Annotated in this window: 49 protein-coding genes; 26 read left to right on the forward strand and 23 right to left on the reverse strand. The window is 66.6% G+C overall.

The features are described 5' to 3' along the window. From mqnE to bamA, 7 genes are all read right to left on the reverse strand, one after another. Positions 1-985, reverse strand: a 985-nt coding sequence (gene mqnE / locus VLA96_07630) for an aminofutalosine synthase MqnE (protein ID HSE49058.1), incomplete at its 3' end; no start/stop codon positions are given. A gap of 566 nt (positions 986-1,551) precedes the next feature. After that, positions 1,552-1,758 carry a cold-shock protein gene (locus VLA96_07635; protein HSE49059.1) on the reverse strand — a complete coding sequence of 69 codons (207 nt, stop codon included), beginning with the start codon at positions 1,756-1,758 and terminating at the stop codon, positions 1,552-1,554. Positions 1,759-1,915: 157 nt separating this feature from the next. Further along, on the reverse strand, positions 1,916-2,773 hold the full coding sequence (locus VLA96_07640) for a UbiA-like polyprenyltransferase (protein ID HSE49060.1): 858 nt from the start codon (positions 2,771-2,773) through the stop codon (positions 1,916-1,918). Positions 2,774-2,889: 116 nt separating this feature from the next. Continuing rightward, entirely contained in the window at positions 2,890-3,672 is a 783-nt protein-coding gene (locus VLA96_07645; GenBank protein ID HSE49061.1) for a BON domain-containing protein, read from the reverse strand. Positions 3,673-3,817: 145 nt separating this feature from the next. Continuing rightward, positions 3,818-7,897 carry a translocation/assembly module TamB domain-containing protein gene (locus tag VLA96_07650; protein HSE49062.1) on the reverse strand — a complete coding sequence of 1,360 codons (4,080 nt, stop codon included), beginning with the start codon at positions 7,895-7,897 and terminating at the stop codon, positions 3,818-3,820. Next, positions 7,894-8,574 (reverse strand): hypothetical protein, encoded by a 681-nt coding sequence (locus VLA96_07655; protein HSE49063.1) that lies wholly within the window; start codon positions 8,572-8,574, stop codon positions 7,894-7,896. The genes VLA96_07650 and VLA96_07655 overlap by 4 nt, the downstream gene beginning before the upstream one ends. A gap of 2 nt (positions 8,575-8,576) precedes the next feature. Further along, a complete protein-coding gene (gene bamA / locus VLA96_07660; protein HSE49064.1) occupies positions 8,577-11,600 on the reverse strand; it encodes an outer membrane protein assembly factor BamA in 3,024 nt (1,007 codons plus the stop codon). A gap of 170 nt (positions 11,601-11,770) precedes the next feature. Between bamA and VLA96_07665 the strand changes: the two genes are divergently transcribed. The 9 genes from VLA96_07665 (at position 11,771) to VLA96_07705 (ending at position 20,091) form a co-directional block, all read left to right on the forward strand. Next, positions 11,771-12,787, forward strand: a complete 1,017-nt coding sequence (locus tag VLA96_07665; GenBank protein HSE49065.1) for a ThiF family adenylyltransferase — start codon at positions 11,771-11,773, stop codon at positions 12,785-12,787. A gap of 113 nt (positions 12,788-12,900) precedes the next feature. Then, positions 12,901-13,746 (forward strand): hypothetical protein, encoded by an 846-nt coding sequence (locus VLA96_07670; GenBank protein HSE49066.1) that lies wholly within the window; start codon positions 12,901-12,903, stop codon positions 13,744-13,746. Between the two features lie 171 nt (positions 13,747-13,917). Beyond that, a complete protein-coding gene (locus VLA96_07675) occupies positions 13,918-15,201 on the forward strand; it encodes an MFS transporter (protein HSE49067.1) in 1,284 nt (427 codons plus the stop codon). 322 nt (positions 15,202-15,523) lie between these two features. Beyond that, positions 15,524-16,132 carry a sigma-70 family RNA polymerase sigma factor gene (locus VLA96_07680; GenBank protein ID HSE49068.1) on the forward strand — a complete coding sequence of 203 codons (609 nt, stop codon included), beginning with the start codon at positions 15,524-15,526 and terminating at the stop codon, positions 16,130-16,132. A gap of 81 nt (positions 16,133-16,213) precedes the next feature. Next, complete coding sequence (locus VLA96_07685; GenBank protein ID HSE49069.1) at positions 16,214-16,843, forward strand: hypothetical protein; 630 nt, start codon at positions 16,214-16,216, stop codon at positions 16,841-16,843. A 65-nt stretch (positions 16,844-16,908) separates the two neighbouring features. Continuing rightward, positions 16,909-17,745, forward strand: coding sequence for a DUF4097 family beta strand repeat-containing protein (locus VLA96_07690; protein HSE49070.1), 837 nt, complete (start codon positions 16,909-16,911; stop codon positions 17,743-17,745). A gap of 41 nt (positions 17,746-17,786) precedes the next feature. After that, the gene (locus VLA96_07695) at positions 17,787-18,326 is read left to right on the forward strand and encodes a shikimate kinase (protein ID HSE49071.1); all 540 of its coding nucleotides are present in this window, start codon (positions 17,787-17,789) and stop codon (positions 18,324-18,326) included. Beyond that, complete coding sequence (locus tag VLA96_07700) at positions 18,323-19,051, forward strand: hypothetical protein (GenBank protein HSE49072.1); 729 nt, start codon at positions 18,323-18,325, stop codon at positions 19,049-19,051. Before VLA96_07695 ends, VLA96_07700 begins: the two co-directional genes overlap by 4 nt. 23 nt (positions 19,052-19,074) lie before the next feature. Continuing rightward, a complete protein-coding gene (locus VLA96_07705) occupies positions 19,075-20,091 on the forward strand; it encodes an AI-2E family transporter (GenBank protein HSE49073.1) in 1,017 nt (338 codons plus the stop codon). Between the two features lies 1 nt (position 20,092). Here VLA96_07705 and galT read toward each other — a convergent pair whose 3' ends face one another. Further along, positions 20,093-21,112, reverse strand: a complete 1,020-nt coding sequence (gene galT, locus VLA96_07710) for a galactose-1-phosphate uridylyltransferase (protein ID HSE49074.1) — start codon at positions 21,110-21,112, stop codon at positions 20,093-20,095. Positions 21,113-21,250: 138 nt separating this feature from the next. Between galT and asd the strand changes: the two genes are divergently transcribed. The 4 genes from asd to dapA are packed head-to-tail and all read left to right on the forward strand — an operon-like array spanning position 21,251 to position 25,305. Next, a complete protein-coding gene (gene asd / locus VLA96_07715) occupies positions 21,251-22,306 on the forward strand; it encodes an aspartate-semialdehyde dehydrogenase (GenBank protein ID HSE49075.1) in 1,056 nt (351 codons plus the stop codon). After that, positions 22,303-23,679, forward strand: a complete 1,377-nt coding sequence (gene lysC, locus VLA96_07720) for a lysine-sensitive aspartokinase 3 (GenBank protein ID HSE49076.1) — start codon at positions 22,303-22,305, stop codon at positions 23,677-23,679. The genes asd and lysC overlap by 4 nt, the downstream gene beginning before the upstream one ends. 21 nt (positions 23,680-23,700) lie before the next feature. Then, positions 23,701-24,393 carry a dihydrodipicolinate reductase C-terminal domain-containing protein gene (locus VLA96_07725; GenBank protein HSE49077.1) on the forward strand — a complete coding sequence of 231 codons (693 nt, stop codon included), beginning with the start codon at positions 23,701-23,703 and terminating at the stop codon, positions 24,391-24,393. 9 nt (positions 24,394-24,402) lie between these two features. Continuing rightward, positions 24,403-25,305 carry a 4-hydroxy-tetrahydrodipicolinate synthase gene (gene dapA, locus VLA96_07730; GenBank protein HSE49078.1) on the forward strand — a complete coding sequence of 301 codons (903 nt, stop codon included), beginning with the start codon at positions 24,403-24,405 and terminating at the stop codon, positions 25,303-25,305. Here dapA and VLA96_07735 read toward each other — a convergent pair. Beyond that, positions 25,302-26,351, reverse strand: coding sequence for a glycosyltransferase (locus VLA96_07735; GenBank protein ID HSE49079.1), 1,050 nt, complete (start codon positions 26,349-26,351; stop codon positions 25,302-25,304). The two genes, dapA and VLA96_07735, sit on opposite strands and share 4 nt — an antisense overlap. Positions 26,352-26,357: 6 nt before the next feature. Further along, positions 26,358-27,137 (reverse strand): PIG-L family deacetylase, encoded by a 780-nt coding sequence (locus VLA96_07740; protein HSE49080.1) that lies wholly within the window; start codon positions 27,135-27,137, stop codon positions 26,358-26,360. On the opposite strand from VLA96_07740, the gene VLA96_07745 reads away from it, so the two are divergent. The 5 genes from VLA96_07745 to VLA96_07765 all read left to right on the forward strand — a co-directional run bounded on the left by VLA96_07745 (position 27,136) and on the right by VLA96_07765 (position 33,030). Next, a complete protein-coding gene (locus tag VLA96_07745; protein ID HSE49081.1) occupies positions 27,136-28,053 on the forward strand; it encodes a 2,3,4,5-tetrahydropyridine-2,6-dicarboxylate N-succinyltransferase in 918 nt (305 codons plus the stop codon). The two genes, VLA96_07740 and VLA96_07745, sit on opposite strands and share 2 nt — an antisense overlap. After that, entirely contained in the window at positions 28,050-29,456 is a 1,407-nt protein-coding gene (locus VLA96_07750) for a cation:dicarboxylase symporter family transporter (GenBank protein ID HSE49082.1), read from the forward strand. Before VLA96_07745 ends, VLA96_07750 begins: the two co-directional genes overlap by 4 nt. Before the next feature lie 74 nt (positions 29,457-29,530). Then, positions 29,531-31,201 (forward strand): ribonuclease J, encoded by a 1,671-nt coding sequence (locus VLA96_07755; GenBank protein HSE49083.1) that lies wholly within the window; start codon positions 29,531-29,533, stop codon positions 31,199-31,201. Between the two features lie 2 nt (positions 31,202-31,203). Beyond that, the gene (locus VLA96_07760) at positions 31,204-32,232 is read left to right on the forward strand and encodes a hypothetical protein (protein ID HSE49084.1); all 1,029 of its coding nucleotides are present in this window, start codon (positions 31,204-31,206) and stop codon (positions 32,230-32,232) included. A 27-nt stretch (positions 32,233-32,259) separates the two neighbouring features. Further along, positions 32,260-33,030, forward strand: coding sequence for a thiazole synthase (locus VLA96_07765; protein HSE49085.1), 771 nt, complete (start codon positions 32,260-32,262; stop codon positions 33,028-33,030). 87 nt (positions 33,031-33,117) lie between these two features. Here VLA96_07765 and VLA96_07770 read toward each other — a convergent pair whose 3' ends face one another. From VLA96_07770 to VLA96_07780, 3 genes are all read right to left on the reverse strand, one after another. After that, positions 33,118-33,513: a hypothetical protein gene (locus VLA96_07770; GenBank protein ID HSE49086.1), complete on the reverse strand. Its 396-nt coding sequence runs from the start codon at positions 33,511-33,513 to the stop codon at positions 33,118-33,120. A gap of 138 nt (positions 33,514-33,651) precedes the next feature. Further along, on the reverse strand, positions 33,652-34,014 hold the full coding sequence (locus VLA96_07775) for a septum formation initiator family protein (GenBank protein HSE49087.1): 363 nt from the start codon (positions 34,012-34,014) through the stop codon (positions 33,652-33,654). 74 nt (positions 34,015-34,088) lie between these two features. After that, complete coding sequence (locus tag VLA96_07780; GenBank protein ID HSE49088.1) at positions 34,089-35,498, reverse strand: phosphoglucomutase/phosphomannomutase family protein; 1,410 nt, start codon at positions 35,496-35,498, stop codon at positions 34,089-34,091. 98 nt (positions 35,499-35,596) lie between these two features. On the opposite strand from VLA96_07780, the gene cutA reads away from it, so the two are divergent. Then, positions 35,597-35,914 carry a divalent-cation tolerance protein CutA gene (cutA, locus tag VLA96_07785; protein ID HSE49089.1) on the forward strand — a complete coding sequence of 106 codons (318 nt, stop codon included), beginning with the start codon at positions 35,597-35,599 and terminating at the stop codon, positions 35,912-35,914. On the opposite strand, the gene VLA96_07790 is transcribed toward cutA, so the two are convergent. The 4 genes from VLA96_07790 to VLA96_07805 all read right to left on the reverse strand — a co-directional run bounded on the left by VLA96_07790 (position 35,915) and on the right by VLA96_07805 (position 40,197). Next, positions 35,915-37,093, reverse strand: coding sequence for a PLP-dependent aspartate aminotransferase family protein (locus tag VLA96_07790; protein HSE49090.1), 1,179 nt, complete (start codon positions 37,091-37,093; stop codon positions 35,915-35,917). Continuing rightward, the gene (gene cysK, locus VLA96_07795) at positions 37,093-38,040 is read right to left on the reverse strand and encodes a cysteine synthase A (protein HSE49091.1); all 948 of its coding nucleotides are present in this window, start codon (positions 38,038-38,040) and stop codon (positions 37,093-37,095) included. Before cysK ends, VLA96_07790 begins: the two co-directional genes overlap by 1 nt. Before the next feature lie 110 nt (positions 38,041-38,150). Further along, on the reverse strand, positions 38,151-39,257 hold the full coding sequence (locus tag VLA96_07800; protein ID HSE49092.1) for a VWA domain-containing protein: 1,107 nt from the start codon (positions 39,255-39,257) through the stop codon (positions 38,151-38,153). Continuing rightward, entirely contained in the window at positions 39,241-40,197 is a 957-nt protein-coding gene (locus VLA96_07805) for a VWA domain-containing protein (protein HSE49093.1), read from the reverse strand. Before VLA96_07805 ends, VLA96_07800 begins: the two co-directional genes overlap by 17 nt. A gap of 295 nt (positions 40,198-40,492) precedes the next feature. Here VLA96_07805 and VLA96_07810 point away from each other — a divergent pair, with 295 nt between their 5' ends. Genes VLA96_07810 through rph form a run of 5 tightly spaced genes read left to right on the forward strand, consistent with a single transcriptional unit; the run spans position 40,493 to position 45,343 of the window. Continuing rightward, positions 40,493-41,779, forward strand: a complete 1,287-nt coding sequence (locus tag VLA96_07810) for a DUF1015 domain-containing protein (protein ID HSE49094.1) — start codon at positions 40,493-40,495, stop codon at positions 41,777-41,779. After that, positions 41,766-43,202, forward strand: coding sequence for an N-acetylmuramoyl-L-alanine amidase (locus VLA96_07815; protein HSE49095.1), 1,437 nt, complete (start codon positions 41,766-41,768; stop codon positions 43,200-43,202). Before VLA96_07810 ends, VLA96_07815 begins: the two co-directional genes overlap by 14 nt. Beyond that, positions 43,202-43,783 carry a GerMN domain-containing protein gene (locus tag VLA96_07820; GenBank protein HSE49096.1) on the forward strand — a complete coding sequence of 194 codons (582 nt, stop codon included), beginning with the start codon at positions 43,202-43,204 and terminating at the stop codon, positions 43,781-43,783. The genes VLA96_07815 and VLA96_07820 overlap by 1 nt, the downstream gene beginning before the upstream one ends. Next, positions 43,780-44,577, forward strand: a complete 798-nt coding sequence (gene murI / locus VLA96_07825; protein HSE49097.1) for a glutamate racemase — start codon at positions 43,780-43,782, stop codon at positions 44,575-44,577. The genes VLA96_07820 and murI overlap by 4 nt, the downstream gene beginning before the upstream one ends. Positions 44,578-44,605: 28 nt before the next feature. Then, positions 44,606-45,343 carry a ribonuclease PH gene (gene rph, locus VLA96_07830; GenBank protein ID HSE49098.1) on the forward strand — a complete coding sequence of 246 codons (738 nt, stop codon included), beginning with the start codon at positions 44,606-44,608 and terminating at the stop codon, positions 45,341-45,343. 114 nt (positions 45,344-45,457) lie between these two features. On the opposite strand, the gene VLA96_07835 is transcribed toward rph, so the two are convergent. After that, a complete protein-coding gene (locus tag VLA96_07835; protein HSE49099.1) occupies positions 45,458-46,852 on the reverse strand; it encodes an amidohydrolase family protein in 1,395 nt (464 codons plus the stop codon). A gap of 174 nt (positions 46,853-47,026) precedes the next feature. On the opposite strand from VLA96_07835, the gene VLA96_07840 reads away from it, so the two are divergent. Together VLA96_07840 and VLA96_07845 are read left to right on the forward strand one after the other, a co-directional pair. Then, positions 47,027-48,037, forward strand: a complete 1,011-nt coding sequence (locus VLA96_07840; GenBank protein HSE49100.1) for a tagatose 1,6-diphosphate aldolase — start codon at positions 47,027-47,029, stop codon at positions 48,035-48,037. Between the two features lie 72 nt (positions 48,038-48,109). Further along, positions 48,110-48,985, forward strand: a complete 876-nt coding sequence (locus tag VLA96_07845) for an MBL fold metallo-hydrolase (GenBank protein HSE49101.1) — start codon at positions 48,110-48,112, stop codon at positions 48,983-48,985. Here VLA96_07845 and VLA96_07850 read toward each other — a convergent pair. The 5 genes from VLA96_07850 to VLA96_07870 form a co-directional block, all read right to left on the reverse strand. Further along, on the reverse strand, positions 48,982-49,728 hold the full coding sequence (locus VLA96_07850) for a hypothetical protein (GenBank protein HSE49102.1): 747 nt from the start codon (positions 49,726-49,728) through the stop codon (positions 48,982-48,984). The genes VLA96_07845 and VLA96_07850 overlap by 4 nt on opposite strands. Positions 49,729-49,730: 2 nt before the next feature. Further along, positions 49,731-51,359 (reverse strand): glutamine-hydrolyzing GMP synthase, encoded by a 1,629-nt coding sequence (guaA, locus tag VLA96_07855; protein HSE49103.1) that lies wholly within the window; start codon positions 51,357-51,359, stop codon positions 49,731-49,733. A gap of 42 nt (positions 51,360-51,401) precedes the next feature. After that, positions 51,402-52,355, reverse strand: coding sequence for a hypothetical protein (locus VLA96_07860; protein HSE49104.1), 954 nt, complete (start codon positions 52,353-52,355; stop codon positions 51,402-51,404). Positions 52,356-52,494: 139 nt separating this feature from the next. Beyond that, positions 52,495-55,035 carry a leucine--tRNA ligase gene (gene leuS, locus VLA96_07865; GenBank protein ID HSE49105.1) on the reverse strand — a complete coding sequence of 847 codons (2,541 nt, stop codon included), beginning with the start codon at positions 55,033-55,035 and terminating at the stop codon, positions 52,495-52,497. A gap of 49 nt (positions 55,036-55,084) precedes the next feature. After that, complete coding sequence (locus tag VLA96_07870) at positions 55,085-56,074, reverse strand: deoxyribonuclease IV (GenBank protein ID HSE49106.1); 990 nt, start codon at positions 56,072-56,074, stop codon at positions 55,085-55,087. Positions 56,075-56,141: the final 67 nt, after the last annotated feature.

The following is a 56,141-nucleotide window of genomic DNA, read 5'->3' on the forward strand; positions in this document are numbered from 1 at the left end:
CATCGTGATAGATCTTCTCCTCGATGACCGTTCCATCGAGATCATCAGCGCCAAAACGCAGCGCGATCTGCGCGATCTTCGGCGTCAGCATCTGCCAGTAGGCCTTGATGTGCGCGAAGTTGTCGAGCACCAGCCGGCCGATAGCGATCTGCTTGATGTCGCTCATGCCGGTCGTCTTCGGCAGGTGCTGCAGCGGCGTGTTGTCCGGGTGGAAGGCCAGCGGGATGAAGGTCTGGAATCCGCCCGTCTCGTCCTGGAGCGCGCGCAGCTTCAGCAGGTGGTCGACGCGGTCCTCGTCGTTCTCCACGTGCCCGTAGAGCATGGTGGCGTTCGACTTGAGGCCGATCTCGTGGGCGGTGCGCGCGGTCGCGAGCCACTCGTCGCCGTCGATCTTGTGGTCGCAGATGACGCGGCGCACGCGGTCGATGAAGATCTCCGCCCCGCCGCCGGGCAGCGAGTCCACGCCCGCTTCCTTCAGCTTGAGCAGTGTGTCCTTGATCGAAAGCTTCGCGCGGCGCGCGAGATACGCGATCTCGACCATCGTGAACGCCTTCAAGTGCACCTGCGGAAAGCGCTGCTTCAGCCCGCGGATGAGGTCGAGGAAGTACTCGAACGGCAGGTCAGGGTGCAGCCCGCCGACGATGTGGAACTCGGTCACGGCTTCCGAGTAGCCCGAGGCCGCGGTCTCCCAGGCTTCCTCGAGCGCCATGGTGTAGCTGCCCTCGGAGCCCTGCTTGCGGCCGAAGGCGCAGAGGCGGCACGCCGCCACGCACACGTTCGTCGGATTGATGTGGCGGTTGACGTTGAAATACGTCGTGTTGCCGTGCATCCGCTCGCGCACCTGGTTGGCGAGCCAGCCGATGGCGAGAATGTCGCCGGAGCGGTAGAGCGCGAGCGCGTCGTCGGCCGAAAGCCGCTGCTGTGCCAGGACCTTCTCCGCGATCGGCTTCAGCCGCGCGTCGTCCGTCTGGAATGCGTGGGACATCTGAGCTTCATGATAACCGATGCGCGGGCCGCCCCGGCCGCATGGAATCTGGTTTTGAACGCTCGGGCCGCCTTTGAACGCTAAGCCCTTATTGCACCTCGATAGCGTCGTTGGAGAGATGGATCTCCATCTTTAATTGGACGTAGGCAGTGGAGCCAGATCCGCCTTGAGCCTGGACGACCGAGAATCTTTTCAGACGCTTCGCCTTGAAGCCCTGAGCCTCGGCTTCGATCATGTAATCGCCCGGCGGAGTTCGAACCTCGCATAACCTCCTGAGTCCGTTTGCTCCGCCGCGAACGGTGTCCCTCTCTTTTCCGTCGACTGGATCGCCACATCGGCATTGCTGATGGGCAGCCACATCGGGTCCACCAACTGCACGACCACACTTGGGTGCTCCACTGTCTTTCGCGGCATTTCCTGGCAGGGCGCGGAGCTCAGCTGCAGCAGTAGTACCAAGAGTGGCCACATGGCGGGACTCCTTCCTTGGAACCTGAACGGTCAAGGTAGCTGGTCTTGCAAGCAAGAGAACGCCGGAGCCGAAGCCCCGGCGGTGAAGATGCGGCCGGCTACAGCTTGGTGACGTTGGCGGCCTGGGCGCCTTTCGGTCCGTCGGTCACGTCGAACTCGACCGCCTCGCCCTCGTTGAGCGAGCGGTAGCCCTCACCCTGGATGGCGGAGAAGTGGACGAAGACATCGCCTCCCTGCTCCCGTTGGATGAATCCGTATCCCTTGGTCGCGTTGAACCACTTCACGGTGCCACGTTCTCTTGCCATCGCGTGTATCGCTCCTTTTCGAGGCCGCGCCCGTCGCAAAAACGAAATCCCCGAAAGCCACAGGCCTTCAGGGAGCGGTCAGCGGTATTGCTCGTGCTTCACGTGCGCGAACTCGGCGGGATTATAGGACGGCAGGCGCGGGAATGCTAGTTTTCTGCTAGCGGCGCAGCAGGACGTCGGCGGCGACGAACACGAAGAACACCACTGAGATCACGCCGTTCATGGTGAAGAACGCGGCGTTCAGCTTGCTGAGGTCGCGGGCAGAGACGAGCGAGTGTTCATAGGCAAGCAGCACGCCGACCAGCGCGATGCCGGCGGCGCCGATGGCGCCGAGGTGAAAGAGCAAGGCGAGCCAGACCAGCAGGCCGAGCATGGCGAGGTGCAGCCCACGGGCGATCCAGAGCGCGTTCGCGATCCCGAGGAAGCGCGGTATCGAGTGCAGGCCCTCGCGGCGATCGAATTCGTAGTCCTGGCAGGAATAGAGGATGTCGAAGCCGCCCACCCAGAAGGTGACCGCGGCGGTGAGTACGAGGATCCGTGGGTCGAGGGCGCCGCGGATGGCGATCCAGGCCGCGGCGGGAGCGAGGCCGAGCGCGAAGCCGAGCACCAGGTGCGACCAGCGCGTGAAGCGCTTGGTGTAGGAGTACAGCAGCACGATGGCGAGGGCGACAGGCGAGAGATAGAGGGCCAGGCGGTTCAGTCGCGCGGCGGCGAGGATCAGCGCGCCCGAAGCGACGATGACGAACAGCGCCACGAAGCGCTTGCTCAAGCGCCCGGCGGGCAGCGCGCGCGTCGCAGTGCGCGGATTGGCGGCGTCGATGTCGGCGTCCGCCAGGCGGTTGAAGGCCATCGCCGCGGAGCGGGCGGCAACCATCGCGACGATGATCCACGCCAGTTGCGCAGGGCGCGGCCAGCCGCCGGCGGCGAGCACGGCGGCGGTGAGGGCAAACGGGAGCGCAAAGATCGAGTGCTCCCACTTGATCATTTCCAGTGTGATTCGCAGGTCGCGTAGCACTGGCGAGATTCTAGCGCGCCCGCGGAGTCGAGGGCGCAACAACCGCCGCCCGGTTGTGCCCGGCGGCGAGAAAAAGAAGGCACGGCATCGCTGCCGTGCCTGGGGAGAAGCCCTGCTTATCGCGGCTTCTGGTTCGCTACCGCAAGGTTGTTGGTGACGGCGAAGACGCCGGAGACGCCGTTGGCGCGGATGCCGGCGATGTTCTTGTCGCCGTCGTTCAGCACCTGGCCGGCGAGCGTGACCTTGCCGTTCTCGACGATGATGCGGATGGGCTGCTGCGGATCCATCGCATACTTCGAGAGCACCGGGTCGCCGTAGATGGCGCGCGCCACGCGGACGCGCAACTGGTCGTCCAGGATGGAGGCGGGCGAGACTTCGACGTTGTCGATGACGTCCTTCACGCCGGGCGTGTTCTCGACGATGGCCAGCGCCGACGCCTTGTCGGTGTCGGTGCGGGCGGTGCCGCCGAGGGTCACGATGCCGTTCTTCACGTCGAGCGTGAAGTTGTTGAAGGTGTTCCCGGCCGTGACGTTGCGCCCGACGCCCATGATCAGCCCCTGGTCGACGCGGTCATAGCGCAGCTTGTCGGCGAGCGTGTTGTAAAGCTCGTCATCGGAGACGCTGCTCGAGACTTCGAGCTTGTTGACGGTGTCGGAGACGCCCTTCACGTGCTGCGCCTTCTTCTCGGCGCGCACCTTGTCGGAGTACTTCTCCACCGACCCGGTGAGGGTGGCGACGCCGTCGGAGACGGCGACCTTCACATTCTGGAATTCCTTCTTCTTGCCGAGCTCCTGCTGGGCGGCCTGCTGCGTCTGCGCGTCGTTGCCGCCCTGCGGCAGCGCCGCGGCCGAGACCGCCAGCAGCGCCGTCACCAGCGCCGGAGCCAGGAAACGCTTCACTGTGCCCCACATGTCCCTTCTCCTCTCGATTTAACCGTTTGGTTAATTTGGATGATGTCGCTACCCGTTTGGTTGCGAAAAAGTAGGCCTGGGGCCGGTATCCGGAGCCTGACCGGGGAGATGCCGCGGGCGCCGGCCGCGCGGGCTAGCGCTTGCGGCTGCGCAGCTTTATGTCGAAACCGACGACGCCGTTCTGGTCGCGCACCGCCACGATGGACACGTTGCGATTGATGTTGAACTCCACCTGGATGATCTGCTGGGCGGACTGGGTGAGGTTGGTGATGTAGGTGAGCGTGACCTTGTCGGAGACCTGCTGCTCGATCGTGACGCGGGCATTGGGGTTCGACTCGGGGCCGCCGGCCTGCGGGTCGATCTTGATCTTGGAGATGCCGAACAGCTTCTGCGCGCGCTGACTGATGGTGGCGTTGAGCGCCTGGCCGAGGATGGCGTTGGACGCCGTCTCGGTGAAGGACTGCTGCGAGGTGGGCTGGAGCACCTGCTCTTCCTGGGTGCGGCCGAGCGCGAGCAGCGCGATGATGTCGCCGGTCGGCAGCGGCGGATCGGAGTGGTAGGTGGTGCTCAGCTTGTCGAGCGTGCCGTGGAAGCCGAGGGTGATGTCGTACTCGCGCACGCGCGCGCTGGCTTCGATGTTCAGCACGGGCTCGATGCGAACGGGATTGGTGAGGGTGATGTCGCCGCGCTCCAGGTGGTACTTGGTGGAATTGAAGAAGACGTCGCCCTGGATGACGTTGACCTTGCCGAGGATCACGGGGTGCGCCGCCGTCCCGCGCAGGTGAAGGTCCACGTTGCCGGAGACCTTGGCCAGAGAGGTCTCGACTTGGAGCTCGGGGGTGGAGACGATGTGGACGTCGAAGCGCAGGTTGTTGAGGGGCGAATCGGGCTTCGGCATGGCGGGCGGCTGCTTGGAGCGCGCCAGATAGAGGGCGAAGTCGAAGCGCGGGTTCAGGCCGAAGCGCGTGACGGTGACGTCGCCGGAGAGCAGCGAGTTGGCGGTGGTGCCGACGAAGCGGAGGTCGGCGTTGGCGAGGGCGCTGACGCCAGGCGGATAGCGCAGGCGGATGTCGCCGCTGTGCGCGGAGAGGTTGAAGTAGATGCCGTTGGCGTAGCTGATGAAGCCGCCGAGCTCGAGCAAGCCGCCGCCGCTCTTGGCGGTCAACTTCTCGACCTGGAGGCGGTTCTCGTTGAAGACGAGGGCGCCGTTGATGTTGGAAAGGCCATTGGGCAGGTCGATGAAGGAGATGCCAGCCTCGCGGATCTCGACGCGGCCCTGCATCTGGGGTTTCTGCGTGGTGCCGCGGATGTTGAGGGCGAGCGTGGTCTCGCCGTAGCCGAGCAGGTCGCGGTTGAAGGTCTGGACAAGCTTGAGGTTGACGCGGCCGTCGGCGCGGACGTCGAGTTCGTGCGCGCCGCCGATGCCGACGCTGCCCGAGGCCTGCAGGTCGGTCTGATCGCCGACGAGATGCAGGCTCTCCACACGCAGGACCTCGTTGGCCATGGCGAAGCGGATGGGCCCCTGGTTGTTGATGCGCAGCTTCTCGATCTCGGCGGAGATCTGGTCAATGCTGCCCTGGACGGTGAGCCGCCGCCAGGACCGCAGCGGGCCGCTCACGTCGACGGCGCCGACCATCTGCGAATGGCCGGTCACGCGGCCCTGCAGGTAGGCGCGGAGGATGGGATCGATGTCGACGTGGGCGAAGCGCAGGCGCATCTGCGCGGGAAAGTCGCCGCGAAGGCGGACGTCGCCATCGAGCGCGAGCTCGGCGTTCTCGAGATGGGAGCGCGCGGTGAGCTTCATGTCGGGGCCGTGGGTGACCGCCGAGGCTTCCAGGTCGCCGGTCTCTTCCCCGTTGAGGACTAGGTTCCGGACCGAGAGCTTGCCGTTGATGACCGGCTCTTCCACCGTGCCCGAACCCTGCGCGGAGAAGCTGGCCACGCCCTCCACGGTGAAGCGCGGGGTCTGGAGCTGACGGAAGCCGGCGAGCTGAAAGTCGGCGCCGCGCAGGTCGAAGCGGAAGGTGTTGGCGCCGGTGTCGTAGGCGGCGTTGCCGGTGATGCGGGCGCCGTTATGGGCGAAGACGAGGTTGTTGAGCTGGGCCTCGCGGCCGGCGAGCCGCAGGTCGGCGGTGAGCGACTTGTAGGGCTCGCCGTAGATAGACCCGCCGGCGAGCTGGATCCCGCCGCCGCCGCGCATGTCGTTGCGCGTTCCGGTGACGGTGAGCGACGCGTTCAGCGTCCCGGTGACCGGGTAGTCGTAGCCGAGAAGCGTCTGAAGATCTTTCACGTCGGCGTCGCGGATGCCGAGCCGCGCCTGGAAGGCCGTGCTGTCGTTGAAGGCGCCCTTGACGAGTTGCGCGCTCGCCTCGACGTCGAGCCGCGCCTTGCCGCGCGTGAGCGTGCCCTGGCGGATGGCGGCGAGCGATGGCGTGTATTCCACGTCGCCGACGAGCGAATCCCAGTGGACGCGCGTGCGCTGCGGCGGGGGCGCCGGGGCGCCCGCAGCGGGTTGCGCTTCCGGCGGCGGCTCGTTCTGTGACAGCACGAGGATGGTGTCGAAGTCGGTGACCTCGAGGTGGCCGGCGGCGGAGGGCTGCGCGAGCTTGCCGAAGACGCGTCCGGTGAAGGAGGCGCGGCCGTTGACCTGGACCGGCAGCGGCCCGGTGCGATGGAGCGCGGCGAGCGCGGGCTCGAACTCGCGCAGGTCGTTGGTGTTGAGCGCCACGTTGAGCCGCGCGGTCTCGGAGCCGAACGTGCCGGCGGCATTGAGGCGCGTCGCGCGGGTCGCGAGGCTCAGTTCGGCGACCTGGATGACCTGCGAGCGCCCTTGGTAGGCGGCGCGCACGCGGGCGTTGACCGGCAGTTGCTGCGGCGCGGGATTGGGCGGCGGAGCGACGTCGAGCGCGATGTTCGCTTCGAAGTTGCGCGGCGAGCCGAGCCACTGCAGGTCGAGCGTACCGTCGGCCGCGCCGACCGGCTGGACCTTCGAGAGCGGCAGCCTGGGGGTGGAGAGCGCGGCGGCGACCTGCGCGACGCTGATGCCGGAGAGCTTCAGGTTCGCGAGTCCGCGCTGCGGCTGGCCGGCGGTCGGCTTGGTTCTGGCGCCGGTCTTTTCGGCGGCCTCGGACCAGTGGAAGACGTCGGCCTGGCCGGAGAGGCGTCCGCCGTAGACCGTGCCGGTCAGGCTGCTGATGGAGATGCGGTCGCGCGTGGCGGAGTAGTTGGCGCTGGCGTTGAGGCCCGGGACTTCCATGCCGGGCTGCGCCCAGGTCACGTTCTGCAAGGTGACGCGGCCGGAGGTCGAGATGTCGGCGACGGTGTAGGTTCCCTGCCCGCCGGCAGCGAGCTTGCCGGAGCGCAGCTGCGGCGTGCGCGAGATGGCGCCGAGTTCGGCGAGGTCGAGCGAGACCTGGTAGGCGGCCTTGATGCGCGGGTCGTTGAAGTTCTCCATGCTGCCGCTGGCGTCGATGCGCGATTTCGCGGAGGCCCAGTGCAGCGCCTTGAGCTCGGCGGTCGAGCGCGCCAGGCTGAACTCGACCTGGAGGTTGGAGCGCACCGGCAGGAAGTTCGTGTAGCGCGCGTCCATCTGGCCGATCTCGAACTTTCCGTTGTAGCGCTGCGCGAACAGGTCATAGCCCATCTCCGCTTTCACATCATTGCCGGAGAAGTTGAAAGGGATGCGGTGGTCGTTGAATAGCAGCATGCCGTCGACGATCTCGGCGTGGTCGACCTGGAGCTCGAACAGGCGCTCGACCGGCGACTTCTTGCTCTCGGTCTTGACCTTGGGGACGGGCTGGTTGGTGCTGCCGTCCGGGAAAACGATGATGTGGATGACGGGGTGCTCGATACGCACGTCGCGCAAGCCGACTTCGCGGCCGAAGAACGAGAGGATCTTGGCGCGGGCGTAAAGGCGGTCGGCGTGCGCGTAGGGGATCTCGTCGGGGCCTTCGAGGCCGTGCAGGGTGACGTCGATGGCCTCGGCCTCGAGGCGCGAGACGTTCCAGCGGAAGTGCTTCATCTCGACGCGGGCGCCGGTGACGCGTTCCAGTTCGGTGACGAGCTTGCGCCGGACAGTGTTCTGGAAGCTCGAACTGGTGAGGTAGAGCCCGGCGGCGATGACGATGGCGAACAGCGAGAAACCGATGGTCGCGCGGCGGATGAGGCGGCGGCGACGGCGGCGGCGCAAGCGCAGCTCGGCTTCCGTGCTCATCGTGCCCTGGCCTCCGACTTCGGCGCCTTCTCCTCGAGCCGCTGGATGCGCGACTGGGTGCGCAGGTTCTTCAAGTAAGCGGTGAGGAGTTCATCGATACGCTGCTGCACCAGAAGCTCTTCGATCTGGTCCGAGATCTGCGGCAACGGGGGCGGGTTCAATCCTTTCGACCGCAACTCGGGAACAAGCGTGTCGCGGTAATAGGCTTCGACGTTGCGCGCGTCGATATGGATGCTGGGGCGGAAGCGGAGGTCGACGAAGCGCAGGATGTCGAGGTAGCCGGCGATGTGGGAGCGGACGTCGTCCTCGGTGAGGCCGTAGCTGGTGAGCAGGGAGCGCCACTGCTGGTCGTCGGCGGCGGGCGCGAGCTGGTGGCGGAGGTTGGCGACCTTGGCGTCGACCTCGGCGGCGGGGACCGGGCGGTAGGTGGTGAGGCCGATCTCCTGGAGGATGAGTTCCTGGTCGACGAGGCGATCGAGGGCGGCGTCGCACTCGGCGTCGGTGAGCGTGTTGACGGCGCGGCCGGAGGAGAGCGCTTCGAAGCGGATGGCCTCGTCCCACTGGCTGGCGAGGATGATGCCCTTGTTCACGACGACGACGACGCGGTCGAGCGTCTCGGCAGTGGCGAGCGCGCCCACGAGCAGGAGGAGCGCGAGTTGGAGACGGCGAGTCGTCATGGCTAGAACGTCTGCCCGATGGAGAAGAAGAAATTGAAGTGCGACAACGTGTCCGAGCGCGTCTCGCGGCGGATCGGGAACGTCGGTGGGTTCAGGTTATACCCAAAGTCAACGCGCACGGGGCCGATGGGGGTGCGGTAGCGGATGCCGGCGCCCAACGCCTGCGAGTTGTAGTTGAAGTCGCAGCGCGCAGTGACCGTCAGCAGCTCGCACTGGCTCTTGTGCGGCTGCGAGACGCGGAAGAGGCTGGGGAAGATGTCGCTGGCGGTGGCGAAGACGTTGCCCATGTCATGGAAGAAGACGAGGCTGAGGTTGTTCTCGACCAGCGGGAGCGGAATGGTCGGCGTGCGCAGCTCCAGGTTGTTGATGAACATGCCCTCGCCGCCGAGGGGGAAGCCGGTCTCGCGGTCGCGCGGGCCGGCCTGGTTGATGGCAAAGCCGCGGTGGGAACTCGATCCGCCGCCGAAAAAGCGCTCGGGCAGCGGGACGAATCCGGCGGGGCCGAAGGGCTTCTCGATGCCGAGGCGCGTGGAGCGCGCGAACACCCAGCGCTTCTTGTCGAAAGTGAACGCGTGGTAGGTGTTGTTCTGGATGAGGAAGCGGGAGAAGCTGGCCTCGGAGCCGAGGAACTCGGGCGCGACGCCCATGTCGGCCAGGGTGTAAGTGCCCTTGGTGGTCTCGAGAGGGTCGTCGCGCTTGTCGCGGATGTAGGTGAGGCTGGGCATGCCGATGCGCACCGGGCGCGAGAACAGCGGGATGAGGAAGGGGTCGATGACGAGCGTGCGCGGGTCGACCTTCACGCGGCGGTAGGTCATGCGATAGAGCAGGGTGGTGATCTTGCTGACCTTGTGCTCGATCTGCGCGGAGCCTTCGAGACGCTGGGCGGTGAAGGTGCGGACGTCGCGGGTGTCGTCAAAGAAGGCGGTGATGGTGAGCTTGAGGTCCTCGTTGTCGAACCAGCGCGGGGCCTCGTAGCTGAAGAGGCCGCGCTGCTGCAGGCGGCCGAAGCGGGACTTAAAGATGAGCGTGTGGTTGCGCCCCATGAAGTTGATGCGGGTGACGTCGAAGGAGACGCGGGGGCTCACACCGGTGCGGCCTTGGGGGTCGGTGGCGCCCGGCTCGGAGCCGGTGGCAATCTCGATGCCGAAGCCGTAGTTGAAGGTCCAGCGGCGGGCCTCGGTGAGCTGCAGCAGGACGTTCTTCTCGCGCGCCTCGCCGTCCGGGTTCTGGATGGCGATGTTGACCTCGTTGAAGATGCCGAGGTCGTAGAGGCGGCGCTGGGTCTCGAGCATGTCAGCCTGGCTGAGCGGCGCGCCGTTGTGCACCTGGAGCTCGCGGTCGACGACGTAGGGGCGGGTGAAATGCAGGCCGGCGATGAGGACGCGGTCGATGAAGACCGGCTGGCCTTCCACGATGCGGTAGGTGACGTCCATGCGCTGAGGATCGCCGGGCATGGGCTTGGCTTCCGACTCGAACGAGACCTGGGGGAAGCCGTGGTCGAAGTAGTAGTTGACGATGGCGTCGCGGTCGGTGGCGACGTTGAAGTCGGAGTAGGGCTGGCCCTCGCTGGTGTTGAGCAGCTGGCGCAGCGTCTCGTCGGAGATGGAGTTGTTGCCCTCGATGGCGAGGGTGCGGACGCGCGTCTGGGGGCCTTCCTTGATGGTGAGTGTGACGCGCATGCGTCCGGTCTCGCCCTGGTAGTCGTCCTGCACGTCGCCGGTGACCTGCACGTCCTGGAACCCGTTGGAGCGGTAGAGGTCCTCGATGGAGCTGATGTCGCGCGAGAGCATGGACTGGCTGAAGCGTCCGTGGGAGAGCAGCCATCCGGCGGGCTGCAGCAGCATGCGCTCGCGGATGATGTCTTCGGGGAAGTATTCGTTCCCCTGGATGATGAGGTCGGTGAGCTTGTGGCGCTCGCCCTTCTCGATGATGTACTCGACATGACGGTGGTCGCCCTCGGCCGGTGGCTGGCGAAAGTTGACGTCGACGTCGAAGTAGCCCTGCGTCTGGAAGTAATCGCGCAGGTTGCGGCGGCCCTCGTTGAGCAGGTCGTCGTCGACCGCGTTCTCTTCGTAGATGGGGATGTATTTCTTGAGCTTCCCCTTGCGGATCTTGGCGCCCCGCAGGTGCAGGTCGATGGTCGGGCCGCGATCGACCTGGAAGGTGTAGTCGACGGTGTTGGTGGCGAGCTGGTACTCGGAGCGCAGCAGGACGACGTCGGCCTCGAGGCGGTCCTTCTTGTTGTACTTCTTGCGCAAGCGGTCCATGGCGCGCTGCGCCTTGCCGCTGGTCACCTTGTCGCCGGTGTAGAGCTGCGAGATCGAGACCATCTCGGCAGGGGTGTAACCGAAATCGCCCTGGAAAACGACGGCGCCCACGCGGGCGCGCTCCCCGGCCGTGATGTGGAAGAGCAGGTCGACCTGCTGCGTCTCGGGATGGCGCTGCTCCTCGGCCGCGACCTCGGACTGGAAGAATCCCTGGTCGCGCAAGACGTTCTTGATGCCGTCGATCGCGGTGGCGATCTTTTCCGGCAACAGCAGCTCGCCCAGATCGAGCTTAGTGGCGTTGCGGAGCTGGCTGTCGGTGGGCCCGTAGCGCGGGATGCCGGACATCCGGATCCACCCGATGAAGTAGTTGGGCTCGCCGACGAAGGTGAGGTCGACTTCGCCCGTCGCGGTGCGCTCCGCGTCCACGTGGACCTCGGCGAAGCGGCCGGTGGCGTGCAGCGCCTGGATGCTGCGGCGGACCTTGTTGCGGTCCAGGGGCTGGCCGACTTCCTGGACTACGCGCTCGCGTAGGCGCGGCTCATCCGGGATGGCGCCGGCGAAACGGATCTCGTGGACCCGCAGCCCGCTGAAACGCGCGAGCGCGGAGAACTCCGCGATGTGAGTCTGGGAGGGCTGCGCCGGCGTGGAGTGCGGTGGGGGCGGGGCGGTCTGGGCGAGCGCGGGCGCGCCGGCGCACACCAGCGCCAGCAGCCACAGCCACGTGCGAAGTCTCTGGGAGATCGCTTTCAGCGCCGCCAATATTGTCTTGTCGCCCTTCGCAGTCGTGTTCAGGCGTCGGATCCAGGTCCCGGGTGCACGAATAGACGAGAGAGACCGACCAGCGGCGGCAGGCCCGGCCATGCCGCTTGCTCTCTCGAACCCTATAATAAAAGGTTCGTTGCCCTTTGCCGATTCGGAAATCCTCGACCGTGGACCCGACCGAACGTTATTCCCGCCAGTTGCTGTTCCGCCCCCTCGGGGCGGAAGGCCAGCGCAAGCTGGCTGCCGGCCGTGTCGCGGTGGTTGGATGCGGGGCGACCGGCTCCGCGGTGGCTGCGCTGCTGGCGCGCGCGGGGGTGGGCACGCTGCGCATCATCGACCGCGACTACGTGGAACCCAGCAACCTGCAGCGGCAGGTGCTGTTCGACGAGCACGACGCCGCCGAGTCGCTGCCCAAGGCGATCGCCGCGGCGCGGAAGATCGCGGCGTTCAACAGCGACATCGTCGTCGAACCCCACGTCGCCGACCTCACGCCGGCCAACGTGCGCGAGCTGCTCGGCGAGAGCGATCTCGTGCTCGACGCCACCGATAACTTCGAGACGCGCTACCTGGTGAATGACTACTGCGTGGAGCAAGGCCGTCCGTGGATCTATGCGGCGGCCGTGGGCAGTTACGGCGTGACCATGAACATCGTGCCGGGCGAAACGGCGTGCCTGGCCTGCGTCTTCCCTGCTCCGCCGCGGGGCGTGGTCGAGACCTGCGACACTTCCGGCATCCTGAACTCGGCGGCCAACCTGGTGGCGTCGCTCGAGGCCACCGAGGCGCTCAAGTTCCTGGTGGGGGCGCGGGACCAGGTGCGGCGCACGCTGCTCTCGTTCGACGTGTGGACGAATGAGCGCTCCGAGATCTCCGCCGGGAAGCCGAGGCCGGATTGCCGCGCGTGCGGCGAGCGCGATTTCGTCCACCTGGCCGGCGAGTCGCGGCCGCAGATCACGCTGTGCGGCCGGAACTCCGTGCAGATCCACGAGCGGCAGCGCCCGGTGGACTTCGAAGAGATGAAGCTCCGCCTGGAGCCGCATGGCCAGGTCCGGCACAACGACTTCGTGCTGAAGTTCTTCCGCGCGCCGTACGAGCTGACGCTGTTCCCCGACGGCCGCGCCATCATCAAGGGCACCACCGACACCGCGGTGGCACGCTCGCTGTATGCGCGATTTATCGGGTCGTAACTGGCCCTCCCAGCCTCTCAACCGATAGCAGCAAATCCTGTGCAGCGGCTGGCATCCCCTGTTAATCAGGTAGTAATCCAACTCCCTTAGTCCCACGTTGTAGGGAGAACCCCATGCATCGCCTGAGTTTGATCGTCATCCTGATCTTCGCCGCCGCGTCCGCGTTCGCGCAGACCAGCAGCAGCAGCGGCTCTACCCCGGCAGCGCCGCCGTCGGGCTCCTCGGTCACCGCCACCTCGCCCGCCTCCGGAACAAACACCGGAGCCAGCGCCGACACCAACGCCAACACGCCGGCGCCGGCCACCACCAGCGCGGCTCCGCAGCCGGCACAGCCGGGCACGGCGCTGCCTCCGGCTCCGGGCACGACCAGCACCACCACGAATCCCGCGCCCGCCACGAGCAACACCACGGTGAACACGACGGGCGTCGTAGGCACCGGCAACGCGGCGCCGGGCGCCGTCTCCCCCGAGATCCACTTCGAGACGGTGATGCCGGCTCCAGGCGCGACCAGCAACATGCCGGGCGCGCCGGCGGGCGCGACCAGCTCGCCGACCACGCCGGGAACGATCTCGGCGCCGACGACCTTCAGCGTGGGCGTGCAGAAGAACGCCATCCAGCCGCAGGCGAACCCGAACGCGGAAGAGGCGCCGGCCGCCTACCTCGACCTGAGCGGCAAGAGTTTTGCCGGGGCGACCACGACGGCGCAGCCGGCGGACAACCGCAGCCTGGCGGAGATCGCGGCGCAGTACAAGCGCGGGCGCGTGACGCAGGCGGGCAAGGTCTTCACCAACGAAGACATCGCGCGGCTGAACGCGCGCAGCGACGTGAACGTGATGGGCGCGCAGGACAACGCGGCGCTCCCGCAAGGCGAGGAAGCCGCGCCCGCCGACCAGCAGCAGCCGCAGGGGCCGCCGAAGGGGAAGAAGCGCAGCCCGTTCGCGCCCAAGCTGCCCAAGTAAGCCGACCCACGTCCGACGTCCGCACGCGCCGGCAGGCGGAGCCGAACATGGCGCGCGCTCACGGGCCTCGCACTCGCGAGGCCCGTTGTTTTTTGCTCGCTCGGAATGACCGTGGTTAGGGGGACTATCTGCTATCTTGTTGCGTTCCTGCTGCTCGTCAGGAGATGACGCATGGCTGACGCGGTCCCAAACTCCGGCTTGCCGCGCCCTTCCCTCGCCTACCGCTGGCTGGTGCTGTTCTTCCTGAGCATGGCGATGTTCGGGAACTACTACATCTTCGACAGCATCAACCCGCTGGTCGACATCTTCAAAGACCAGCTGGGCTTCTCCGCCACGGTCATCGGCTACCTCAACAGCTTCTATAACGCAGCGGCCATCATCGCGCTCGCGGTGGGCGGCATCATCGTCGACCGCTTCGGGACGAAGAAGTCCATCACCCTGTTCGCGATCCTCTGCCTGATCGCTTCCGTATGGATGGTCCTGAGCGGCAAGGCGTGGTCGATGCTGGGCGCGCGCTTCCTGCTCGGCATGGGCGCGGAGCCGCTGATCGTCGCGGTGACGACCGCGCTCGCAAAATGGTTCAAGGGGAAGGAGTTGAGCTTCGCGTTCGGCGTGAACCTGCTGATCGCGCGCGCGGCGTCGTGGCTGGCGGACAACACGCCGACGTGGGCGTCGTGGTCGTACGACGGCACCTGGTACCGCCCGCTGTATATCGGGGTGATCGCCGGCGGCATCTGCGTCGCCGCGGCGGTCACCTACTGGATCTTGGAAGCGCGCGCCGAGACGCGGTTCCAGGTCGGCGAAGCAGCCGCGACTGACAAGCTCAAGATCAAGGATGCCTTCCTGTTCGGCCGGACGTTCTGGTACATCGTGGCGCTGTGCGTCACGTTCTACGCTACCGTGTTCTCGTTCCGGCTGTTCGGGATCGACTACTTCATGAGCGCGCACGGCCGGACGCGGGAGAGCGCCGGCGCCCTGAATGGGTTCTTGCCGCTGATGTCGATGTGGGCGACGCCGGTATTCGGGTTGATCGCCGACAAGGTCGGCAAGCGCGCGACCTTCATGCTGTTCGGCTCCGTGCTGATGCCCATCGTGTTCGTCATGATGGGCTACTCGCACGTCACGCTCTGGATACCGGTCGGGATGCTGGGCGTGGCGTTCTCGCTCATCCCGGCCATCATGTGGCCGTCGGTGGCGTACCTGGTGGAGGAGCGGCGGCTGGGCAGCGCCTATGCCCTGATGACGCTATGCCAGCAAGTCGGCTGGCTGGCGATGAACCAGGCCATCGGCTTCAGCCAGGACAAGTTCAATGCCAGCCCGAGCAATCCTCCGGGTTACCTGCCGATGCTCTGGATCCTGGCCGGAGTGAGCCTGGCCGGCATCCTGTTCTCCTTCCTGCTGTGGCAGGCGGAGCGCGGAAAGCAGGCGCATGGGCTGGAGACCATCAAGGCGTAGCCGGATGGCGTAGCCGGACTTGTCGCCGTTGCGCTTCGGTCCGGCTCAGGGCAAGGAAACGGCAAAAACCTGCCGCCGCCATCCGCGCTGGATTAGTACAGATGCCGGGAAACGAGGAGCCGCTAGGCAACTAAAGTGGCAGCTTTTACACTCTCTGTTACAGCGGCACACCCGGGAGCGGGGGCGGCCGCAGCGCAGGACCGGCCCAAGGTCTCATAAGTCCCGTGATTCCAGTCGAGTGGCGGGAATTCTCAGAGCAGCAGTACAACGAATCAGCTACTTAGCCGCATCTATTTGAATAAGCGGCCTGCTAAAGGCGCAATTGACACAAGCGAAAAAACTGATAGCTCCCGGGCTCTCAGAGGCAGAGGCGATCCAGCGGGCCCAACGGGGTGACGCGGAAGCTTTCGAAGCCCTTTATGGGCTGCACAAGCGACGCGTGTACTCGCTCTGCCTGCGAATGACCGGGAACACGGCCGAGGCCGAAGACCTCACGCAGGAAGCGTTCCTGCAGCTGTATCGCAAGATCGCGACGTTCCGCGGGGAGTCGGCGTTCTCGACCTGGCTGCATCGGCTGGCGGTGAACGTCGTGCTGATGCACCTGCGCAAGAAGGGACTGCCGGAAGTCTCGCTGGAAGAGACGATGGAGCCCCAGCAGGAAGACGGCCCGAAGAGAGACATCGGCGCGCGTGACAACGTGCTGGCCGGGTCGATCGACCGGGTGAACCTGGAGCGGGCGATCGAGAGCCTGCCGCCGGGCTACCGGATCATCTTCGTGCTGCACGACATTGAAGGGTACGAGCACAACGAAATCGCGGAAATGATGGGGTGCTCGATCGGCAACAGCAAGTCGCAGCTGCACAAGGCCCGCATGAAGCTGCGCGACCTGCTCAAGTTGAGCAAGGCGGAACAGAAAGCGAGCCGCAGGTAAGACCCGAGAAGAGCCGCAAAGGCCGCCGGGAGCAGTCGAAAAGCAACAGAGGAAGTTTTCGGGGAGAGGAAGTACAAGAACATGACCTGCGCAGAGTTTCAGAAGGCGCTGCCGAGCATCATCGATGGCGGTGCGAGTCCGGAGCAGGAAGCGCACCTGAGGGATTGCGCGGTGTGCTCGGACCTGGTCCAGGACCTGCGGTACATCGCCGAACAGGCGAAGCTGCTGGTGCCGATGCACGATCCGAGCCCGAAGGTGTGGGCGGGGATCCAAAGCTCGCTAGAGCGGGAAGGGTTGGTGCGGCCGACAACGGCCGGCCGATTTCAACCGGCGCTGATCCCCGGAGGCGCGCGCTGGGGGAACCTGGCGCGCTGGGGAGCCATCGCGGCGCTGGCGCTGGTGGCGGTGTGGATCGTGGGCACGCGCATGAGCCCGACGAGCGGCACGCCGACGGCGAACGTGCCAACGCCGGCGCATGACGCCGCGGGCGACGCCGACGATCAGCAACTGATCGCGGTCGTGCAGCAGCGGCGGCCAGAGCGCGCGGAAGTCTACAGGCGCAGCCTGCAGGACGTGAACTCCTACATCGCAGACGCGAAGAAGAGCCTGGAGGAGAATCCGGGCGACGAGCAGGCGCGCGCGCACCTGATGCAGGCGTACGAGCAGAAGGCGATGCTGTACGACATCGCGACCTCGGGGCCGACGCAATGAAGACCGGCGCAGGAGCAACGGCGGGATCCCACGGCGCCGTGCCGACGACCGGCAGGAGAGGACGTATGGGCAAAGCCAACTTCGGGCTGCGGATCGCCGCGATCGCCCTGCTGGCGACGGGAGCTCTCGCCGCCGACAAGCGCAACGAATTCAAGTTCAACGCCGCCAGCGGGTCGAGCGTGACCGTGACCAACCTGCACGGCGCGGTGACGGTGAAGAGCGGCGCGGGCCGCCAGGTGCTGATCGTCGCGACCACGCACTCCGACCAGATGGCGGTGGAAGCGAACCAGTACGGCAGCCGCATCGACGCACGCACCAGCGGCAAGGCCGCGGGCGACGCCGCGCGCGTGGAGTACGAAGTCACGGTGCCGGCCGACGTGGACATCACCGTCCGCGGCGGCAGCGGGAGCGTGCGCGTCGAACGCGTGCGCGCCGACGTCGAAGTCGAAGCAGATTCGGGGCGCGTGGAAGTGCGCGACTCCTCGAACGGGCACGTGCACGTCCGCACCGTGGACGGCCCGGTGAACCTGTTCTCGCTCAGCAACTCGCACATCGAGGTGACCACGGTGAGCGGCGACGTCACGCTGAAAGCCGTGACCGGTCCGCACCTCAACGTGAACGCCGGCAAGGGCAGCATTTACTACGACGGCGACTTCGGCGGCTCGGGCGAGTACATCCTCACGAACAACTCCGGGAACATCGAGGTCACGGTGCCGGCGAGTGCCGCCATCAGCCTGAAGGCGCACTCCATCCGCGGCAGCGTGCAGAACGACCTCGCGGGGCAGGAGATGCCGGGCATGCAGGCCGGCGCGCCACGTTCCCTGGTAGGCACCTCCAAGGCCGCTTCCTCCTCGGTCGACCTCCGTTCCTTCAGTGGTAAAATCCGCGTCAAGAAGCAGTGAAAAACCGGTGGCGGCGAAAGCCGCCACCGTTCACGCACACGATGACGCCGAGTCGCACCGTATTCCTGACGGGATTCATGGGCGCCGGCAAGACGAGTGTGGGCGCCGCGCTCGCACGGCGCATGGGATGCGCGTTCCACGACCTGGACGCGCTCATCGTGGAGCGCGCGCGGCAGAGCGTGGCCGAGATCTTTGAGACTTCAGGCGAAGCCGGTTTCCGGCGGCTGGAGAGCGAGGCGCTCGCGGCCTTGCTCGAGCGGCTCGGCGACGCGCCGGCGGTCATCGCGCTGGGCGGAGGGACGTTGGAAGACGCGGCGAACTTGCGGGCAGTGCGGGAGCGCGGCATCCTGGTGGCGCTGGAGGCGCCGCTCGAGACGCTGCTCGCGCGCACGCGTCGCACGCCCGGGACGCGCCCGCTGGCGCTGGATGAAGCCGGCTTCCGCAGGTTGCATGCGCGGCGCCAGGCGCTCTATGCCGCCGCCGACGTGCGGGTGGATTCCGCCGCCGGCGACGTGGAACAGGTGGCGGCGCGGGTGCAGGATTCGATCGAGACTGGCATGGCTCATCGGAGGCAGAAGTGAAGCGATCGCTCGTAGCCCTGGCAATACTGATCTCCCTCGCCCTGTTCGCTGCCGCGGCGGCCGCCAAGAAAGAGAGCGGCACGACGGTGGATTCCGGCAGCTTCGAGGTGCTGGTCGACGGCAAGCGCGTCGGCACCGAGCACTTCAAGATCCAGCAGAATGCCGCCGGCAGCGTCACCACCTCGACCATCAAGGTGGTGGCCGGAACCAAGGCCGAGCAATCTTCCACCCTGCAGCTCAACGCAACCGGTGAATTGGTGCACTATGACTGGAAAGAGTTGAGCCCGGGCAAGGCCCAGACCACGGTCGAAGTCAGTGGCGGCATTCTTCTGCAGAAGGTCACACTCGTGGCCGGGAAGAAGCCCGACGAATTGCCGTACATGACGCCGCCGTCCACCTTCATCCTGGACGACAACTTCTTCACCCACCGGCAACTCATCGTTTGGCGATATCTCGGCGGGAACTGCGGGACGAAGGATGGGAAATTCGCATGCGTCCCCGGGAAGCTGGGGATCCTCGTCCCGGCGCAGCACATCAAGGCCATCGTCGCGCTGGAGCTGGTCGGACTCGAAAAGATCTCGTGGAAGGGCTCGGAGCGAGAGGTGCTGCACGTCAAGCTGACGGCCGACGAGATCGCGTGGGACATCTGGGTGGACCCGGCGGATTCCTACAAGGTTCTCCGCATCCTCATCCCGGCGAATAAGACCGAGGTCCTGCGCACGTAGGGTCCGTCGCACCTGGAGGCCGGTTGGCAGCCGATCAGCGCAAGAACATCCTGTTCGCCTACGGCGTGGCGCTATTCCTGTTGTTCATCTATCTGGCGCGCGGCGTCGTGCTGCTGGTGTACGTCTCGGCGCTGGCGGCGGTCGTGGTCTTCCCCGCGGTCGAGCAGGTACAGCGGCTGCGCATCGGGAAATGGCATCCCAGCCGCGGGCTCGCCATCCTGCTGGTGATCGTGGCGGGGCTCGCCGCGCTGACCATCTTCTTCATCTTCGCGCTGCCGCCGGTGTTCCACGACCTGCGCACCCTGGCGGAGGAAGCGCCGAGCCGCACCGCCGAGCTGAACGAGCGCTTCCATCGCATCCCGTATGCCGACCGCATCGACCTGGGCGCGCTGCAGCAGCATGCCACGGCGGCACTGGGCGGGCTGCTGGGGCTGTTCAAGGGAGTGGCGGGCGGCGTGTTCGCCTTCTTCAGCTGCCTGATCATGACGGCGTACTTCATCATCGACGGCGAGCACGCGTTCCAGTGGGCGATGTCGCTGTTCCCTGCGCGGCAGCGCGCGCGGCTCGACCCCACGCTGCGGCGCGCGCAGCGGCGGGTGCGCAACTGGCTGATCGGGCAGCTCGCGCTCATGCTGATCCTGGGCGTGGCGGCCTTCGTGGTCTTCGGACTGCTGCACGTGCGGTACTTCTACCTGCTGGCGGTGATCGCGGGCCTGGCCAACATCATCCCGATCGTGGGTCCCATCGTGTCGCTGATCCTGGCGTCGCTGGTGGCATCGACGGACGGCTGGGCGAAGCTCTCCGGCGTGCTCATCTTCTACCTGGTCTACCAGCAGGTGGAGAATGCGTTCCTGACGCCGAGGATCATGAAGCAGACGGTGGACCTGCCGCCGGTCGCAGTGATCATCGCCCTGGCGCTGGGCGGAGCGCTGGCGGGCGTTCCGGGCGCGCTGGTAGCGGTGCCGACGGCCGCGTGGGTCGCGGTGCTGATCGACGAGTACGTGGTGAAAGGGAACGAGCCCGAAACCAGCGCGAGCTAGCCTACTTCGCCGCCCCCGCCGCCTGCTCCGGGATCTTGACGTTACGCAGGAACTCGGCCGCGGCTTCCGGCAACACCACGTTGATGAACATCCCGGAGCCGAGCTCGAAGCCGGCGACCTTGGTGAGCCGCGGGATGATGCTGATGTACCAGTGGTAGTACTTCACGCCGCGGCTCTCAGCGGGCGCGGTGCGGATGGCGTAGTTGAAGTCGGGATTCTCGAGGCCGTAGTAGAGCTTGCCCAGGATCGTCTTCATGACCCGCGCCAGGTCCACCAGCTCCTCCTCGTTGATGTCCCCGAAGCTCGCCATGTGGCGCTTGGGATAGACGTGCGTGACGAAAGGGGTGGGCGAGGCGAACTGCTCGCCGGCGATGAAGTGCTCGCTCTCCAGGACGATGCGCGTACCCTCCTGCACCTCTTCGTGGTTGAGCTGGCAGAAGATGCACTCGCCGTACTCGTCGTAGTGGCGCAGCGCCTCCTCGAAACGCTCTCGCACCTGGTGCGAGATGACCGGGATGGCGATGAGCTGCGAGTGCGGGTGCTCGAGGCTGGCGCCGGCGGTGCCGCCATGGTTCTTGAAGATGATGATCTGCTGGACGCGCGGGTCCTGCGAGATCTCGTCGTAGCGCTGCTTGTAGGCGCGGAAGATATTCGCGACGTGGGACTCGGGCAGGAGCGCGGTCGTGAGGTTGTGCTGCCGGCCTTCGACGATGACGTCATGGATGCCGACGCCGTTGATGGTGCGGCGCGAGCGCTCGATCCGGCGCGTCGGCTGGCCTTCGCGGGCGAGCGCGGAGAACTTGTTGGGGACCACGCGGATCTGCCACTTGCCGTCGTGGTCGAGGTGCATGATCTCGGGGGGCGCGAGCGCCTCGTTGCCACCGCAGAACGGGCAATTCTCGCTGTATTCCGGGAGCGGCTTCACGTCGCGCTTCACGCTGAGCTGCTCCGGGCGCTTGGCGCGCTCGGTCGCGATGATGACCCACTCCTTCGTGACACGGTTCTGGCGTAGCTCGGGCATGGCAGCCTCGCGGGCCAGCGATGGGGGCTTTGGCTGGCAGATCAGTGCGCTGCGGAGCATATCAAAACCCGCTCCAGCAGCGGCCAAAAATCGCCCCGGAAGCGGGATGGTAAAATCGCTTTTCACTCGGAACGGACAATGGTGAACAGCAAGACGCCTGTGGGCATCCTGGGCGCGACCGGCATCGTCGGGCAGCGCTTCCTCCAGCTGCTGGAGATGCATCCGTGGTTCGAGGTCACGTGGGTGGCGGCCTCGGAGCGCTCGGCCGGACTTCCCTACGCGAAGGCGGCGAACTGGCGGCTGAAGACGCCGATCCCGGAAAAGGTCGCGAGCATGATCGTCTCGCCGGCCGATCCGAAGGACGCGCCGAAGGTGATCTTTGCCGCCCTCGACTCGAAGATCGCGCAGGAACTGGAACCCAGGTTCGCCGAGGCCGGCTGCGCCGTGGTCTCGAACTCCAGCGCCTTCCGGATGCAGCAGGATGTTCCGCTCATCATTCCCGAGGTCAACCCGACGCACCTCACGCTGATCGACAAGCAGCCGTGGCGCAAGAAGTCCGGCGGCTTCATCGTGACGAATTCGAACTGCTCGGCGATGGGGCTGGTGCTGGCGCTGGCGCCGCTGCAGCAGAGATTCGGCGTCGAGAAGGTGTTCGTGGTCACGATGCAGGCGGTCTCGGGCGCGGGCTATCCGGGGGTGGCGTCGCTCGACATCCTCGGCAACGTGATCCCGTTCATCGCGAACGAAGAGGACAAGCTGGAGAGCGAGCCGCGCAAGATGCTGGGCAGCATGAACGGCGCGGGCGCGGTGCTGGCCGACATGGTGGTGAGCGCGCAGTGCAACCGCGTTGCGGTGGAAGACGGCCACACCGAATCGGTCTCGGTGAAGCTCAAGAAGCCGGCGACGCGCGAGGAGATCATCGAGGCGTGGACGTCGTTCCGCGGCGTCGCGCAGGAGAAACGCCTGCCGAGCGCGCCGGACCAGCCCATCTTCTATGACCCGGCGCCAGACCGCCCGCAGCCGCGGCTCGACGTGGAGCGGGGCGCGGGCATGAGCGCCAGCATCGGCCGGCTGCGACCGTGTCCGCTGCTCGACTGGAAGTTCACGCTGCTCTCGCACAACACCGTCCGCGGCGCGGCGGGCGCGGCCCTGCTCAACGCGGAACTCCTCCAGGCGCAGGGCTACATCGGTTGAGCCTCGTCATGAAATTCGGCGGGACGTCCGTGGAGGACGCCGCCGCCATCACGCGCGCGGCCGCGATCGTGCAATCGCGGTTGGCGGAGCAGCCGGTCGTGGTGGTGAGCGCGATGGCCAAAGTCACCGACCAGCTGGTCGCGTGCGCCAACGCCGCCGGCAACGGCGACCGCGAGGCCGCGCTCGGCATCGCGCGCGGCCTGCGCGAGCGCCACTACACCGCCGCCAGCGAGCTGCTCGGCACCGGCGTCTTCACGCAATTCCACTCCGAGCTGGAAGGCGAGTTCGACGCGCTCGACGAGCTGCTGCGCGGCATCGCCGCGGTCGGCGAGCTCACGCCGCGGACCACCGACAATGTGCTCTCGTTCGGCGAGCGCCTCTCCAGCAAATTGGTGACGGCGGCCTTCTCGGCGCGCGGCCTGAGCGCGTCGCTGGTCGACGCGCGGCAGTGCATCGTGACCGACGACCGGCACACGCGCGCCACGCCGCTGTTCGACGAGATCAACGACGCGCTCGCCGAATACGTGCGCCCGCTGCTGGAGCGCGGCCGCGTGCCGGTGATGGGCGGCTTCATCGGCGCGACCCAGGACGGCGCGCCGACGACCATCGGCCGCGGCGGCTCGGATTTCTCCGCCGCCATCGTCGGCGCCGGCATCGGCTCCGCCCGCATCGAGATCTGGACCGACGTCGACGGCATGAAGACCACCGACCCCAACCTTTGCCCCGACGCCCGTCGCATCAAGGTCATCAGCTTCGACGAGGCGGCGGAGCTGGCCTATTTCGGCGCGAAAGTGCTGCACCCGGCGACGCTGCTGCCGGCCGTCCAGAAGAACATCCCGGTGCTGGTGCTGAACTCCCGCAACCCGAAGAACGAAGGGACGCGCATCGTGGCGCGCGCGCCGGGCTGCAAGAACCCGTTCAAGGCCATCGCGGCGAAGAAGCGCATCACCATCGTGGACGTGGTGGCGACCCGCATGCTGGGCGCGCACGGCTTCCTGAAGGCCATCTTCGAGGTCTTCGACCGCCACCGCTGCGCCGTCGACGTGGTGTCGACCTCGGAGGTCAGCGTCTCGCTCACGGTGGATTCCAATGAAGCGATCCCCGCCATCGCCGCCGACCTCGGCAAGCTGGCCGAGGTGAAGTACGAGGGCCGCAAGGCCATCGTCTGCCTGGTGGGCGAGAACATCCGCGGGACCCGCGGGGTGGCGGCCAAGGTGTTCAGCGCCATCTCCGACGTGAACGTGAGGATGATCAGCCAGGGCGCGAGCGAGATCAACATCACGTTCGTGATCGAAGAGGACGACGTGCCGCAGGTCGTCCAGCGTCTTCACAAGACGTTCTTCGCGGACGCCGACCCGGCAGTATTCGACTGAGTGGAGCGTAGAATCCCAACGATGAGACTGCTTGTCCTAGGCCGCGGGAAGACCGGCGCGCTCGTTGCCTCGGTGGCGCGCGAGCGCGGCCACGAGGTCCGGGTAATGGGCGCGGAGGAGAATCCGGGCGGCGCGGCGCTGACCCCGGATGCCCTGCGCGACGTGGATGCGATCATCGACTTCACCACGCCGCAGGCGGTGATCCCCAACATCATCGGCGCGATGCAGGCGAAGAAACCGATGGTCGTGGGCACGACCGGCTGGTACGACAAGCTGGCGATGGTGCGCGACCTGGTGCGCGAGTCGAATGGTTCCCTGCTCTGCGCGCCGAATTTTTCCATCGGCGTGAACGTGTTCTTCGAGGTCGCGCGCGCCGCCGCCGCCGCGTTGAAGCACGGCTACGCCGCCCACATCGTGGAGCGCCACCACGCGCAGAAGAAAGACGCGCCCTCGGGAACGGCGGCAAGGATGCAGCAGATCATCCAGGAGATCAGCGGCAAGGAACTGGAGATCACCAGCATCCGGGAAGGCGACGTGGTCGGCACGCACGTGATGCTGTTCGACTCGCCCAACGACACCATGATGTTCACGCACGACGCCAAGTCGCGCCGCGGCTTCGCCGAGGGGGCGGTGGTCGCCGCCGAATGGCTGCGCGGCAAGCAGGGCTTCTTCGAGTTCAAAGATGTGCTGCTTACTAAGCAAGCCGGAAAGTAGACTAGTCGCATGAATCTTCGCGGCTGCGGTACCGCCCTCGTAACCCCCTTCAAGACCGACGGCTCCATCGACGAAGCGGCGCTGCGCGCGCTGGTGAAGTGGCAGGTGGAGTCGGGCATCGACTTCCTCGTTCCCTGCGGGACGACGGGCGAAACGCCCGCGCTGGCGGCCGACGAGATCCGCCGCGTCATCGAGCTGACGATCGAAGAGGCTGCCGGGCGTGTGCCGATCGTCGCCGGCGCCACCTCGAACGCGACCCGGGAAGCGGTGGAGAAGGCCAAGGCGGTGGCAAAGATCAAGGGCGTGGACGCCATCCTGACCGCGTCGCCCTACTACAACAAGCCGACGCAGGAGGGCCAGTACCAGCACTTCAAGGCCATCGCCGAGGCGGTGGACAAGCCGCTGGTGCTCTACAACGTGCCGGGGCGGACGGCGGCGAACATCGAGCCGGCGACGCTGGCGCGGCTGGCGCAGATCAGGAACATCGTGGCGGTGAAGGAAGCCAGCGGCAACATCTCGCAGATCGCGGACGTCTTCAACGCGGTGCCGGAGAACTTTCTGGTCTTCTCCGGCGACGACGCCATCACGCTTCCGGTGATCGCGCTGGGCGGCGTGGGCGTGATCTCGGTGGCGTCGAACGAGATCCCGGCGGAGATGGGCGCGATCACCCGCGCCGCGCTCGCCAACAAGTGGAGCGACGCGCGCCGGCTGCACCGCCGCTTCCTGCCGCTGATGCAGGCGAACTTCATCGAATCGAACCCGCTGCCCGTGAAAGCCGTGCTGGCGATGATGGGGAGGATCCAGGAGAACTATCGCCTGCCGCTGGTCCCGATGAAGAAAGATACGCGCGCGAAGCTGGAGCAGGTCGCGATGGAAGCCGGCCTGATCGGCGCGCGCAAGGCCGCGAGCTAGGCGGCGCTGCTGAGCTGGGGCCGCCGGGCGAGCCGTTCATGGAGGCCTGCGTAGCCATCGGCCATGCGCTCCGCCGTGTACTTCCCTTCTACGGAGCCGCGGCACGCGGCGGGCTCGAGCTCGCCGGCGCGGCGGCTGGCCCCCGCCATCTCCTCGGCCGTCTCCACCAGGAAGCCGTTCACGCCCGGCCGGACGAGCTGCGCGAGCGCGCCTCGCCGGAAGGCGATGACCGGCGTGCCGCACGCCCACGCCTCGAGCGCGACCAGCGAGCTGGTCTCGTCGACGAGGCTGGGAAGCAGCACGGCGCGCGCGCGTCGCAGCAGCTCCAGCTTCTCCGCCAACGCCGGCCGCTCCACCCAGCGGACGTCGTGCCGCGCGATGTGCGGCTCCACGCACTCCGCGAAATAGCGGCGGTGATAAGCGAAGGGATACACCTGACCGGCAAGCACCAGCGGAAGCTGCGCGCGCTCGGCGGCTTCGATGGCGAGGTGCGCGCCCTTCTCGACACAGACGCGGCCGAGCCACAGCAGGTAGTCGCCCTTTTCCGCGGTCAGCGGAAAGCGCTCGAGCGCGATGCCGTTCTCGACGACGCCGGCGAGGTTCGGCAGGTCGCGGAAGTCGCGCGCCTGCGACGCGGAGACGCAGTTGAACGAGACGTTGGGCGCGATGTTCGCGAAGAGCTCGCGCGGATACATCCGGCGCGGCAGATGCAAGGTCGCTAGCACCGGGACGCTGGCTTCGTGGGCATGCTGCCAGAGAGCGCCGCTGTGGTCGTGGATGAGGTCGAAGGAGCGCGAACGGAGAGCCGCCAGGACCTTCTGATGGAGCGCTTCCTGCCGCTCCGCGAGGTGGTCGTCGGCAACGGGAGGCGGGCCGATGGCAAGCAGTTCGCCGGTGACGCGCGAGCCGTCGCAGGCAGCGACGGTGGTGCGGTGTCCGCGCGCGAACATCTCGGCCTCGAGCGTGTGCAGCACCTGCTCCGCGCCGCCGCAGCTCTGGTCGCTGACAGGCAGCAGCGGATACGCGATGTACAGGATGCCGGCCATCGGTCGCTAATGGGAGTAGCTGGATGCGCCGGTGGTTGTCCGGAAGCGCCGGCGGTGAGCGGCAAAGGCCTCGGCGACCTCGCTGCCAGTGATGCCCCACTGCCAGGCTTCGTAGTTCAGCACGCCGGCGTGCGGGGGCGCAGCGTAGTCGTAGGCCGCGAGCGGACGGAATCGTTCGCCCTGCGCCAGGAAGTGCTGCAGGACCTCGCGCTGCGATGCGTAGGCGCCATACATGCGGAGCTTGCGGTCCCACTCGGCGGGCGCCGGCGTGAGCACGACCTCGTTGCCGGCCGCAGTGCGGAATTCCTGGCGGACGAGCGCGCCATCCACGGAGCGGTGGTAGCAGGGATACTCCCATGCTGCCGCGCCAGTGTGCGCGCCCGCGATGGACGCAAGTAGGTTGACGGCGTCGTGGTCGGGATGTCCACCCTCGAATGCGGGCGCGACGATAGCGTGCGGCCGCAGGCGCGCGACGAGCAGGTCGAGCCAGGCTTGCGCGCGCTCGAGTTCCCGGAAGAGCCGCTGGTCGGTGACGTCGCAGAAGTGCGCCGTGCCACCCACCAGCGCGCACGCGGCCCCGGCCTCGCCGCGGCGCTGCGCGGCATACTCCTCGCGCGAGCCGTAGTCCTTCCAGAAGTAGCGGTCGAGGGGCGCGCCATCGGTGAGGTAGGCGACGTGCGGCTCCGTCACCCGCTGCAACAGGACACCGCAGCCGACGGCTTCGTCGTCGGGATGCGCGGCGAGGACCAGGGTGCGTCCGAGGAGCGGCGCGAGCGGATCGGGCATGGCTTCTTGGATGCGGCGGGCGGCGGACGCGCAGCTTGGTCGACGCGAAACGCGGCCTGTATACTGCGGCGCGGTGCACGAACTGCAGCCACAGATCGAGAACTTCTTCGCCGCGGGCCTGCCCGCGGGCGATGCGCTCACGGAAGCGCACCGCGTCTTCAAGGATTTCCGGCGGGAGCTGGGACGCGGGAGGATCCGCGCGGCCGAACCCGATGGCGCGGGCGGCTGGCGCGTGAACGCATGGGTGAAGCAGGGCATCCTGCTCGGCTTCCGCATCGGCGAGCTGGCGGAGATGGGCGACCCCAAGGTGCTGAGCTTCGTCGATAAAGACACCTTCCCCGCGCGTGCGATGCACGTGGCCGACGGCGTGCGCGTGGTGCCGGGCGGCTCGGCTATCCGCAGCGGCGCGTACGTGGCGAAATCGGTGATCTGCATGCCGCCGATGTACGTGAACGTGGGCGCCTACGTGGACGAAGGCAGCATGATCGATTCGCACGCGCTGGTGGGAAGCTGCGCGCAGGTCGGCAAGCGCGTGCACGTGAGCGCCGCGGCGCAGGTCGGTGGCGTGCTCGAGCCGGTGAATGCCGCGCCGGTCATCATCGAGGACGACGTGCTGGTGGGCGGCAACTGCGGCGTCTATGAGGGCACGCGCGTCGGAACCCGCGCGGTGCTCGGCGCCGGCGTCATCCTCACACGCTCGACGCCGGTGTTCGACACGGTGAAGGGCGATATCTACCGCGCGACCGATTCGGAGCCGCTGATCGTCCCGGCCGGAGCGGTGGTCGTTCCCGGGGCGCGCGCCGTGACGAAGGGCAAAGCGAAGGAGTGGGGACTTTCGCTCTACACCCCGGTCATCGTGAAATACCGCGACGAGAAGACAGACCGCGGCGTGGAGCTGGAGGACATCCTGCGGTGACGCCTGAGAAAGCAAGCAGCCCGCGCAATCCGGCGCTCTTCCCCACCATCGGCCTGTTCTTCCTGGCCGCGGTGCTGGTCATCGTCAACGAGCTGCGGCCCGAGACCATCCCGCACAGCGTGCTGCTGTTCGCGCGTTGGGCCGCGATACTCGCCCTCGTCGGATATGCCTGGTTCCGCAAGTCGCTGACCACCTGGATCCTGGTGGCGATGGTGGTGGGCGCGGAGGTCGGCCACGATTGGCCGCAGGTGGCGACCAGCCTGCGCGTCCTCAGCCTGATCTTCCTGCGGCTCATCAAGACCATCATCGCGCCGCTGATCTTTGCCACGCTGGTGGTCGGGATCGCCGGGCACTCGAACCTGAAGCAGGTGGGCCGCATGGGGGTGAAGGCGCTCATCTACTTCGAGGTCGTCACGACCATCGCGCTGTTCATCGGCCTGGCGGCCATCAACATCAGCAAGGCGGGTGTGGGCGTGAACCCGCCGGCGGAGATGCACGAGCAGCTTCCGCAGGCGCCCAAGCAGAGCGCGACCGACATCATCCTGCACGCGTTCCCGGAGAACGTGGCGAAATCCATCGCCGAAGGCCACGTGCTGCAGGTGGTGGTGTTCAGCATCATCTTCGCCATCGCGCTGGCGCTGCTGAGCGAGCAGAAGCGGCGGCCGATGCTGAACTTCTGCGAGAGCCTGTCGGAGACGATGTTCAAGTTCACCAACCTGGTGATGCTGTTCGCGCCCATCGGCGTGGGCGCGGCCATCGCGTACACCGTCGGGCACATGGGGCTGGGCATCCTGGTGAACCTGTTCAAGCTGCTGGCCACGCTGTACGTGGCGCTCATCGTGTTCCTGCTGGGCGTGCTGCTTCCGGTGGCGCTGCTGGCGCGCGTGCCGCTGCGGAAGTTCATCAACGCCATCGCCGAGCCGGTGTCGATCGCGTTCGCGACCACCAGCTCGGAGGCCGCGCTGCCGCGCGCGATGGAGTCGATGGAGGCCATCGGCGTACCGCGGCAGATGGTCGCGTTCGTCATGCCGACGGGCTACAGCTTCAACCTCGACGGCTCCACGCTGTACCTGTCCCTGGCGTCCATCTTCGTGGCACAAGCGGCCGGCATCCACCTCACGCTGGGCCAGCAGCTCGTCATGGTCTTCACGCTGATGCTGACGTCGAAGGGCGTGGCGGGCGTGCCGCGCGCGACGCTCGTCATCCTGCTGGGAACGGCGGCCTCGTTCAACCTGCCGGAGTGGCCCATCTTCATCATCCTCGGCATCGACGAACTGATGGACATGGCGCGGACGTCGGTCAACGTGATCGGCAACTGCCTGGCGACGGTGGTGATCGCGCGCTGGGAAGGCGAGTTCGGCAAGGAAAGCACCGACCCGGTGATCGCGGACGCGATCAAGTAGCGGCAAAGGCAAAGGCCGCGGCCGAGGGCGGCCGCCCTACCCAAGTCACAGCGTGTTAGCATCGTCTGTTGGCGATGCCTCCTGGAAAGCTCCAAGTCGTCCCGCTCGGCGGACTCGGCGAGTTCGGCATGAACTGCATGGCCGTGCGCTGGGGCGACGACATCATCGTCATCGACGCCGGCCTGATGTTCCCCGAGAGCGAGCTGCTGGGCGTCGACATCGTCGTTCCGGACATCACCTACCTGCTGGAAAACCGCAGCCGGGTGAAGGCCATCGTGCTCACGCACGGGCACGAGGACCACATCGGCGGGCTGCCGTGGATCCTGAGCGAACTGAACGTGCCGGTCTGGGGCACGGAGTTCACGCTCGCCTACGTCGAGAACAAGCTGGAAGAGCACGGGCTGCTCGACAACGCCAACCTCAACGAGATCGTGCCGGGCGAGCGCTTCACCATCGGGACGTTCACCATCAACCCCATCCAGGTCACGCACTCGCTGGTGGACTGCGTCGCGCTCGCCATCCATACGCCTATCGGCGTGATCGTCCACACCGGCGACTTCAAGGTCGACCCCACGCCGACTGACAACCGCCTCTTCGACCTGCACACCTTCGCGGAATACGGCAAGGAAGGCGTGCTGGCGCTGTTCCAGGACTCGACCAACGTCGAGCGGCCGGGCTACACGCCGAGCGAGCGCGCGGTGCGGCGGAAGTTCGACGACGTTTTCCGCGCCACCAAGAAGCGGCTGTTCATCTCGTGTTTCTCGTCGTCCATCCACCGCATCAAGCTGGCGCTCGACCTGGCGTTCGAATACAACCGCAAGGTGGCGCTGGTGGGGCGCTCGATGACCGAGTCCACCGAGATCGCGCAGGACCTTGGGTACATCGACATCCCTGACGGCCTGCTCATCCACGCCGGGCAGATCAAGGACTTCCCGCCGGAGCGGGTGTGCGTGATGATCAGCGGGACGCAGGGCGAGCCGATGTCGGCGCTCTCGCGCGCGGCGGTCGAGCAGCACAAGCACGCCAAGATCGAGCGCGACGACACCGTCGTGCTCAGCTCGCGCATCATCCCGGGGAACGAGAAGGCCATCTACCGGATGATCGACCACCTCTTCCGCCGCGAGGCGCACGTCATCTACGAAGACGGCTCGTCGCCGCCGGTGCACGTCTCCGGGCACGCCAGCCAGGAAGAACTGAAGCTCATCATCAACCTGGTGAAGCCGCGCTACTTCATCCCCATCCACGGGGAGTACCGGCAACTGCGCCGCCACGGCGAGATGGCTGCGGCGATGCACGGCGCCGTCGGCAGCGTTCTGCACATCGAGAGCGGCGACGTGCTCGAGTTTGACGAACTGGGCGCGCGCAAGGCCGGCAAGGTCACTGTTGGGCGCATCTGCATCGATTCCGGCTCGCGCACCGACGTGGTCGAAGACCTGATCATCAAGGACCGCCGCCACCTCTCGGAAGACGGCATCGTGCTCCCCATCATCGCCATCAACAAGCTCACCGGCCGGGTGGAGTCGGCGCCGGAGATCGTGACGCGCGGCTTCGCCGTCGGCACGGGCGAGAACGGCTTCATGCAGGAGGCGCGCAGCGTGGTGATGCAGACGCTCGACCAGTCCAGCGTGGAAGAAAAGGGCGATTACGGCGTGATCAAGGAGAAGATCCGCGCCGACCTGAAGCGCTACATCGTGAAGCAGACGCAGCGCCGCCCGCTCATCATGCCGGTGATCTTAGAGGTGTAGCGATGTCGGCGCGCGTCTTCGCTCTTCTCTTCTGTCTCAGCGCTGCCACATATGCACAGCAGGCCCCAAGACTGCTGCGTGAGGCCGGACACTGCCTCGCAACCCAGGAAGCCAACTGGCTTCGCTTGAATGAGAAATCTCCCAAGACCGTCAGCGCTGGAGTGTTCCTCGATCGGAAGAGCTATCCGGGGGAGGAATACCTGTACGTCGTTGTCTATGACCATGGCACTCGCGACAGAGGCTTCGTTTTCGGAGTGAGCGTTGGCCGAGAAGGGCGCTTGCATACGTTAACGGTCAACAACAACGCACGGTTCGTCGCTGCTGGAGAGAAGGTAGAGTTTGCTCCCAATGAGGATCCACTGTGGGGGATCTGGACTCAGCAGCATATGTTGGCGGCGATTCGTCGCATCCGCAAGGAACCGGCGTTCATGCTGCGGCTGAGCAATCTTCACCGGGAGATGCCTTCCGTTCAGTGCGACTCGTATGTTTCGGCTGTCCCAAGGATACCCAACAGGCCAAAACCGCTCGTGCAGAGCCTCTATGCAGAAGTGGTAGCCCATCACCCCCTTGGCATCTCAGTGGGCGGCAAGTTGAAGGTTTTCGCACCGTATCTCAGTAAGGCACTCCTTCACAGAATCAACCTAGCGAACACCTGCTTAGAAGATTGGGATCGGCAGAACCCTGATCCCACGGCGAAACCACCCGGAATTGAGGGTGGGCTCTTCACGGGTGATGACTTGCGGGGCGAGCCACAGGCCTTCGTGATCGAGAGAGTGCAGTCTGCAGAAGATGGCTCCGTTCGTGTGTACGTAAGGCTCACTCACCAGGAGCCGGGCGAAAGCCCATGGTCTTGGCGCGTCGCGGCAATCGTTGTGCGAGAAAGCGGTCGCCCAGTTGTCGATGACGTGATCTACCTCGGAGATACTCCGCAAGATGTTGACACACGACTTTCGGAGTATCTAACCCAAGGATGCGATGGCCCTCGTTGGGTCGGCTCCGGGGTTGGGAGCGACAACAAGCAGCAAGAATAGCTGGGCGCCAGCCGCTACAATAAAGCTATGGATCCCCTAATCATCGCAGGGCGCGAGTTCCGCTCGCGCCTGATCGTTGGAACCGGCAAGTACAAGAGCGGGCAGGAGACCGCGCGCGCCATCGAGGCCTCGGGCGCGGAGATGGTGACGGTCGCCGTTCGCCGCGTGAACCTCGACCGCTCGAAGGAATCCCTGCTCGACTTCATCGACCCGAAGAAGTATTTCCTGCTGCCGAACACGGCGGGCTGCTACACCGCCGAGGAAGCCATCCGCACGGCGCGGCTCGGCCGCGAGGTCGGGCTCTCCGACTGGGTAAAGATCGAGGTCATCGGCGACCAGGCCACACTGTATCCCGATGTGCAGGCGACGGTGGAAGCCACGCGCGTGCTGGTGAAGGAAGGCTTCACCGTGCTGCCTTACACCAGCGACGACATCGTGGTGGCAAAGCGGCTGCTCGACGCGGGCGCGGCGGCCATCATGCCGCTGGGCGCGCCCATCGGCAGCGGCATGGGCATCCAGAACCAGGCCAACATCCGCATCCTGCGCGAGCTGATCACCGGCGTGCCGCTCATCGTGGACGCGGGTGTAGGCACGGCGAGTGACGCCGCGCTCGCCATGGAGCTGGGCGCCGACGCGGTGCTGATGAACACCGGCATTGCGGCAGCCGAAGACCCCATCCTGATGGCGGACGCGATGCGGCACGCGGTCATCGCCGGCCGCGCGGCGTATCTGGCCGGAAGGATGCCGAAGAAGCTGTATGCGACAGCGAGCTCGCCCCTGGAGGGAGTGGTCCGCTAGAACGATGGCGGGCGACTCGCCCGCCTCCACATGGTCAAAAGAAAAGGGCGGCCGTTGCGGCCGCCCTTTACGTCTCGCTCGCCCTGCCTACTGGGCTTTCGGTGTTTCCGGCGCCATCTTCAGGCTGGCGATGTGGATGGACTTCTTGTCCGCATCGGTGTGACCGGTGACGGTCACGTGATGGCCTTCGTGACCCTTGATGGAGTCCTGGTTCTCGATCATCCAGACGGAGCTGTCAGCGTCGTTGACGAGCACGGCCTTCTGGCCGCCCTCGATGCACTTCTTAGCGCAGGCGGCCTTCTCGGCGCTGGCGCCCTGCGCGCCACACTTCTCGTCGACGATGAAGCCGGTGACGGTCGTCTCGTTGGCCGAAGCCTTCGCGGAGGTGGCTGGTTTGTCCTTCTTGTCCTTGCCGGTGCCGGCCCAAGCGGCCACACCGATGACGAGCGTGAAAACCAACAGAACTAGCAGAAACCGTTTCATGTTGAATCTCCCGAATGCGGCGGCTGCCGCAGAATTCGGCGGTTGGGCCGCCGTGGATCCCCGATCAAAGTGGCCTGAAGACGTTACAACCGACGTACGGACGCTTGCAACCTATTGGATTGGGAAAATCGCGATCGGTTACTGCTTTTTCGCGCTGGCGCTGGCGGGGGGCTGCGGCGGAGGCGGCGCGGGGACGGTGTAGACGACCTCGCCCGGGCGCGCGTAGCGCAGCTGTTCACGCGCTTCTTTTTCAATGGTTTTCGGGTCAGACTTCAACGACTGGATATGCTTCTCCAGGCGCTCGTTCTCGAGCTGGATCTGCTCGGTCTCAGCCTGCAATCTCTTGTGCTCGTTGCGCTTCTGCTGGTAGACGACGAAGCCGTTGGCGCCGAAGACGACGTGCCAGGCGACCTGCACGGCCAGCAGGATGACCGCCGCGGTCGCGACCTTGCGGCGCGCGCGCACGATGCGGTCGACGGTCTGGTGAAGCTTCTCGATCATTTCTCTCCAGGGCTCCGCAGCAGGCTGCTTCGCCCTCGCGCTTTGCTCGCGCGATTCCGGCGCTCGCTCCGCGCTCACCCGTGGAAGACCCATTCCTTGGCCGCGGCTGCCAGCTTCGGCTTATCCGCCTCGGTGCGTGCTTCGGTGTACGCCCGCACGACCGGTTCGGTGCCGGAGAGCCGGTAGCAGACCCACGAGCCGTCATCGAGCACGAGCTTCATCCCGTCGGTGCGGACGATGCTCGCCACTTTCCGGCCCGCGAACTCGCGCGGCTCCTGCCTTAGCTTCTCAGTAAACGTCGCTTTCACCTCGGGCGTCAATCGGAAGTTCTGCCGTTCGGGGTAAAAGGAACCAACTTGGTCAAATAATCGCCGTAATAGCTCCTTCATCGACCTGCCACGGCGCGCGACCATCTCGCAACACAGCAGGCCCGCAAGCACGCCGTCTTTCTCCGGGACGTGGTGGCGGATGGAGAGCCCGGCGCTTTCTTCCCCGCCGATGGCGATCTTGTCCTGCTTGATGAGCTCGCCGATGTACTTGAAGCCGACGGGCATCTCGTGCAGTTCGATCGCGAGCTTCCGCGCGAGCGCGGTGACCATGTCGGTGGTGACGACGGACTTGGCCACGCCGTTCTTCCAGCCGCGCGTTTCGACGAGATAGTCGAACAGGAGCGCGATGACGTAGTTCGGCTGGACGAAGCTGCCGTCGTCGTCCACGATGCCGAAGCGGTCGGCGTCGCCGTCGGTGGCCACGCCGAGGCGCGCGCCCGATCTCTTCATCGCGGCGCGCAGGTCGTTGAGCAGCTCGCCGTCAGGCTCGGGCGCGTGGCCGCCGAACAGCACGTCGCGGTAGTCGTGGACGGTGGCGCATTCGATGCCGGCCTCGCGCAGCAGCGTATCGGTGTAGCCGCGGCCTGCGCCCCAGAGCGGATCGAAGGCGACCTTCAACCCCGCCTTCTTGATAGCGCCGAGATCCACGATGTCCTTGATGCGCGCGAGGTAGTGCGACTTCACCTCGATGGGCTGCGGGGTGAGCGACTCGCCGATGTTGCCGCTGATGGCGCCGGCGTCGAAGGCGGCGACCTCGGCCTCGATCTGCTTCGTCACTTCAGGCAGAGCGGGCGCGCCGTCGGGCGTGGAGAACTTGATGCCGTTGTACTCCGCGGGATTGTGCGAGGCGGTGAAGTTGATGGCGCCGTCGGCCTTCGCGCGGCCGACCTCGTAGGCGATGGCGGGGGTGGGCGCGGGCTCGGAGATGAGCAGCGGCGTGATGCCGTGCGCCGTCAGGATCTTCGCGGCCTGCTCAACGAAGACTTCGCCCAGGAAGCGCGGGTCGCGGCCGACGATGACGCGCGCGCCCTCGCGCTTCTGCGAGACGACGTAACGCGCGACGCCTTCGACCGCCCGGCGGACGTTGGCGAAGGTGAACTCTTCCGCCATGACCGCGCGCCAGCCCGAGGTCCCGAACTTGATCTGCACCGGCATAATGCCTCCGCCGCGGATGAACGCGGATGACGCGGATAGAATGCGCGAGAGAACCTTAGATGCTAAAACCGCGGAGAGTTTGTGTATAGAGGTGAGCGATGACGGACAAACGCATCACCCTTGCGACGGCGGGCTCGCGGGAAGAGGCCGAGCGGCTCGCGGAGGCACTGGTGGAGCGGCGCTTGGCGGCGTGCGTGAACGTGGTCGGCCCGATGCGCTCGGTGTATCGCTGGCAGGGCGCGGTGGAGCGCGCCGACGAGTTCCTGCTGCTCATCAAGAGCACCGCGGCGCAGTTCGCGGCGGTCGCCGCGGCCATCCAGGAGCTGCACTCGTACGAACTTCCGGAGTGCGTGGAGCTGACGATCACCGCCGGCAGCGACGCCTACCTGAAGTGGCTGGCGGAGAACGTGAAGTAGCTAGACCGCCTTCAGCGCGTCGTCGAGGTCGGCCATGATGTCGTCGACGTCTTCGATGCCGACGGAGATCCGCACCATGCCGTCGGTGATCCCGATGGCCTTGCGGCCCTTCTCCCCGAGCGCGGCGTGCGTCATGGTCGCGGGATGTGAAATGAGCGTCTCGACCCCGCCGAGCGACTCGCCGAGCGAGCACACGCGCACCTTCGCCAGCATCTTCTTCGCGTTCTTGAGCGACCCGGTCTCGAAGGTGATCATCGAGCCGAAGCCGGTCATCTGCCTCTTCGAGAGCTCGTGCTGCGGATGCGACTTCAGCCCGGGATAGAACACCTTCTCGACTTTCGGGTGCGCCTCGAGGAAGGCAGCGACGGCGCGGCCGTTGCGGTCGTGCTGCTGCATGCGGACGGCCAGCGTCTTGACGCCGCGCAGCACCAGCCAGCACTCGAAGGGCGACATGATGGCGCCCGACGACTTCTGTACGAAGGCAAACCGCTCGGCGTGCTCGGGCTTGGTGCCGATGACGGCGCCGCCCAGTCCGTCGGAGTGCCCGTTCAGGAATTTCGTGGTCGAGTGCACCACCATGTCGGCGCCGAGCGCGATGGGCGACTGGAAGTACGGCGACATAAAAGTGTTGTCGACGATGACCTCGACGTCGCGCTTGTGGCAGAGCCGACTGATGGCGGCGATGTCGCTCACCGTCATCAGCGGGTTGGTCGGCGTCTCCACGTAGATGAACTTGGTGCGGCGCTTGAGCGCGCGCTCGACCTGGCCGACGTCGGAGGTGTCGACGTAGCTGAACTCCAGGCCGAAGTTGCTGAGGATCTGGTTGAACAGGCGCGGCACGCCGCCGTACACGTTGTGCGAGCAGACGACGTGGTCGCCGGCCTTGAGCATGGTGCAGAGCGCGGTGATGGCCGCCATGCCGGAGGCGAAGACGTGCGCCGAGCTTCCGCCCTCGAGCGCGGCCAGGTTCTCCTGCAGGCGATCGCGCGTGGGATTGGTGAGGCGCGCGTATTCGTAGCCCTGGCGCGGCTTGCCGAGCTCGTCTTGCACGTAGGTGGAGGTGGCGTAGATCGGAACCGAGACCGCGCCGGTCGCCGGGTCGGCTTCCTGCCCGCTGTGGATGCACTTGGTCGCGAAACCGCGAACGTTGCTCTTTTCCTGCTTCTTGCTTCCAAACATCAGATCCCACCTTCGAAGATCTTTTTCGACATGTAGCGCTCGGCGAGGTCGGGGATGACGGTCACGACGCGCTTCCCTGCACCGAGTCGCTTTGCCACCTGGATGGCCGCGTACACCACGGCGCCGGCGCTCGAGCCGCCGAGCACGCCTTCCTGCCGCGCCAGGTCCTTCACCATCTGGAACGCTTCCGGGTCCCTGACCATGATGATCTCGTCGGCCAGCTTGGGGTCGAAGGTCTTGGGCATGAAGCTGGCGCCGATGCCTTCGACCTTGTGGTCGCCGGGTGGCCCGCCGCCCAGCACCGAGCCCTGCGTCTCCACCGCGAAGCAGCGCACGCCGGGGAGCCGCTCCTTGAGGTAGCGCGCGATGCCGGTGAACGTGCCGCCGGTGCCCACGCCGATGACGGCGGCGTCGATGCGGCCTTCCATCTGCTCGAAGAGCTCGGCGGCGGTGGTGTCATGATGGAAGTCGGGATTGGCGGGGTTTTCGAACTGGAGGGCGACGAAGGCGTTGTTCTGGGCGGCGTGCTCTTTCGCGCGGCGGATGGCGCCCTGCATCCCCTCGGCGTCGGGTGTGCGCATCACCCGGGCGCCGAGTGCCTCCATGATCTTCACCTTCTCCACCGAAAACCGCTCGGGGACGAAGAAGACGACGTTGTAGCCCTTGTTGACGCCGATGAGCGCCAGCCCGATGCCGGTGTTGCCGGCCGTGGCTTCCACGATGGTGCCGCCCGGCTTGAGTTTTCCTTCGCGCTCGGCGCGCTCGATCATCCCGATGGCGGCGCGGTCTTTTACGCTGCCCCCGGGGTTCATGTACTCGAGCTTGGCGAAGACGTCGGCTGCGCCCTGGGGAACGAGCCGCCTTAGATGGAGTAATGGGGTCGCGCCGACCAGTTCCGTGATGTTCTCGGCGACGCGCAGGTGATGGGCCGCTTCGGTGGTTTTCATCCTTGTCCTTCGCGGTTGACTGACAAGGGTAAAGGCCGCGCGCGGCGCAGGTCAAATGAGGCAAGACAAAAGCGACGCGGCGGACCGCGTCGCTGGCGAAGCTGGACTGCTTATTGCTCTTGTTTGGCGGCGCGCTGCTGCTCGGCGTAGTAGCCGCTGCGCGTCCGGACCTGGAGCTTGCCGTAGCCCGAGGCGCGCGCTTCCACCTTCACGGTGCGGTAGCCGCCGCGTGCCATCGGGTTGGTGGGCTTGTAGCCGATGATGTACTGGTTGCGGATGTCGTGCGCGACGGCGCGGCTGATCTCGTCGACCTCGCGCGCGTCCTTGGGGAAGAAGTAGACGCCGCCGGTCTCGAGAGCGAGCTGCGTGAGCGCGCGCTTGGCGCGGCGCGCTTCGCGGTCGTCGCCCAGGATGCCGATGGTGTAGACCACCGGGCCGTTCTCATCCTGGAGCGTGCGGACGGCGCGCTCGAGCGACTCGCGGCTGGAGTTGTCCTCGCCGTCGGTGACGACGACCAGCACCTTCTTGTCCTTGGTGCCGTTCTTCGCCAGGTGGTCGGCGGAGGCGATGACCGCGTCGTAGAGCGCGGTGCCGCCGCGCGAATCGATCTTCTCCAACGCTTCCTTCATCAGGCCGATGTTCGAGGTGAAGTCCTGGTCGAGCCAGTACTCGTCGCTGAAGTTGACGATGAACACCTCGTCGGCGGGGTTCGAGGCGCGGACGAGGTTGAGCGCGGCCTCATTCACGGCCGAGCGCTTGTCGCGCATCGAGCCGGAGTTGTCGACGATGATGCCTAGCGAGACGGGCACGTCCATGCGCCGGAAGCTGGTGATCTGCTGCGGCTGGTTGTCCTCGTAGACGACGAAGTCGTTCCTCGCCAGGTTGGTGACCATGCGCTGGCGCGAGTCGTAGACGGTCGCGTAGAGCTGGACTTCCTGCACATCCTTCTTGAAGACGTACTGCTCGCCCCGGCGCTCGAGCTCCTGGCCGGCCCCGGTTGTCGTGGACGGCGGCGCGGGCTGCGCATTGGGATAGGTCGTGCCGCCGGGAACGTTGGTCGCCGGTGTCGGCGCCGAGACCACCGACGTGGTGGCGCGCGGCAGCGTTTCCAGCTCCTCCGGCGTCACGCGGTCCTGCTGCGCGCGCACGGAGTACGCCGGGAGCAGGATGAGGCCGAGGAGGAACAGTGTGAGGAGGAAGTTATTCCGAAGGTGCATAGTAGCCCGTCTTTGAATACACATGCAGTGGCGGGAGTCCTTTCGGCGGATTGAGCTTGACCTTGATCTTCCGCCACTTGCCGTCCTTGGTCGGATTCTTTGGACGGTATCCGATGACATATTGGTTGCGCAGCTCGATGCCGATCTTGGTCGCCACATCGGTGAGCTCGTTGGGGTTGTCGACGGTGAAGGTGCGTCCGCCGGTGATCTCGGTGATCTCGCTCAGCAGGAGTGGGCCGCGCCTTTCCTCGTCGGTGGCCGCGTAGGCGTCGAAGATGCCGATGGCGTAGATCTGCACGTCGGCTTCCTTGACCGCGGACTTCACCTCGCCCTCGGTGTAGCGGCTGCGGTTGTCGCCGCCGTCGGAGATGATCAAGAGGGCTTTCTTGTTGTGATGGCCGTCCTGCATCTTGTTCATCGCGAGATAAATGGCGTCGAGCAGCGACGTCCGGCCCTTGGGCAGCGCATAGACCAGGCGGCCCTGGATGTCTTCGACCGAGCGCGTGAAGTCCGACAACTGCTCCGGCCGGTCGGCGAAAGTGACAAGGAAGAACTCGTCCTGCGGGTTCGCCGTCTTGAAGAACTCGATGACCGCTTCCTTGGCCTTGTCGATCTTGTTCTTCATCGAGCCGGAGAGGTCGAAGATCACGCCCAGCGAGATGGGGGCATCCTCGTTCGAAAAGTGCCGGATCTCCTGCTTGTCCTTGCCCTCGAACAGCTGGAAGTTCTCGCGCTCCAGCCCGGTCACCAGGCGGTTCATCGGGTCGGTGATGGTCACCGGAACCAGCACCAGGTCCACCTCGACCTTCATCGGCTTGGTGTGGGTCTTGAGGCTGGGGTCGGCCGCCATCTCGGGCGGCTTCGGCTCCGCTTTCGGCAGCGGCTGCACGTGCACGTTCTGCTCTTCCCCCTGGCCCCAGGCGAGCGCCGTCGCCAGCAAAACGACGACGAGCAGGGGGGCGCAAAGGGGGCGTGCGCGAAGGCAACGCGCGGCCAGTCTCGGCAACGTACCGGAGGTCGGCATGGGGGAACCGGGCTCGCCGCGGCGAGCCTTTCAGTTTTGCCTCGAGAGAGCGAATGTTACCACACCGCTTCGCGCCCTGTTCGGCGCACCTCGCGTCCCAGGGCCGCGCTGGCGTGGGTGCTTGCCCTCATTAGGATGATTCAGCAGAGACCCAGGTTATCCGCAGGGACGATAAGGAATGCCTTTGCTACAATCGCCGCCGAAGCCCCCGATGGCGAGCCTGTTCCCCTTTCGCGCGCTGCGCTACGACCCCGAGCGCGTCCGGGTGGCCGACGTCGTCACCCAGCCCTACGACAAGATCACGCCCGCGATGCAGGAGCGGTACTACGCCGCCAGCCTCTATAACCTGGTGCGGATCGTCCTGGGGAACCCCCGCATCGAGGGCGACTTGTACCGGGCGGCGGCCCAGCACTTCACTGACTGGCGGGCCAACCGCATCCTGAAGCGCGACGCCGAGGCCTCGGTCTACCCCTACTCGCAGACGTTCACGGCGCCCGACGGGAAGACGATGGAGCGGCGCGGCTTCCTCGCCCTGGGGCGCCTGCACGACTACGAAGAACGCGTGGTCTACCGCCACGAGCAGACGCTATCGGCGCCCAAGGCCGACCGCCTGAACCTGCTGCGCGCGACCAAGGCGCACTTCGAACAACTGTTCTTCCTCTACAGCGACCCGCAGCACGAGGTGGAAGCGCTGCTGTTCGGCAACGGCGACGTGCCGCAGGTGCAACTGACTGACGAGTACGGCGTGCTGCACCGTTTCTGGTGCAACTCGGAGGCCGACGCCATCGCCCGCGCGCAGTCGCTCATGGCCAACAAGAAGCTCATCATCGCCGACGGCCATCATCGCTACGAGACCGCGCTCAACTACCGCAACGAGCGGCGTGAGGCAGCCGCCAAGCCGGACGCAGACGCCCCCTACGAGCGCGTGCTGATGACCTTCGTCAACCTGGACTCGCCCGGCCTGGTCATCCTGCCGACGCATCGCGTGGTCCACGGCCTGGCGATGTTCGACGCGGAGCAGTTGCTGCGCGGCGCCATGCGTTACTTCGAAGTCGAGCCGCTGCCGCCCGAACTGGATGCTGCCGGCGCGAGCAAGGCGCTCGCTCCCGGCAAGCGCGGAATGCGTTTCGTCGCGTTCTGCAGCGAGCGCAACTTCCTGTTCACCGCGCGCCCGGAATCGCTCGGCGAGTTGCTCTCCGGGCTGTCCCCGCGCCAGCGCGAGCTCGACGTCGTGGTGCTGCACCGCGTCCTGCTGCAGAAGGTCCTGGGCATTTCGGAGGAGGCCATCCGGGAGCAGCGCAACCTCGCCTACCTGCGGGACGCGGGCGAGGCGATGGCGCGGGTGCGCGGCCGCCAGGCCGACGTCGCCTTCCTGATGAACCCCGTGACCATCGAGCAGATGCGCGAGGTCGCGTTCGCTGGCGAGGTGATGCCGCAGAAATCCACCGACTTCTACCCCAAGCTGCTGAGCGGGTTAGCGATCTATGCGCTCGAGTAAGCCCCTCATCGCATTCGCGCTGGTGCTGTTGCTGCGTCCGGCGCTCGAGTCCGCCGACGAGCGGCGGTTGAGCGTCTTTTCGCCGCAAGGCAACTACGCCGTCGCCACGCTCGAGCGCGAGGGCCGCGCCTACATCGGGCTGCAAGAGCTGCTGGAACCCCTCGCCCATCCCGAGATCCAACACGAAGGCGGCCGTATCCGCGTGCGCGTTGGCCAGGTGGAGGCCGAGCTGCGCGCCGGCAAGTCGAAGGCGAAGATCGGGCGGGGCGAGATGGATCTCGGCGCGAAAGTGCTGGTGGAAGACGGCCGCGTCTATGTGCCGCTGCGCGGCGCGCCCGCGGTGCTCAGCCGCCTTGCGGGCATGGCGTCGGAGCTGCACGAAAGTTCGCGCCGCCTCATCGTCGGCGGCGCGGCGGTGCGCTTCACTGCGGAGCTGCGCCACGGCGAGACGCCCGCGCTCGTGCTGAACTTCTCTGCCCCGGTGAATCCTTCGATCGCGACCGAGCCTGGGCGGCTGCGGCTGGTCTTCACGCGCGACGCGCTCACCAGCGCGAGTGAGAACTTCAAGTTCGACGAGCCCAGCATCCCCTCGGCCAGCTACAGCGAGAGCGGCGGGGCGGCGGAGATCGACGTACACGCGCGCGTGCCGCTGATGGCGAATTTTTCCGACGGCGGACGCACCATCACCATCACCGCCGCGCCCGGTGGCGCACAGCCCGTCTCCGCGCAGGGACCGCAGGCGGGCGCCCCCGCCGGCGAACAGCCGCCGGGCGCTGAGACGCCGCTGCCGACCGGCAATGCGCCCACGCCGATGGTCGCCGGCCAGCCCCGGCAGCGCTACCTGGTGGTCATCGACGCCGCGCATGGCGGCGCCGATCCCGGCGCGAAGCTGAAGGACGGCTTGGAAGAGAAAGAGGTGGCGCTGGCGTTCGCGCGCCGCCTGCGAGCCGCGCTGGCCGACCGCGGCGTGGCCGCGCACCTGCTGCGCGACGGCGATTCCGCGCTCACCAACGAGCAGCGCGCCGCCGCGGCGAACAGCATGCACGCCACCATCTTCGTCACGGTGCACGCCGGCACGCCGGGAACGGGCGTGCGGCTGTACACCTCGATGCAGCCGGAAGCGGAGAACCGCCCGGCGGCGTTCTATCCGTGGGAGGCGGCGCAGGCGTTCTACATCCGCCCGAGCCGGATCGTGGCGCAGGCCGCGGTGGAGGAACTGGGCAAGCGCAAGGTCACGGTGCTGCTCATGCCGGCGAATGTGCGGCCGATGAACAACGTGGCGGCCGCGTCGCTGGGCGTGGAGCTGGCCGTGCCGCCCTCCGATCCGGACCGCGTGACCAACGCGCGCGCGCAGGACGCGATCGCCGCCGCCATCGCCGCCGGCATCGCCAACGCGCGCGCGGTGCTGGAGGCGCCGCAATGATGCCCCGCCACGTCATGATCACGGTCGGCGTGCTGCTAGTGGCGGTGTTCCTCACCGGCTTCTACGTGCTGCAGCTCAAGAAGACCGCGGAGCAGCAGGCGCAGCGCACCGACTCGCGGCCGGTGGCGCCGCCCGCCGCCGGTCCGGAAGAGGTGGTCACGCTCACCATCGCCTACGACGACGACGCGGTCTTTCGCAGCGTGAAGGTGTCGATGCCGGTGCCGCCGGAGAAGACCGAGCGGGCGCGCGAGGTGCTGCGCGCGCTCATCGCGGAATACACGCAGAAGCCCTCGCCGCATCCGCTGGCGGAGGGCGCGGACGTGCGCGAGGTCTTCCTGGTCAACGATCTCGCCATCGTGGACCTGAACCCGGCGCTGGCGGATGCGCACCGCTCCGGCGCGTTCGTCGAGACGCTCACGCTCACCTCGATGGCGGCCACGCTGGCGCAGAACGTGCCGGGCGTGCAGCGCGTCCGCTTCCTGGTCGACGGCAAGGAGCGCGAGACGCTCGCCGGTCACGCCGACCTCATGGCCACCTACGACGTCAAGCAGATCCAGGAACTGGTGCGGGGGCTGCAATGAAGCTCGGCGTGTTCGACTCCGGCGTCGGAGGTCTCACGGTGCTGCGTGCGATGGTGAACCTCGTGCCGCAGGCAGACTACCTGTACTTCGGCGACACGGCGCGGCTGCCGTATGGCTCGAAGTCGGTCGAGACGGTGCGGAAGTATGCCGTCTCCGCCGCGCATTACCTGGAGCAGCACGGCGCCGAGATGCTGGTCATCGCGTGCAACACCGCCACCGCGCTCGCGCTCGACGCCATCCAGAGCGCGGTGAAAGTCCCCGTGGTCGGCGTGATCGAGCCGGGCGCGGACGCCGCCGTTGCGGCGACGAGGAAGAAGAACGTGCTGGTCGTGGGCACCGAGGCGACCATCGGCAGCCATGCGTACAAGCACGCGCTCGAGAAGCGCGGCATGCGCGTCTACGAGAAGGCGTGCCCGCTGTTCGTCCCGCTGATCGAGGAAGGCTGGGCGGAGCACGACATCACCCAGCGTGTGGCGCACGTCTACCTCGACGAGTTCTTCCAGGATCACGAGAAGGGGCCCGACCTGCTGGTGCTGGGATGCACGCACTACCCGCTCATCAAGCGGATGCTGCGCGCCGTCGCGCCCTGGCGGGTGGAGATCGTGGACTCCGCCGAGGCCACCGCGGCCGTGGTCGCGAAGCAGCTCGAATCGTCCGGCTCCTCGCGACTCGCACCTCGCAGCTCGGAACTCAAGTTCTTTGCGACCGATTCGGTCGAGAAGTTCCGCAGGCTGGGCGAGCGCTTCATGGGACGGCCCATCGCGAACGTCGAGCACGTCGAGATGGAGCACTAGGCCTCCGCGCCATTTACAATCCCCTGCGATGTATTACCGCTCCGACAATCGCGCCCCCGACCAGATGCGCCCGGTGAAGATCACGCCGGACTTCATCTCCACCGCCGAAGGCTCGGCGCTCATCGAGGTGGGCAACACGCGCGTGATCTGCACCGCGTCGGTGGAGGAGAGCGTGCCCCACTTCATGCGGAACTCGGGGCGCGGCTGGGTGACGAGCGAGTACGCCATGATCCCGCGCGCTACGCTCACGCGCACGCCGCGCGAAGTCGCGAAAGGGCGACCGAGCGGCCGGACGCACGAGATCCAGCGGCTCATCGGGCGCGCGCTGCGCACCGTGGTGGACCTGAACCGGCTGGGCGAGCGCACCATCTGGATCGACTGCGACGTCATCCAGGCCGACGGCGGCACGCGCACCGCGTCCATCACCGGGGCGTTCGTCGCGCTGGGGCTGGCGCTCCAGAAGCTGGTGGAGGCGGGTACGCTGACGGCGGCGCCCATCCGAGATTTCGTCGCCGCGACCAGCGTCGGCATCGTGGAAGGCGAGGTGCTGCTCGACCTCGCGTACGAAGAAGACTCGCGCGCCGAGGTCGACCTGAACCTGGTCATGACCGGCGGCAAGCGCATGATCGAGATCCAGGCCACGGCCGAGCAGCACCCGTTCGACGACGCGCAGCTCAAGAAGATGATGGACTACGCGCGCGCCGGCATCGAGACGCTGGTCACCAAGCAGCAGGCGGTCTTGAGCGGACTGCTCCTCCGCCAATAAGCGCCGCTTCGATGGAAAACCCCCGAGCGCAGCGAGGGATCCCTGCCTGAAGGAAACTTTCTCGTGAGGGCAAAGCTCCCTCGCGGCGCTCGGAATGTTGTTTGACCGAAGCCTTTACCGACCGGCGGCTCTCAGCTCGTTCTTGTACACCTTCCCGCCCTTCATCACCCACGGCACGTGCTCGAGCGTCTCGACCTTGGCGAGCGGGTCGCCCGTGACCGCGATCATGTCGGCGTACTTCCCGGCTTCGATGGAGCCGACCTCCGGCGTCTTTTTGACGTTGGTGATCAGGTCGGCGGCGCTGAGCGTCGCCGCGCGGATGGCCTCGGCCGGCGTCATGCCGTACTGCACCATGTAGTGGAACTGCTTGGCGTTGTCGCCGTGCGGATAGACGCCCGAGTCGGTGCCGAACGCCATCTTCACGCCGGCCTGCCACGCCTTCTTGAAATTGTCGCGCTGGAGCTGGCCGAGCGCGCGCTCCTTCTCGACCTTTTCCTGCGTCAGTCCGTGCTTCGGCGCCTCGTTGAGCAGGTAGTCGTCGTTGTAGATGTCCATGACGAAGTAGGTGCCGTGCTCGCGCGCCATGCGGATGCCTTCGTCGTCGACCAGCGAGGCGTGCTCGATGGAATCGATGCCGGCGGTGATGGCGTCCTTGATGGACTGCGCGCCGTGCGCGTGCGCCGCGATCTTGCGCCCGCCGACGTGCGCCGTGTCGGCGGCCGCCTTCAGTTCCGCGACCGAATACTGCGGAGCGCCGGGCTGGTCGCCGCGCGAAAGCACGCCTCCCGAGGCGCCGATCTTGATCACGTCGACGCCGTACTTTTCCTGCGCGCGCACCACGTGGATGACCTGGTCCACGCCGTCGGCGAGGGAGTAGTCGCGCTCCTCCGGGAACATCATGACGCGGGTCTGCGGCGAGTAGTTGTTCAGGTCGCCGTGCCCGCCGGTGATGGAGATCATCGGGCCGCTCGCAATGACGCGCGGCCCGGGGATGAAGCCCTCGGCGATCGAGTTCCGCAGGTCGACCGCGAGGAAGGGCGCCGAGCCGACGTCGCGCACCGTGGTGAAGCCCGCCTCGAGCGTCTTCTTCGCGTGCACCACCGCGGCGAAGGCGGAGTTGAAAGGCGTGTCCTTGAAGTCGTACAGCTCGTCGTAGCGGTCGGCGCGCCCGCTCAAGTGCGTGTGGCAATCGATCAGGCCTGGGAGCAGCGTGGCGTTGCCCAGGTCGATGACTTCCGCGTTCTGCGCCTGGCCGGCGAGCTCCGCCGCGGGGCCGACGGCCTTGATGCGGTCGCCTTCGATGAGCACGGCCTGCCCGGTGCGGTACTGCCCGGCGGCGACGTCGAGCAGGCGCGCCGCTTTCACCAGCACGAGCCTGGGCGCGGGCTTTTCGGGCGCGCGCTCGGCGGCGCCGGTCTTGGCCGCGGGCTTTTCGGCCGGCTTGGTCTGCGCGAAGGCGGCGAAGGCGAGCAAACAGAGCGAAACCAGGAACACGAGCTTGCGGGACATTGGGGGACTCTCTCTTGAAGGGTGTGCGGAACCGGAGATTCTAGCAGGAGCGCGCGCCAGTCATTTACAATCCATGATCGTCACCCGCGGGGCGCGCATCTTGGATGTCCACGGCAACGCACTCGTGCCCGCTTACTCCCCGGCGCACCCGCAACGAACACCCAGGAGAAGATCATGAAACTCACACCAGGAAAACTCGCCGGCATGAAAGCCGTGAGCGACCCGCGCGGCGTGATCGCCGCCGCCGCCATGGACCAGCGCGGCTCGCTGCAGAAATCGCTCGCCAAGGAGAAAGGCGGCGACGTCGGCGACCGCGAGATGGAAGAGTTCAAGTCTCTGGTCACGGAAGTCCTGACCAAGCACGCGTCGGCCATCCTGCTCGATCCGGAGTGGGGCCTGCCCGCTTCCAAGAAGCGCGCCAAGAACGCCGGCCTGCTGCTCGCCTACGAGAAGACCGGCTACGACAAGACCGGCCCGGGGCGCCTGCCCGACCTGCTCGACGTCTGGTCGGTGAAGCGCCTGAAGGAAGCCGGCGCCGACTGCGTGAAGATCCTGCTCTATTACTCGCCGTTCGACCCGCAGAAGATCAACGACATCAAGCACGCCTGGGTGGAGCGCATCGGCGATGAGTGCCGCGCCAACGACATCCCGTTCTTCCTCGAGTTCGTCACCTACGAGGAAGGCGCGGACGAGAAGGGCCTGGAGTTCGCCAAGAAAAAGCCGCAGGCCGTCATCGGCTCGATGAAGGAGTTCTCCAAGGACCGCTACGGCGTCGACGTCCTGAAGGTCGAGATCCCCATCAACATGAAGTTCGTCGAGGGCGTGAAAGCCTACGGCGGCCAGAAGGCGTACGCGAAGCAGGACGCGATGAAGCTTTTCAAGGAAGCCGCCGCGGTCACGACCAAGCCGTTCATCTACCTCTCGGCCGGCGTCTCGAACGCGGAGTTCACCGAGTCGCTCGAGCTGGCGGCGGAGTCCGGCGTGAAGTTCAACGGCGTGCTCTGCGGCCGCGCGACCTGGAAGGACGGCATCCCGGTCTACGCGAAGCAGGGCGCCGACGCCTTCCGCAAGTGGCTGGAGAGCGAAGGCGTGAAGAACATCAGCAACGTCAACGACCGGCTGAAGGCCGCCACGCCGTGGTACAGCATCTACGAAGTCGAGGAGCCGGTGGGCGCGGGACGGTAGCGCCGGGGGTTCTGTTTGCGTTTCTCGAGGGCGCGGCTTCGGCCGCGCCCTTTCTTTGGTAGGCTCTCCACGATGAAACGACTGCTCTGGCTGTTCCTGCTGTGCGCTTCCCTGCCGGCGTTCGGCGCGACGATGGAGGTCGTGCTGCTCGGCACCGGCTATCCCAAGCCCGATCCGGAGCGCGCCGGCCCGGCGACCGCGATCATCGTCAACGACAAGGTCTTCCTCGTCGACGCCGGCCGCGGCGTGATGATGCGCTATGCCGCGCTCAAACTGCCCTATACCAGCATCAAGGCCGTCTTCCTCACGCACCTGCACTCCGACCACATCTCCGGCCTGCCCGACGTCTTCACCACCACCTGGATCTTCGACCGCAACACGCCGCTCGACCTCTACGGGCCCGAGGGCGCGCAGGGCGTCGCCGATGGGGTGCTCCAGATGTTCGCCGTCGACATCCCCATCCGCCGCGACCTCACCGAGTACAACCATCTCGACGGCGCGAAGTTCAACGTGCACACCATCAGCGAAGGCGTCGTGTACCAGGATGAAGACGTGAAGGTCACGGCGTTCCTGGTGGACCATCCGCCCGTCAAGCCCGCCTTCGGATACCTGTTCGAAGGCGGCGGGCGGAAGATCGTGATCTCCGGCGACACGCGCCCGAGCGACAACCTGGTGAAGTACGCCAAGGGCGCCGACGTGCTGGTGCACGAGGTCTACGCGCCCGGCCGGTTCGAGAAGAACAATCCGCCCAAGGTCGCGGAGAACCTGAAGCGCTATCACACGTCAGCGGAGCAAGTGGGCGAGGTGGCGGAACGTGCCGGCGTGAAGCTGCTGGTGCTCTCGCACATCGTCTCGCCCGAGCCGGAGTACGCCGCGCTCATCGAGCGCGACGTCAAGAAGCACTACAAGGGAAAATTCGTGCTCGGCAAGGACCTGATGCGCTTCTAGCGGAGCGCGTGGCGGAGCCATTGCCCCGTCAGTGGGACGAACACTGGTTCGCGCTCCAGTCGCTGCTGCTTGAGGAATCGCCACGCGCGCTCCGTGAACGCTTCGTCGTAGCGGTGCGGACCCGGGATCTGTTCGTATTGCAGCGGCCAGCTTCTTTCGTTCAGCGCGCGGCGCGTCGCGACCGCTTCGCGCATCGGGTACGCCGTGTCGGCCTCCGCGACCATGTAGAACACCGGGATCTTGCGCGGCGCCAGGTCGAGCATGGCGAACTGCCGCGGCCGCAGGGACGCGCACAAGACCGCTGCCGCCGCGAAGTACCGGCTCTCGGAGATAGCGACGTAGAACGCATGGTCTCCGCCATTCGAGAAGCCCACGGCGTAAAGACGCCGGCCGTCAACCGCGCACTCCTGCGCAACCTGCTCGACGATAGAGCGCTGCAGCTCCGGACCATCTTGCGGCGGGATCCAGCCGTAGGGGCCGGTGCCGGTGGGCGCGATGAGGATGATGCGTTCCTTGCGCGCCAGCTTGCGCCACGCGCCCACCAGCTCGCGGCCAGTGCCCCCGGTGCCGTGATGCAGGAGCACCACCGGCGCGGGCTTGGCGCCCGGCTCACAGCTCTTGTCGGGCGCGAAGAGGAAGAACTGCCGCGGCCGGCCTTCGAGCGTGAACCTGCGAGCTTCGTCGAGCTCGGCGGCGTGCGCGACCGCCGGCAGCAGCAGCAACGCGAGCAGCCAGCGCGGCACCGCTACTCCCACTCGATCGTGCCCGGAGGCTTCGAGGTCGTATCGTAGACGACGCGGTTGATGCCCTTCACCTCGTTCACGATGCGCGTCGAGATGCGCTTCAGCAGGTCCCACGGCAGCTCGGTGACGTCGGCGGTCATGCCGTCTTCCGAGTGCACACAGCGGATGGCGCAGGTGTAAGCGTAGGTCCGCATGTCGCCCATCACGCCGACGGTCATCACCGGCAGCAGCACGGCGAACGATTGCCACACTTTGGTGTAGAAACCGGCCTGCTTGATCTCGCTGACGACGATGTCGTCGGCTTCCTGCAGCATGGCGACGCGCTCGGCGGTGACCTCGCCCAGCACACGCACCGCCAAGCCGGGCCCGGGGAACGGCTGGCGCTGCAGAATGTCGTCGGGCATGCCCAAGTCCTTGCCTATCTTTCGGACCTCATCCTTGAACAAATCCTTTAAGGGCTCGATGAGCCTGAGCTTCATCTTCTCCGGCAGGCCGCCAACGTTGTGGTGCGTCTTGATGGTCTGCGATGGTCCGCGCACCGAGCGTGACTCGATCACATCCGGGTAAAGCGTGCCCTGGACGAGCCAGTCGATCGAACCCGTTTCCCGTTTCCCGTTTCCGGTTTCCCGGACCTCCAGGCCCTTCTCGTTCGCGGAGACCGTGGCATTGCGCGGCAGGTCGCCACGCAGCAGGTGCTCGACCGCGTCGTCGAACACCGCGATGAACTCGTTGCCGATGAGCTTGCGCTTCTTCTCCGGCTCGGTGACGCCGGCGAGCTTCGCCAGGAAGCGCGCGCTGGCGTCGACGGCGATGAGGTTCAGGCCGAGCTTGTCGCGCAGGTTCTGCTGGACCTTGCGGAACTCGTCCTTGCGCAGCACGCCGTTGTTCACGAAGACGCACGTCAGCCGCTCGCCGATGGCTTTGTGGACCAGCACCGCCGCGACCGAGGAGTCCACGCCGCCGGAGAGCGCGCAGATGGCTCTTCCCTTCTCGCCCACCTGCTTGCGCACCTGCTCCACGGTCGACTGGATGAAGTGCTCGGGCGTCCAGTCGCCGCGCGCTCCGCAGATGTTGAAAACGAAGTTGCGCAGCACCTCGGTGCCCAGCTTGGTGTGGTGTACCTCGGGGTGGAACTGCACGGCGTAGATCTTCTTCGCCGGGTTCTCGATGGCGGCGACGGCGCTGGCCGTTCTTGCCACCAGGCTGAAGCCGGCGGGCAGCTCGCGGGCTTCGTCGCCGTGCGACATCCACACGCTCATCGCGCGGGGCAGCCCGGCGAAGAGCGCGCAGCCGTTCAGGATCTCGACGTCCGCGTGGCCGTACTCGCGCTTGGCCGCCGGCACCACCTTGCCGCCCAGCTTGTGCGCGATGACCTGCAGCCCGTAACAGATGCCGAGGATGGGAACGCCGAGCGCGAGCACGCGCTCGTCCATCTCGGGCGCGTCCTGGTCGTACACGGAGCTCGGCCCGCCCGAGAGGATGATGCCGATCGGCCGGTACGCCTGGATCTCCTCCAGCTTGGAATCACACGGGAGGACGACGGAGTGGACCTTCTGTTCGCGGACGCGGCGCGCGATCAGCTGGCTGTATTGCGCGCCGAAGTCGAGGATGACGATGGATTGGGCGTCCATGGACTAGCTTCTCAAAGCCACCCGTCAGTGTAAAGGAGAAAGCTAGCGCGCAGGGACGCTCGGGATGGGCGCGACCGGCGCCGGCGGGATGCGCGGCGCCGCCGCGACCGCGGCGGGAGCTTCGGCCGGCCGCGCGTCTTCTTCGATGATGCGCGCGTACGCCGCCAGCTTCACCATGTACAGCCAGTCGGAGACGGCGAAGTACGCGAGCGTGATGACGGCGAACAGGGCCCAAAGCAGCCAGCTCGAGGCTTCCCCGGCGAACGGGACGAGCGCCAGGTCGAGGAACGTCACCACCCCGATGAGCACGATGCGCAGCGCGCCGGCCACTCCGCCCACGCCCATGAACTCGCCGGAGCGCCGCCGAAAGACGACCGTCGCTTGCCCGAAGCCTTCGCCCGCCTTCATGCCGCGCGCGGCGTAGATGTTGCCCAGCAGCAGCAGCCAGTTGATGCGCGAGCGCACGAAGGTGAACAGCAGCGTCAGCGGGAAGAACACCGCCATGAACACGAGCGGCTGCGGCGGCTCGGTGCGCGCCATCAACAGCGCGGCGGCCAGGAACGAGAGCACGGTGCCGCCGAACGAGAGCGCGCCGATGACGGCGCGCCAGAGGTGCAGGCTCAGGCTCCGGCCCGTGAACCGCGCGTCGCCGGCGACGAGCGACCGCAGCGTCACCGTCCGCCCCAGCGTTGCGGCGATCACCCACAGCAGCACCGAGGCCGGCGCGACGATGAGGAACAGGCGCAGCACCGTCGGCCCGCTTCCCTGGAAGATGTGCATGATGGCGTCGGCAATCAGCTGCGGACTGCCGGACTGGAGCTGCCACTCGTCGCGATGCGAGACGGTCAGCGAGCGCAGGAACTCGTGCCCGGCGAACCAGGCGAACAGCAGCGTCGCCGCCCCCCACGACCAGCGCCACGCGATCTCCGCCAGGGCGAGCGAGGGCTCGCGCCAGATGGTCCGGAAGCCGTAGCGGATCGGCGATTCGTTGCTCACAACGGCAGGATATATCACTGGTCCAAACGGCCTGTTGAGAAACATTCCGAGGCCGCAGGCCGAGGAATCCCTACCCAAACGATGGACTATCGTGAGGTAGGGCTCCCTCGCTTCGCTCGGGATGTTCCTAGACGAACGGCTACTTCACGACCACATTCACCAGCTTGCCCGGCACGACGATGGTCTTCACGACCTGCTTGCCGTCGAGCGAGGCGCGGACCTTCTCGTCGGCGAGCGCGCGCTCGCGGACGTGGTCCTCGGCGGCATCCGCCGGGACCGTGAGGCGCGTGCGCACCTTGCCGTTCACCTGCACTACGATCTCGATCTCGTCTTCCCTGGCGAGCGCGGGGTCGTACTGCGGCCAGTTGTCGTGCAGCAGGCTGCCCTGCTCGCCCATCGCTTCCCAGAGCTCGTGCGCCAGGTAGGGCGCCATCGGCGCGAGCAGCAGCACAAGGTCGCGGTCGATCTCGCGAACAAGCTGCGCCGGGACCCGGCCGGAAGCGATGGCCTCCTCCGCGCCGTAGAGCTCGTTCACCAGCTCCATGATGGCGGCGATGGAGGTGTTGAAGTGCCAGCGCGAGGCAAAGTCGTCGGAGACGCGCCGGATGGTCTGGTGCAGCTTGCGCTGGAGAGTGCGGGCCTCGGGTCCTGACTCTTTTGTAGGCGCCGGCGACTCGCCGGCGCGGGCGTGCTTCATCACGAAGCGGTACACGCGCGAGAGGAAGCGGCTGATGCCTTCGACGCCCATGTCCTGCCAGTCGAGGTCGCGGTCGGGCGGCGCGGCGAACAGCGTGTAGAGCCGCGTGGCGTCGGCGCCGTACTTCGCGATCATGTCGTCGGGCGACACGACGTTGCCGAGCGACTTCGACATCTTCGCTCCGCCCTTGATCACCATGCCCTGCGTGAACAGGCGCGCCGCCGGCTCGTCGTTCTTCACCATGCCCAGGTCGCGCATCACCTTCGTCCAGAAGCGCGAGTAGATGAGGTGCAGGATGGCGTGCTCCACCCCGCCGATGTACTGGTCGATGGGGAACCAGTAGCCGATGGTCGCGGTGTCGAGCGCGCGGTCCGAGAGCTTGGGGTCGGTGTAGCGGTAGAAGTACCAGGACGAATCGACGAAGGTGTCCATGGTGTCGGTCTCGCGGCGAGCGTGGCCGCCGCACTTCGGACACTTCGCGGTCACCCACTTCTCGTGCCGCGCGAGCGGCGAGCCGCCCTGCAGCGTGATCTCGACGTCGTCGGGCAGCTCGACCGGCAGGTCCTTCTCCGGCACGGGCACGATGCCGCACTTCGGGCAGTAAAGCATCGGGATGGGCGTGCCCCAGTAGCGCTGGCGCGAGATGCCCCAGTCCTTGAGCCGGAACATGACCGCGCGCTTGCCGAAGCCCTTCTGCTCGGCGTGCTCGCCCATCTTCTGCTGCGCTTCGCGGCAGGAGAGCTCGCTGAAGTCCCCGGAGTTGATGAGCAGCGAATCTTCGCCGGTGTAGGGCAGCAGGTTGGTGTCGCCTTCGTCGGCGCCGGGGACTTCGCCGGTGCGCCGCGGCAGGATGACGATGCGGATCTCGAGATCGTACTTCTTCGCGAACTCGTAGTCGCGCTCGTCGTGCGCCGGCACGCTCATGATCGCGCCGGTGCCGTAGTCCATCAGGACGTAGTTCGCCACCCAGATGGGGATCTTCTCGTTGTGGAACGGGTTGACTGCGTAGCGTCCGGTGAACAGGCCCTTCTTCTCGCCTTCCCCGAGCTCGCCGGCCTCCTTCGCCTGGCGCTGGGCGAGCACCATCTCTTCGACCTTCTCGGCCAGATCGGGGTCGTTGCCGACCAGATCCATCACAAGCGGGTGCTCGGGCGCGAGCTGGATGGAGGTCGCGCCGTAGATGGTGTCGATGCGCGTGGTAAAGACGGTGATCTTGTCGCCGCTCTTGGCCGGCTTCTCGAGCTTGAAGTCGACGTACGCCCCCTCGCTGCGCCCGATCCAGTTGCGCTGCATGGTCCGGACCTTCTCCGGCCAGCCCTCGAGCTTCTCGATGCCCTCGAGCAGCTCCTGCGCGTAGTTGGTGGTGCGCAGGAACCACTGCTCCAGCTCGCGCTGCTCGACCGGCGTGGTCTCGTGCCGCCAGCAGCAACCCCCGACCACCTGCTCGTTCGCCAGCACGGTGGCGCACTCCGGACACCAGTTCACCCGCGACTTCTTCCGGTAGGCGAGCCCGCGCTCGTACATCTTCAGGAAGAACCACTGGTTCCAGCGGTAGTACTCCGGCAGGCAGGTCGTGACCTCTTTCGCCCAGTCGTAGGCGTAGCCGAGGCGCTTCATCTGCGCCTTCATGTGCGCGATGTTCCCGAGCGTCCACTTCTTGGGGTGGACCTTGGCCTTGATGGCGGCGTTCTCGGCGGGCAGCCCGAAGGCGTCCCAGCCCATCGGGTGCAGCACGTTGTAGCCGCGCATCCACATGTGGCGCGCGAGCGCGTCGCCGATGGAGTAGTTGCGCACGTGCCCCATGTGCAGCGCGCCCGAGGGATACGGCAGCATCTCGAGCACGTAGTACTTCTTGCGCTTCGAGTCCGAGGGCTCCGCGGCGTAGAGCTTGGGATCGGCTTCGAAGCGGGCGTACCACTTCTCCTCGATCTTCTGCGGCTCGTAGCGCAGCAGCTCTTCGCGGGTTGTTTTCTCGTCAGCCATCAACGATCACAAGCGAGCCACGAAGCACACGAAGGTCTCACCAAGATTCTCATGAGGTCCCTCGTGCGACCTTCGTGTCCTTCGTGGTCTGCTTTTCGTCTCTCACAACCAATCTCTTCAGCGCTTCCACGTTCCGCCGATCATCGCCCGGGCGGTCGATCGGCGTCTCGGCGATGAACGCCGCGTGCGCCGTTCGCGGGTCGTTCAGCAGCCGGCGAAACGTCCCGAGGCCGATGGTTCCCTGCCCGATGTGCTCGTGCCGGTCGAGCTTCGAGCCGCGCGGCTTCTTCGCGTCGTTGCAATGCCATACCGGCACGTTCGCGAGCCCGACCGTCGCATCCAGCTGCCGCAACGTCTCTTCGTAACCTTCCGGCGACACGATGTCGTATCCGCTCACGTGCACGTGGCAGGTGTCGATGCACGCCGCCACCGGCACCACGCCGCGCAGGTAGTGCAGCAGCTCCGCCACCTGCTCGAACGAGCCGCCCAGCGAGTACTCCGCGCCCGCGGTGTTCTCCACCAGGATGGCCAGGCCCTTGCCGGCCAGGTCCAACCCGCTGCACGCCGCGGCGATCGACGCCGCCACGCGCTTCAAACCTTCGTCCCGGCTGCCGCCGCGGAACGAGCCCGGATGTAGCACCAGGTACTCCGCGCACAGCGCCAGCGCCCGCTCGACCTCGCCGCGGAACGCCTCCACCGACTTCATGTGGAACTCGGCCGTCGTCCCCGCCAGGTTGATCAGGTAGTTCGAGTGGATCACCAGCGGCTTCAGGCCGTACTGCTCGCGCAGGCGCGACATCGTCTCGCACTGCGCCGCCGCCAGGCCGTACGGCTTCCACTGCCGCGGGCTCGACGAGAACACCTGGAACGCGTTGCAGCCCAACCGGTACGCCCGCTCCGCCGCCGTCTCCACGCCGCCCGCGGTCGAGGTATGGATCCCGATGCGCCGCGCCGTGTGCTTCGGCGGCCGCTTCGGAGGCGGTAACCGCTGGAGATCCTGTTCCTTGGCCAGACTGCGCTTGACGATGCTGCGAGGCACGGGTGAATCCTTGATTTTATCAGGTCGACCGTCGTCGGCTGCCGGTCCACGCCCTCGCCATTCTTGG

This window comes from Terriglobales bacterium, assembly GCA_035457425.1.
GTDB lineage: Bacteria > Acidobacteriota > Terriglobia > Terriglobales > Acidobacteriaceae > JACPNR01.

Coding starts and splice junctions, on each gene's coding strand:
- VLA96_07685 (HSE49069.1), top strand. CDS start 16,214: ATGACCTGCGCAGAGTTTCAGAAGGCGCTGCCGAGCATCATCGATGGC.
- VLA96_07655 (HSE49063.1), bottom strand. CDS start 8,574: ATGACGACTCGCCGTCTCCAACTCGCGCTCCTCCTGCTCGTGGGCGCG.
- VLA96_07675 (HSE49067.1), top strand. CDS start 13,918: ATGGCTGACGCGGTCCCAAACTCCGGCTTGCCGCGCCCTTCCCTCGCC.
- VLA96_07635 (HSE49059.1), bottom strand. CDS start 1,758: ATGGCAAGAGAACGTGGCACCGTGAAGTGGTTCAACGCGACCAAGGGA.
- rph (HSE49098.1), top strand. CDS start 44,606: ATGTATTACCGCTCCGACAATCGCGCCCCCGACCAGATGCGCCCGGTG.
- VLA96_07760 (HSE49084.1), top strand. CDS start 31,204: ATGTCGGCGCGCGTCTTCGCTCTTCTCTTCTGTCTCAGCGCTGCCACA.
- cysK (HSE49091.1), bottom strand. CDS start 38,040: ATGAAAACCACCGAAGCGGCCCATCACCTGCGCGTCGCCGAGAACATC.
- VLA96_07695 (HSE49071.1), top strand. CDS start 17,787: ATGACGCCGAGTCGCACCGTATTCCTGACGGGATTCATGGGCGCCGGC.
- VLA96_07740 (HSE49080.1), bottom strand. CDS start 27,137: ATGCCCGATCCGCTCGCGCCGCTCCTCGGACGCACCCTGGTCCTCGCC.
- VLA96_07845 (HSE49101.1), top strand. CDS start 48,110: ATGAAACGACTGCTCTGGCTGTTCCTGCTGTGCGCTTCCCTGCCGGCG.
- VLA96_07820 (HSE49096.1), top strand. CDS start 43,202: ATGCCCCGCCACGTCATGATCACGGTCGGCGTGCTGCTAGTGGCGGTG.
- murI (HSE49097.1), top strand. CDS start 43,780: ATGAAGCTCGGCGTGTTCGACTCCGGCGTCGGAGGTCTCACGGTGCTG.
- VLA96_07755 (HSE49083.1), top strand. CDS start 29,531: ATGCCTCCTGGAAAGCTCCAAGTCGTCCCGCTCGGCGGACTCGGCGAG.
- VLA96_07835 (HSE49099.1), bottom strand. CDS start 46,852: ATGTCCCGCAAGCTCGTGTTCCTGGTTTCGCTCTGTTTGCTCGCCTTC.
- VLA96_07725 (HSE49077.1), top strand. CDS start 23,701: ATGAGACTGCTTGTCCTAGGCCGCGGGAAGACCGGCGCGCTCGTTGCC.
- VLA96_07800 (HSE49092.1), bottom strand. CDS start 39,257: ATGCACCTTCGGAATAACTTCCTCCTCACACTGTTCCTCCTCGGCCTC.
- galT (HSE49074.1), bottom strand. CDS start 21,112: ATGCCCGAGCTACGCCAGAACCGTGTCACGAAGGAGTGGGTCATCATC.
- leuS (HSE49105.1), bottom strand. CDS start 55,035: ATGGCTGACGAGAAAACAACCCGCGAAGAGCTGCTGCGCTACGAGCCG.
- VLA96_07650 (HSE49062.1), bottom strand. CDS start 7,897: ATGAGCACGGAAGCCGAGCTGCGCTTGCGCCGCCGCCGTCGCCGCCGC.
- guaA (HSE49103.1), bottom strand. CDS start 51,359: ATGGACGCCCAATCCATCGTCATCCTCGACTTCGGCGCGCAATACAGC.
- dapA (HSE49078.1), top strand. CDS start 24,403: ATGAATCTTCGCGGCTGCGGTACCGCCCTCGTAACCCCCTTCAAGACC.
- VLA96_07670 (HSE49066.1), top strand. CDS start 12,901: ATGCATCGCCTGAGTTTGATCGTCATCCTGATCTTCGCCGCCGCGTCC.
- VLA96_07735 (HSE49079.1), bottom strand. CDS start 26,351: ATGGCCGGCATCCTGTACATCGCGTATCCGCTGCTGCCTGTCAGCGAC.
- VLA96_07790 (HSE49090.1), bottom strand. CDS start 37,093: ATGTTTGGAAGCAAGAAGCAGGAAAAGAGCAACGTTCGCGGTTTCGCG.
- VLA96_07840 (HSE49100.1), top strand. CDS start 47,027: ATGAAACTCACACCAGGAAAACTCGCCGGCATGAAAGCCGTGAGCGAC.
- cutA (HSE49089.1), top strand. CDS start 35,597: ATGACGGACAAACGCATCACCCTTGCGACGGCGGGCTCGCGGGAAGAG.
- VLA96_07775 (HSE49087.1), bottom strand. CDS start 34,014: ATGATCGAGAAGCTTCACCAGACCGTCGACCGCATCGTGCGCGCGCGC.
- VLA96_07765 (HSE49085.1), top strand. CDS start 32,260: ATGGATCCCCTAATCATCGCAGGGCGCGAGTTCCGCTCGCGCCTGATC.
- asd (HSE49075.1), top strand. CDS start 21,251: ATGGTGAACAGCAAGACGCCTGTGGGCATCCTGGGCGCGACCGGCATC.
- VLA96_07745 (HSE49081.1), top strand. CDS start 27,136: ATGGCTTCTTGGATGCGGCGGGCGGCGGACGCGCAGCTTGGTCGACGC.
- VLA96_07815 (HSE49095.1), top strand. CDS start 41,766: ATGCGCTCGAGTAAGCCCCTCATCGCATTCGCGCTGGTGCTGTTGCTG.
- VLA96_07780 (HSE49088.1), bottom strand. CDS start 35,498: ATGCCGGTGCAGATCAAGTTCGGGACCTCGGGCTGGCGCGCGGTCATG.
- VLA96_07810 (HSE49094.1), top strand. CDS start 40,493: ATGGCGAGCCTGTTCCCCTTTCGCGCGCTGCGCTACGACCCCGAGCGC.
- VLA96_07690 (HSE49070.1), top strand. CDS start 16,909: ATGGGCAAAGCCAACTTCGGGCTGCGGATCGCCGCGATCGCCCTGCTG.
- VLA96_07770 (HSE49086.1), bottom strand. CDS start 33,513: ATGAAACGGTTTCTGCTAGTTCTGTTGGTTTTCACGCTCGTCATCGGT.